We start from the raw sequence: 49,495 nt of genomic DNA, 5'->3' as shown, positions 1-49,495 counted from the left end.
CGTCTATTTGGCGGGCCCCCCCCCCCCCCGCCCCCCCCCCCCCCCCACCCCCCCCCCGCGCGGGTCTGGGGGGGGGGCTCCCCCCCGGGGCCCCCTGGGGGCCCAACCCCCGCGCGCCGAAGGCGCGCCAAAAACACAGTGCCGGTAGAGTTCGTGGGCACTGCGTATTCTCTCGCGGCCGCAGCGCGCGAAATCGAACCGGTTCCGCCGAGCGTGGCCCGGACGGACGGACCCGGCGGATGACTGTCTACACCCAGCAGCTGGGCGGCACGAGCTATCGGTTCGACGGCTTGGTCGAGGTACTGGCCAAGGCCACTCCGCGGCGCAGCGGTGACGAATTGGCCGGCTGCGCCGCCGCCACGGATGCCGAGCGGGCCGCGGCGCAGTGGACCCTGGCCGAGCTGCCGTTGACCGAATTCCTGGAACAGCCGCTGGTGCCCTACGAGTCCGACGAGGTCACCCGGTTGATCCTGGACACCCATGACCGGGCCGCGTTCGCGCCGGTCGCCGCCTGCACAGTCGGGGATTTCCGCGACAAGTTGCTGAGTATTGCCGCCGGGGAAGACACCGGCGACCCGGCCGCGACCCTGCGTGCTCTCGTGCCCGGCCTCACTCCGGAAATGGTCGCGGCGGTCAGCAAGATCATGCGCAATCAGGATCTGATCGCGGTGGCGCGGGCGGCGCAGGTGCGGTCGGCGTTCCGGACCACCATCGGCCTGCCCGGTACGCTGGCCACGCGGTTGCAGCCCAACCACCCGACCGATGACCCGCGCGGTATCGCGGCCGCCGTTCTGGACGGGCTGCTGCTCGGCTGCGGGGACGCCGTGATCGGGATAAACCCCGCCACCGATTCCCCGCGGGCCACGGCCGATCTGCTGGCGCTGCTCGACGATATCCGCACCCGGTTCGATATCCCGGCGCAGTCGTGTGTGCTGGCCCATGTCACCACGACCATCGAGTTGATCGCCGCCGGCGCGCCGGTGGATCTGGTGTTCCAGTCGGTGGCCGGGACGCAGGCCGCGAACGCGGCGTTCGGGGTGGATCTGGCGTTGTTGCGGGAAGCCGAGGACGCGGGCCGGTCCCTGCGCCGCGGCACCGTGGGCAACAACGTGATGTATTTCGAAACCGGACAGGGTTCGGCGTTGTCGGCCGATGCGCATCTGGGGGTGGGCGGTAAACCGGTGGACCAGCAGACACTGGAGGCGCGGGCCTACGCGGTCGCCCGGGAACTGCGTCCGCTGCTGGTGAACACCGTCGTCGGGTTCATCGGGCCGGAGTACCTCTACGACGGCAAGCAGATCGTCCGGGCGGGACTCGAGGACCATTTCTGCGGCAAACTGCTGGGTCTGCCGATGGGCGTGGATGTCTGCTACACCAACCACGCCGAAGCCGATCAGGACGATATGGACACCTTGCTGACCCTGCTGGGGGCGGCCGGCTGCGCCTTCGTGATCGCGGTGCCCGGCGCCGACGATGTGATGCTCGGCTACCAGAGCCTCAGCTTCCACGACGCCCTCTACGCCCGCCGGGTGCTGGGCCTGCGGCCCGCTCCCGAGTTCGCGGACTGGCTGGACCGGCTCGGCATGCTCGACGAAACCGGTCGGGTGCGGGCGATACCGCCCTCCGCCTCGCCGCTACGCGCCCTGTTGTAGGTCACGTAGCCGGTGCTGATCTCGGGCACCATCGCTGACGCGCGCGTGAGTCGCCGGCAGGGAACAGGCCGGCGAGTCGGGGGAGCTCTCGGTTGTCCGGATCGGGATGCGGTTACGCGGTCGCACTCCGCTGATTCGGCCCGTGGGCCGCAGGCGGCGCGGCGACGGCGTATCGGGGGGATGATGGGGATTCGGCGAACGAGGGTGTGGTGATCATGGGGATCGGCGGGCGCGACGTACGAGCAGACAGTGATTCCGGCTCCGCGTTCTGGGCCGGTTTACGCACGCTGACCCAGGCGCGGATCGGCCTGGGCCGGGCAGGTGACGCCTTGCCCACCCGGCAGGTGCTCGAGTTCGCCGCCGCCCATGCGTCGGCCCGCGACGCGGTGCATACCGCGCTGGAGGTGCCGGTTTTCTCGGCCGAGATCGCCCGGCTCGGGCTCGGCCGGCCGTTCCACGTGCGCAGCCGGGCGCGGGACCGGGCCGAATATCTGCGCCGGCCTGATCTGGGCCGGCTTCCGGCCGAGGAGCCGAACCCACTGGCACAGCTCCGGCACGACGGCGCCCCGCCGGATATCGGCGTGGTACTCGCCGATGGCCTGTCTGCCCGGGCGCTCACCGAACACGGCCCACCGCTACTCGGTGCGCTGGCCGAACTGCTGCGCCCGCAGTATTCGTTCGCGGTGCCCGTCGTGGCGACCCAGGCCCGTGTGGCGCTGGGCGACCATATCGGGGCCGCGCTGGGAGTATCCACGGTGCTGGTGCTGATCGGGGAACGGCCCGGCCTGTCGGTGGCCGACAGCCTCGGCATCTATCTGACCCACCGGCCCCGCCCGGGCCGCACCGATGCCGACCGCAACTGCGTGTCCAATATCCATCCGCCCGAGGGCCTGGGTTACCGGCGGGCGGCCGAGGTGACGGCCGGCTTGATCGCCGGGGCGCGCCGGCTCGGCCGCTCGGGGGTCGACGTGAAAGACACGTCCCGGGATTCGCTGTCACCCCCGGGCGCGTCGGCACTGGAATCGGGCGGGTAACCGGACTCCGAATACGCCACGGCCCCTGAGCATCGCGGGAACCGGGGGTTCCGGACGTGTTCAGGGGCCGTGGCGCGAGCAGGTTCGCCCGCGGGTCTCAGTCGAGGTAATCCCGCAGGACCTGCGAACGGCTGGGATGCCGCAATTTGCTCATCGTCTTCGATTCGATCTGCCGGATCCGTTCGCGGGTGACCCCGTATACCTGGCCGATCTCGTCCAGGGTCCGGGGCTGGCCGTCGGTGAGGCCGAAGCGCAGCCGCACCACCCCCGCCTCGCGTTCGGACAGGGTCTCCAGCACCGACTGCAGCTGATCCTGCAGCAGGGTGAAGCTGACCGCGTCCACCGCGACCACGGCCTCGGAATCCTCGATGAAATCACCGAGCTGGCTGTCGCCCTCGTCGCCGATGGTCTGATCCAGCGAAATGGGTTCCCGGGCGTACTGCTGGATCTCCAGCACCTTCTCCGGGGTGATGTCCATTTCCTTGGCCAGTTCCTCCGGTGTGGGTTCGCGACCCAGATCCTGGAGCAGCTCGCGCTGGATACGGCCGAGCTTGTTGATGACCTCGACCATATGCACCGGGATACGGATGGTGCGGGCCTGATCGGCCATGGCGCGGGTGATGGCCTGCCGGATCCACCAGGTGGCGTACGTGGAGAACTTGTAGCCCTTGGTGTAGTCGAACTTCTCCACCGCGCGGATCAGGCCCAGGTTGCCCTCCTGGATCAGGTCCAGGAACGCCATCCCGCGGCCGGTGTAGCGCTTGGCCAGCGAGACCACCAGGCGCAGGTTCGCCTCGAGCAGGTGGTTCTTGGCGCGGTTACCGTCGCGGATGATCCAGTTGTAGTCGCGGCGGATGGCGACCGGCGGCTTCTCCCCGGCTTCGGTGAATTCGCGCATCTTCTCCGCCGCGTAGAGGCCGGCCTCGATCCGTTTGGCGAGTTCGACCTCCTCCTCGGCATTGAGCAGCGCGACCTTACCGATCTGCTTCAGGTAGGCGCGCACCGAATCCGCGGAGGCGGTGAGTTCGGCGTCCTTACGGGCCTGGCGCAGTGCCTCGGACTCTTCCTCGTCCCAGACGAAATCGCCGGAGGCCTTGTCCGCCGCGGTGGGCTCGGCGGTCTCGGCTTCGGGTTCCTCCTCGGCGACCTCGGCCACCAGATCGTCGCCCTCGTCGGTGAGATCGTCCTCGGAGACCTCGAGATCGCCGAGATCGGCCACATCCAGCGAGTCCTCGTCCGGCTGATCTTCGCCCGGTCCTGGGGCGCCCGCGCTACCGGCCTTCTTCGCGGGGGCCTTCTTGGCCGCGCCTTTCTTGGCGGCAGCCTTTTTCGCGGGGGCCTTCTTGGCGGCGGCTTTCTTGGCCGGGGCCTTCTTGGCCACGGCCTTGCGCGCCGGGCGTGCCGCGGGAACTTCCGTGGCCTCGGCGTCGGCCGGTTCGGCTGTCTGACGGGTATTCGTGGCTACCACGTACGCCCTTTCGTGACGGTCTCGTGCGGCGTCACGCCAGAGTAGTATTCCGGCGGAGCGGTCTGTCGGGTTTACCGGCTAAAACGCCGGTCGGGTGTCCGGCTCACCGCCGGGGTCCTTCCATTGTAACGATCGACCAGTGTGCTCTTGCCCGTGCGGCGGACATCTTCAGGGGGTGATTCCGGCATCGACAGCCATGGCCGCGCCCACGATACCCGCTGTGTTGCGCAGATCGGCGGGCACCACCCGGGTGCGGTTGGTGAGCAGCGGAATCCACTGATCGGCGTCGCGGCTGATCCCGCCGCCGGCGACGAACACCGTAGGCCAGAACAGATCCTCCAGTCCCCGCAACACAGTACTGACCCGGGCCGCCCATTCGGGGTAGCCGAGGTTCTCGCGTTCCTTGACCGAGGCCGCGGCGCGGTGCTCGGTCTCCATCCCGCCGATCTCGAGGTGCCCGAGTTCGGTGTTCGGGACCAGGGTGCCGTTGTTCAGCAGCGCCGAGCCGATTCCGGTGCCGAAGGTCAGCAGCAGGACCAGGCCGTGGATATCGCGGGCGGCGCCGAAACGGTCCTCGGCCAGGCCCGCGGCGTCCGCGTCGTTGAGCACGGTGACCTCGCGGCCGTCGAGTGCGTCGGAGAACAGGGTCCGGGCGTCGGTGCCGATCCAGGATTTGTCGACATTGGCGGCGGTGTGGGCGACCCCGTCGAGCACGACGCACGGCAGCGTGAGGCCGACCGGGCCGTCCCATTCCGCCTTCGCGACCAATTGCGCGACGGCGCCGGCGACCGCTTCGGGTGTCGCCGGATGTGGGGTGGCGATCTTGATGCGCTCGTGCCGGAGTTCCCCGGTTTCGAGGTCGACCGCGGCGCCTTTGACGCCGCTGCCGCCGATATCGATACCGAACGCGTGCCGTCGACCGGACATGCGGGTTTCCCTCGTTCCCTGTGCTGGCTGATGTCGTCTTCGCGCCGCACCCGCGCGAACGCCGGCCGGGCCCGCCGCGAGCCGATCGAAACGGTGCAGGTCCGCCGCCGGCCGCGCGCTGCCGCCCCCGGGCCGACGAGGGCCGGTGTGGTGTGCACGACAAGAGTAATGTGCGTGCCCGGATGCCCGGCCCGCAGGATCTGTGCTGCGATGGTAGGCGTGCCGGAATCGATTTGGTCTCTCACCGCTGCCACCGAACCCGCTCCCGCCGACGCGGTGCTCTTACGCCGGATCGCGACCCACCTCGCCGGTATCGCCGCCGCGCATGTCCGGGCGCGCCGCCCCGAAGTCTTCGGATCCGGTGCCGCCGATACCGCCGTCCGCACCAAGAGCACCCCGACCGACCCCGTCACCGTCGTCGACACCGAAACCGAACAACTGATCCGGGACGAACTGGCCCGGCTCCGCCCCGGTGATCACATCCTCGGTGAAGAAGGCGGCGGTGATCTGGCCGCGGCCGGCGACGACGAGGTGGTGTGGGTGGTCGACCCGATCGACGGCACGGTCAACTTCCTCTACGGCATCCCCGCCTACGCGGTCTCCGTGGCCGCCGTCCGCGGTGGCCGGCCGGTGGCCGGGGCGGTCGCCGATGTCGCGGCCTCGACGGTGTACGCGGCCGGCAGCGGGCTGGGCGCCACCCGGATCGGCCCGGACGGCAGCGATACCGCGCTGCGCTGCAACCCGGTGCGGTCGGCCGAGATGGCGCTGGTCGCCACCGGATTCGCCTACGGCGTGCGCCGGCGCACCGCGCAGGCGGCCTGCGTCGCGACCCTGCTGCCCCATGTGCGCGATATCCGCCGGATCGGCGCGGCCGCACTGGATTTGTGCATGGTGGCCGAGGGCCGGGTCGACGCTCATTACGAGCACGGGCTCAACCCGTGGGATTGGGCGGCCGGCGCCCTGATCGCCGCGGAGGCCGGGGCGGTGCTGCGGTTACCACCGCTGGCGACCGCTGGTTCGGCCGGAGCACTGGTGGTGGCCGCCGCACCCGGTATCGGCGGCGAACTGTTCGCGCTACTGGACCGGCTGGGCGTTTCGGTGCCGATTCCGGAGGACTGAACGCAGCGGCGTGGACCGCGCCGCGTTCCCGGTCAGCAGCGTGCGGTCCGGGCCGCCGCGAGCATATCCGGGTCGATATCCGGGCTTTCGCCGTTCACCGGATTCTTCAGCGACCGCAGTACCTCTTCGGCGTCGTTGTTGGGCTGCAGGTCGCCGCCGAACAACGCGCCGAGGACCAGGTCGACGCTGTCGTCGGTGCGCTTGTCCTCGATCAGCTCGGCGCACGGCACCGCCAGCTGGACCGCGGCCGCGACCGGGCGCCCGCTCTCGCCGAACCGGATCTGCCCCGTGCATTCCAGATCGCCGTTGGCATATATCGGATCGTTACCGTAGGGATCACCGGCCGGGCTCCCGAAACCGAGATCGCCCAGCTGCGCGGCCACATGGGCGGCCTGCCCGCGCTGACCGTTGGCGTTGAGAACGCGCACCTTCGTCTCCGCCATCGGGGCGGGTTCCACCTCCGCCAGCAGGCTCGGGCTCATCCGCTGCCCCGGCAGCGGCTGCGGGGCCGCCTTCGGATCGGTGGCCGGGCTGGGGGAGTTGCAGGCCATCGGTGTGTGGTCGTCGTCGTTGGTGGTCAGCGCCTTGATCCACAGCACCGAGCAGATCAACGTGAGCACGACGACCAGAATGAGCCACGGGCGCATCCGCCGGCGCGGGTAGGGACGGCCTTTGGCATCCGTCGAACTGCCTTCGGTGATCAGTGAAACCACGTCGACACTGTACGTACCCGCCCCGGTGGTCCGCGCATTACCCGGTGGGCAACGGGCGCGCCGGGGGAGCGCTCGTCGCAGCGCCGTGACCGCGCGTATCGATTGTCCGGCGGTTTCGACACGACCGGGTTGCGATTGCGACAATTTCCGCACCGTCCGCTATTGTCTGCCCGCCCAGACCGAAACATCGGTGAGTAAATCGGCGTTCGGTCGCGGGAACAAGCAGGACAGCTCATGCGTTGTCCGGACGCTATCGGCGGTGTGTCCACAGATTCACGCTGATAGGAGACCGGTGCGTATGTGAAGTGCACCACCGGCGGGGCGGCAGCCGCGGTCGAAACCGACGGCGTGCGCCGGTCCGGATATACGGAGAAGGACGAGGGGAAGAGACATGGCAACCGACTATGACGCGCCGAGGCGTACCGAAACCGACGATGTATCGGAGGATTCGCTCGAGGAGCTGAAAGCGCGTCGCAACGAGGCCCAGTCCGCCGTCGTGGATGTCGACGAATCCGATACCGCGGAGTCGTTCGAACTCCCCGGCGCGGACCTGTCCGAGGAAGTGCTCACGGTTCGGGTGGTCCCGAAGCAGGCCGACGAATTCACCTGCTCGAGCTGTTTCCTGGTGCATCACCGCAGCCGCCTGGCCAGTGAGGCCGGTGGACAGATGATCTGCATGGACTGCGCTGCCTGAGGCGAGCGCGAGGTCATTCCGCGCTCGGAACTCCGAGCGCGGTCAGGACCTGTCCGGGCCGGCGCGTACTGACCAGCCAGTACGGCGTCGGGTCATCCGGGTCGTCGAGTACCAGCAGCACCATGGTGCCGATCCACGGCCGATGCTGGACATAGGCGGCGGGATCGAGCTGGCGGCCTAGCGCGGCGCTTTTGGCGCTGCGTGGCACGACCGTCGCGCGGGCCACGAACGACACCGGCAGATGAGCCCGATCGACGCGCAGCTCGGGCGTCCCGCTGCCGTCCGGAGCGACCTCCACCCGGTGCCGGCTGAACCACAGCAGCACCCAGACCGGGATCGGGAGCAGCAGGACATACGGAAGCCAGGCCCGCAGGCCCGGCGCTCCCATATGCACCTCCGCGGCGAGCAGGGCGGCGAGTGCGAAACCCACCGGCCACCACCACAGCGGCACCCAGAGGCGTTCGCGATACATCTGCGGCGCCGGCCGTGCGGGATGGCCGGATTCGGTGGGTCGGGGCTGGTCGGACACGACTCAACACTAAGCGACATACGCGCCGGGGCTGCGCGTAGGCTGGTCGGACGTGAACGCACTCTCACCGATACCACTGCTGCGGCTGGACCCGGGAATCCCGATGCCCAGTCGCGCCCACGACGGCGACGCGGGCGTGGACCTGTGCACCGCCGAGGATGTCGTCCTCGAACCCGGGGAACGGGTACTCGTCGGTACCGGTATCGCGATCGCGCTACCGGTGGGCACGGTCGGGCTGATCCATCCGCGCTCGGGTCTGGCCGCCAAAACCGGGCTGTCCGTGGTGAACACGCCCGGCACGATCGACGCCGGGTATCGGGGTGAGATCAAGGTGTGCCTGATCAACCACGATCCGCGCACACCCATCGAACTACGCCGCGGCGACCGGATCGCGCAGTTGCTGGTGCAACGGGTGGAACTGGTCGATTTCGTGGCCGTGGACCGGCTCGACGATTCCGCGCGCGGCGCGGGCGGGTACGGGTCCAGCGGGGGACACGCGAGTTTGAAGCCGAGCGGCGGGGACGCCGCCCACGGCAAGGAGGCCTGACATGTTCGGACGACGGAAATCGGGCGGACGCAGATCCGGCGACGAGCCCCGCGACACCGGTGAATACGGCACCGGCGAGTACGAGGCCTACGACGACTACGACGAGGGCGGCTATCACCGCGCCGGCGACGAACAGTATTCCGGCGACTACGACGACAGCTATGACGACGGCTACGGCGGGGCCGCCTACAGCGACGCCTACGACGCCGCGATCGACGATCCCGACACCGAACCGCAGCGGCGGGGTCCCTACGACTACGACGATGTCGCCGAAGTGCTGGAGAACTTCACCGACACCCGGCTCGACCTGGGCTCGGTGATTCTGCCGGTGCCGCCGGGCGGGCAACTGCAGGTGGAGATGACCCCGCAGGGCACCCCGCAGGCGGTGCATCTGGCCACCGAACACGGCCGCATCACGGTCGCGGCCTACGCCGCCCCGAAATCGAAGGGACAGTGGCGCACGGTGGCCGCCGATCTGGCGGAATCGCTGCGCAAGGACGGCGCCCGCGTCTCGGTGGAGAAAGGCCCCTGGGGCCGGGAACTCGTCGCCGTCACCGAGGGCGCGGACCTGCGGTTCATCGGCGTGGACGGCTACCGGTGGATGATCCGGCTGGTCGCGGCCGGTCCCGCCGGTTCCACCGCGGTCGGCAGCCCGCTCGTGGCCGCGGCCCGGGCGGTCCTGAGCGAAACCATCATCCGCCGGGGTACCGATGCGCTGCCGGTGCGCGAACCGCTGCCGGTGGTACTGCCCCAGCAGCTGGCCGAACAGCTCACGGCCGCGCACCAGCAGCAGCAACTCCAGCAACAGCAGGCGCAGCAGGCGGCCGCGGCGCAGAACGCGCCCCGGCCGGCGCAGACCGGCGCGGTGCTGCCGCCCCAGCAGCCGCAGCAGCCGCGCCGCGGCGCCGAGGGATCGGCGATGCAGCAACTCGGCCGCGGCTGACGAGGGCCGTCCCTGTTCCCGCCCGGCGGGAACAGGGATCAGCGCGTGTAGCGCAGTCCGAGCCGGCCCAGAACCGCCGGATCGGACCCGAGCTCGTCGAGCGTGATCTCGCTGATCACCGATCGCGGCGCGCGGCGGGCCCATTCGCGGCCGACGGCGACGGGATGCACCGGATCGTCCGCGGCAGCCACCACCGCCACCGGGACCGGTAACCGGTCCAGCACTGTCGTCTCCGGCCACTTGTACTGGGCCGCCTCCTCCAATGCTGCCGGCAGCCCCGGCCACTGCGCGCGCCAGGAACGGGTCAATGCGTCCGCGAGCCAGCGCGGGCTGCTGCCGCGCATCCGTTCCAGGACCGGTTCCAGCCCGTCGGCCCGCAACTGCGCGGCCGTCACGGCGGCACTGAGGGTGGCCGGGCAGTGCGCGGTATCGGGCCCGGTCCACGCGGGCAGCGCCGCGATGACACCCGCGACGTCGGCGCGCTCGCGCGCGCTCGCCCATTCGACCGCTACCGCCGCACCCAGCGAGATCCCCGCCGCCAGCACCGGACCGCGGGCGGCGGCGGTGTCCAATGCGGCGCGGTAGCCGTCGATCACCGCGCCGGGTTCGGGATCCACCGCGATCAGGTCGAGGCCGAGCGCGGTACAGGCGGGCTCGAAGGCGCGGCGGGCGAAATGCGCGTCGGAACCGGTGCCGGGAAGGGCGACCACGACTGCCGGACGTGGGGAATCGAACACCGGACCGAGCGTAGCGGTGCCGCCCCCGCCCATCTACAGTGGCGGGTACGGCCACAGCCGGGCCGTAGCAGGAAACTCGGATGACGTGCGACCCACGGCATCCGCTCACAGGAGAGCATGCGATGTCTTCCTCGGCAGGAAGAAAAGCGGGCGCGAAGTCCGCAACCGGATATTTTCGCAGGCTCGGCCGCAGATTGACCGAGGATCTCGATCAGCTCGACGCCGAGGAGCTGGCGGAATCGGCGGACGCTTCGGGCGCCTGCCGGGTCTCGGAGTGCCGGCGCGGTGAGGAGGCGACGATGCTGGGCAGATTGCGCAGTGTCGATTCGTGTCCGCAGGCCGCCGGTGCCAATGTGCAGGCGGAGTTCTTCGACGGTACCGACGCCATCACTCTGGTGTGGATCGGGCGGCGCCGGATTCCCGGTATCGAATCGGGCCGGCGCATCATGGTGCGCGGCCGGATCGGCGAACGCGAAGGCCGCAAAGTGATCTACAACCCCTACTACGAACTGCGCGGAAACAGCTGACGTATGCCATCGAGCGACGAGTACGCCACCACGCCGCTACCGCGGACCACCACTGCCGCGGAAACGCCCGCCGCGGATGAATCACCGGCGCGGGAGGGCGCCGGGCCCGGACAGCAAACCCTGCTGGAACAGCTGGGCGGTTTGGCCGGGCTCGTCTACTCCACCGTGCCGGTGGTGGTTTTCGTCCCGGTGAACGCCCTGTTCGGGCTGACCGCGGCGATCTGGGCCGCCCTCGGTGTGGCAGGCGCGGTGCTCGTCTGGCGGCTGGTACGGCGCGAACCCATCCAGCCGGCGATCTCGGGATTCCTGGGCGTGGGGATCTGCGCGCTGATCGCCTGGCGAATGGGGGAGGCCAAAGGCTTCTTCCTGTTCGGCATCTACACCAGCCTCGTCTACGGGGCGGCGTTCCTGATCTCCATCCTGGTGCGCCGGCCCCTCGTCGGCGTGGTGTGGGGCGTACTCAACGGCCACGGCGGTGACTGGCGCGCCGACCCCCGGGTGGTGCGCCTCTATGATCTGGCGACCGCCACCTGGGTCCTCGTTTTCGGTGCCCGCTACCTGGTACAACACCATCTGTACGCGGCCGACAGCACCGGCTGGCTGGCCGCCGCCCGGATCGCCATGGGGTGGCCGCTCACCGCGGTCGCGCTGGTGGTGACCGTGTGGGCCGTGCGCCGGGCGGGACATCTGCCCGCCACTTCGGCGCGGCACGCCGCCTGATCCGCGTCCGCAGGGTGGCGGATGACCCACCCTTTGGTGTCTATCACCGCGCTGCCGTTCATCGGACGATCGTTGCAGAAGACGATCTGCCGAGAGGACTGGCGAATGCGTACCGAGCAGTACACGATCCCACGGCCGGAGCGGGGGCGCGAGAATCCGGTGCGGTCACAGAGCCGCCGGGTGTCCGCCGAACTGGACACACTGGTCGGGCCCGCGGCCGCCGGTGACCGTCGCGCTGTGGCCGAGATTCTGCGGCTGATCCAGCCGCTCGTGCAACGGTACTGCCGCACCAGGCTCGGGAACCCCGCCCATCTGCACGTGACCGCCGACGATGTGACCCAGGAGGTCCTGCTGGCCACCGTCGCCGCCATTCCCCGCTACCGGGACCAGGGGAAGTCCTTCCTGGCCTTCGTCTACGGGATCGCGGCCAACAAGGTGTCCGACGCCTTCCGCGGTGCCCAGGTACACCCGGCCTACCCGATGGCGGAGGTGCCCGAGGTGGCCTCCACCGCGGCGGGTCCGGAGGAATGGGCGCTGGCCGCCGAACGCGGTGCGGTGGCCCGTGAGCTCATGCGGCAACTGAATCCGGTGCACCGCAAGGTACTGGTGCTGCGGATCGTGTACGGGCTGAGCGCGGCCGAGACGGCGGCCGAGCTGGGAACCAGCGCCGGGGTCGTCCGGGTCATGCAATACCGGGCCCTGAACAAACTACGAGCGCGCGCGGCTCTGCCGGTCGCCGCCTGAGCCGGGTGCCGAGTGGGGTATCCAACGGCGCGAACGAGAAGTCTCCGGGGGAGTGACGCCGCGCCGGCGCCCGCGATGAGGGCCTGCGGGATGAGGCCGCGCTACCGCCTCCGATCCTGATTCGCGCCCGCCGCGGGCTCAGTACTCGGCGTCCTGCGAAGGGTTCAGGCCCGTCGTGGCCGGCGCGGGTTCGGCGGTGCCGATCGGCGCCAGTACCGAACGCAGTTCCTCCTCGGCCTCGGTGGAGGCAACGAACAGCAGCTCGTCCTCACCTTCGAAGGGGTCGTCCGGTTGGGGCACGATGACCCGTCCGCCGCGCAGAATGGTGACCAGCGCGGTATCTCGCGGCAGGCGCAGGCTGCGGACCGGTTTTCCGGCGAGGGTGGTATCCGGTGGCAGCGTGAGTTCCACCAGATTCGCCTGCCCCTGGCGCAGCGTCATCAAACGCACCAGATCACCCACCGAGACCGCTTCCTCGACCAGCGACGCGAGCAGACGCGGTGTGGAGACGGCGACATCGACACCCCAGGCCTCGTCGAAAAGCCATTCGTTACGCGGGTCGTTGACCCGCGCGACCACCCGGCGCACACCGAATTCGGTTTTCGCCAGCAGACTGTGCACCAGATTCGCCTTGTCGTCACCGGTGGCGGCGATGACGACCTCGTAGTCCTGCAGGCCCGCATCCTCGAGCAGCTGCAGTTCACAGGCATCGGCGTGCACCCAGACCGCGTTCGGCACCGAATCGCGGTCGATATGGTCGAGCTGGCGTTCGAGCAACATCACAGTGTGTCCCGAGCGCAGTAGTTCACGGGCGATGGAGCGGCCGACGGCCCCGGCTCCGGCAATGGCCACCTTCATGATCAGTCCTTGCTCGCTGGGGGTTTCGCGGCCAGCGCGACCGCCTCGCCGGCGGAACCGGAGGTCGCGGCCACGTAGACGGTGTCGTCGGCCTGGACGACGGTTTTGGCGTCGGGCAGTACGCCTTGACCGAAGCGGATGATGAACGCGACCCGCGCGCCGGTGGCGGTTTCCAGATCGCGGACCGTGCGCCCGTACCAGTCCTCGTGCAGGATCAGCTGGGCGACGGCCACGGTTCCGGTGGGGTCGCGCCAGGTGGTGGTGCCCGCATCCCCGAGCAGGTTGTGCAGGAAACGATCGGTGGTCCAGGGCACGGTGGCGATGGTCGGGATGCCGAGGCGTTCGTAGACGGCGGCGCGTTTGGCGTCGTAGATACGGGCCACGACCCGTTCGATACCGAACATCTCCCGCGCCACCCGGGCGGAGATGATGTTGGAGTTGTCACCGGAGGACACCGCCGCGAAGGCGCCGGCCCGCTCGATCCCGGCCCGGCACAGGACATCGCGATCGAAACCGACACCCACCACGCGTGCGCCGGGGAAATCGTCTCCCAGCCGGCGGAACGCGTCCGGGTTGCGGTCGATCACGGCGACTTCATGACCTATCCGGACCAGGGCGCGGGCCAGCGATGCCCCCACTCGGCCGCATCCCATGATCACCACGTACACCGTGAACCTCGCTTTTGACTCCTCGCGCACAGTCGTGCGACTGCCGCGCACACGAACCGTACTCGCCGGTTCGTGCCATCGGCCAGATTCCCCCTGGCGAACCCGGGCAAACCGGTAATCCGGTAATGCCTCGCAGCACACACCGGGGCGGGGGCTTATGCTCCGTCCAGTGTCGAAGTTGACGACCGCCACCAAACGCCTGGTGCTGGGGCGGCCATTCCGTAGTGACTCCCTGGGCCACACCCTGCTGCCGAAGAGAATCGCGCTGCCGGTGTTCGCCTCGGACGCGATGTCCTCGGTCGCCTACGCGCCCGAGGAGATCTTCCTCGTGCTGTCGGTGTCCGGGCTCGCGGGCTACGCCTACGCGCCGTGGCTCGGACTCGCCGTCGCCGTGGTGATGATCATCGTGGTCACCAGCTACCGCCAGAACGTGCACGCCTACCCGTCCGGCGGCGGCGACTTCGAGGTGGTCACCACGAACCTCGGTCCCACGGCCGGATTGACGGTGGGCAGCGCCCTGCTGGTCGATTACGTGCTGACGGTCGCGGTCTCGATATCCTCGGCCGCGTCCACCATCGGTTCGGCGATCCCCTTCGTCGCCACCCACAAGGTGCTGTTCGCGGTGGCCGCCATCGCGCTGCTCACCGCGATGAACCTGCGCGGGGTGCGGGAATCCGGCCGGACCTTCGCGCTGCTGTCCTATGCCTTCCTGGTCGGGATGTTCGCCATGCTCGGCTGGGGCCTGATCCGCATCTTCGTGCTCGGTGACGAAGTGCGCGCCGAATCGGCCTCGTTCGAATTGCGGGTGGAGGACGACCATCTGGCCGGTGTGGCGCTGGTGTTCCTGCTCGCCCGCGCCTTCTCGTCGGGGTGTGCGGCGCTGACCGGTGTCGAGGCGATCAGCAACGGGGTCCCGGCCTTCCGTAAACCCAAATCGCGTAATGCCGCGACGACGCTGCTGCTGCTCGGCGGAATTTCCATCGTCCTGCTGCTCGGCATCATCGTGATCGCCCGCCAGGCGCATGTCGTATTCGCCGAAGATACGGCGCATCTGATCGGCGCGCCCGAGGGCTACCAGCAGAAAACACTGGTGACCCAGATCGCGCACGCGGTGTTCGATACGTTCACGCCCGGTTTCTACTTCGTGGCGGTCGTGACGGCGGTGATCCTCGTGCTGGCCGCCAATACCGCCTACAACGGGTTCCCGGTGCTCGGTTCGGTGCTGGCGCAGGCCCGGTTCCTGCCGCGGCAGCTGCACACCCGCGGCGACCGGCTGGCGTTCAGCAACGGCATCCTGTTTCTGGCGGTGGGGGCGATCGGCTTCGTGGTGGCGTTCGACGCGGAGGTCACCAAACTCATCCAGCTCTACATCATCGGCGTGTTCGTCTCGTTCACCCTCAGCCAGACCGGCATGCTGCGGCACTGGTCGCGGCTGTTGCGCCGGGAAACCGATCCGGCCGAACGATCGCGGATGCTGCGGTCGCGGGCCATCAACGCGCTCGGCCTGGTGGCCACCGGCGCGGTGCTGATCGTCGTGCTGATCACGAAGTTCTTCGCCGGCGCGTGGATCGCGATCGTGACGATGGCGGTGATCTTCGTGGTGATGAAGATGATCCACCACCACTACGATTCGGTGGCCCGCGAACTCGAGGAACACGAATGGGACGGGGTGCTGCCCAGCCGGACCCATTCCATCGTGCTGGTGTCGCGGCTGCATCTGCCGACCCGGCGTGCGCTGGCCTATGCCCGGGCCGGGCGGCCGGACACCCTCGAGGCGATCACCGTCAACGTCGACGAGGAGGACACCCGCGCGCTCGTCCGGGACTGGGAGAACAGTGATATCTCGGTACCGTTGAAGGTTGTGGAGTCGCCCTACCGGGAGATCACCAAACCCGTGCTCGACTACGTGAAACGGGTACGTAAGGACGCGCCCCGCGACGTCGTCACGGTGTTCATCCCCGAATACGTCGTGGGCCACTGGTGGGAACAGGTACTGCACAACCAGAGCGCGCTGCGGTTGAAGGGGCGGTTGCTGTTCGAGCCCGGCGTGATGGTGACGAGTGTGCCGTGGCAGCTCAGTTCTTCCGCGCGGGCCCGGGCCGCGGGCGATCATGCGGCACCCGGATCGGTACGACGCGGGTACGGCGACAATGAATGAGCTGCCCGCGCTCGAGCTGCGGCTCGGGCCGCCCGGCCACGGTGGGTTCTGTGTGGCCCGCCACGAGGGCCGGGTGGTGTTCGTCCGGCACGGTCTGCCCGGGGAACTGGTATCGGCTCGGGTCACCGAGGATCGCGGTGGGTCGTTCTGCCGGGCCGACGCGGTGGAGATTCTGGAGCCGTCGCCGGACAGGGTGCCGCGGACGTGTCCGGTGTCCGGGCCGGGTGGCGCCGGCTGCTGTGATCTCGCCCATGCCGCGCCCTCGGCCCAGCGGTCTCTGAAGGCCGCGGTCGTCGCCGAACAGTTGCGCCGGATCACCCGGATCGAACGGGATATCGACGTGCAGCCCGTCCCTGGGGCGGCCGATCCGTCCGGCGGCTGGCGTACCCGGGTCCGGCTGGTGGTGGACGACGCCGGGCGGGCCGGCGTGCACCGATACCGGAGCACCGAGGTACTCGCCGACCTGCGCTGCCCGCAACCGGTAACCGGGGCCCTCGACGGGGTAGCGGAGCGGCGCTGGACACCGGGCGCGGACCTGGTGATCGCGGTGGACGATGACGGGAGCAGGCATATCGTCGAGCTCGCCCCCGTCCCGGAACAGGGACAACGGGCCGTGGCGGCCCGGGAAGGCCGGCGTGGGCCGGGCGGCCGCCGGCGTGGCGCGCGCTCGGGGCCGGACCGGAACCGCGCCGCGGTGAGCGGGCCGGGCGAGTCGCCTGCCGATACGGCGAACGGTCAGCGCCGCCGGGCCACGGCGCACCGCGCCGCGGTGCACGCCGCGCGCGACGAATGGGTGATCGAGGGCAGCGGCCGCGCCGTGCAGTACGTCGCGGGCCGCCGCTGGGAGGTCTCGGCCGCCGGCTTCTGGCAGGCGCACCGGGGCGCCGCCCAGTGCTATTCCGATGTGGTGGCCGAATGGGCCGATCTGCCCAGCGGCGCGACGGCCTGGGACCTCTACAGCGGGGCCGGTGTATTCGGCGCCCGGCTGGCCGGGCAGACCGGTCCCGCCGGCGCGGTGCACGCGGTCGAATCGGCCCCCGGCGCGGTATCCGACGGCCGCGCCGCCCTGGGCGATCTGCCCTGGCTGACCTTGCAGGCCGGCCGCGTCGAGCGGTGGGTGGCCGGCCGGCCCGGTTCGCGGCCCCAGGTGGTGGTCCTCGACCCGCCGCGCGCCGGCGCCGGTAAACCCGTCGTCACCGCGGTCACCGCCGCCGCCCCGGAGCGGATCGTGCACATCGGCTGCGACCCCGCCTCCTTCGCCCGCGACCTGCGCCTCTACCTCGACGCCGGCTACCACCTCGGCGCTCTGCGCGCCTACGACGCCTTCCCCGCCACCCACCACGTGGAATGCGTCGCACTGCTGGAACGCTGAGCCCGGACCCCGTGGTGGTGTTCGTCACCGGGCTCGCGGCCGCGTCAGCGCAGCTGCCAGGTGACGCGCAGGATCGCGGAAATCTCCTGTTCGCCGGGTTCGACCGGGACCACGGCAGAGCTCGACGACGCCACCATGCGGACAGCGCCGGGTTCCTGCGGGACGCGGGGCGCCGGTGCCGCGGTGTCCTCGGTGATCTCCAGCACGGGGCCGAGCTCGCGGGCGGCCCGGCGGGCGTACTGGCGGGCCTTGTCCAGGGCGTCGTCCCAGGCGTCGTCGCGGGCGCGGGTCAGTAGGCGGGTGCGGTCGGTGAACGTGTGTTGCAGGCCGCCGAGCCGGGCGTCGTCGCCGCCGGCGGTCACCGCGTGCGCGATGAGCTCGCCGGGGGCGGGGGTGGCGCCGCGTGTGCCCGGGCCGGGCTGAGCCAGCACGACGCGCAGGCTGCTGGTCGCGATATATCCGGAGATCCGGGAGATTCCGTCGTGCCAGGCGATATCGGACCGCACGGAAAGCACACCGGTGGTGATATCGGTCGCGGGCACTCCGTCACCGCGCAGCGCTTCGGTGATCGCGGACAGTCGCTGCCCGGCCTGGTCGTAGGCCAGGCCGACGGTGCTCGCCCGGCATTCCACGCCGATCCCCAGCACGATCAGATCCGGAACCGCACGGACCGTGCCCTGCCCGAATACGGTGACTGTTCCGGCCTGCGCAGGGTTCATCCGGTCTCCTCGTATTGCGGTGGGGCGGTGGTGGTCGGCCGCGGTGGCGGGGTACGCGGTTCGCGCGGCCTACGCGGTTCACCTTAGGCTGGACCGATACGCCGGACCGCGGATCCGGCCCGGTGCGGCGGTATCAGCCCTCGCCGTCGGGTGAGCACTCGGCCGCGGCTCCTAGACTGGTCGGATCAACTGCGCTATCCGGAGGGAGCGAATCAGGTGGGAGTGCTTTCCCGGGTCGATACGCCCGAAGACGTGCGTCGGCTGTCGGTACCGCAACTGCGGGAGCTGGCGGCGGAGATCCGTGAGTTCCTGGTGCACAAGGTCGCTGTCACCGGCGGCCACCTGGGACCCAATCTCGGGGTGGTGGAACTCACCCTCGCGCTGCACCGGGTATTCGATTCGCCCGCCGACCCGTTGATCTTCGACACCGGCCATCAGGCCTATGTGCACAAGATCGTGACCGGTCGTAAGGACCGTTTCGACTCCCTGCGCCGCAAGGACGGGCTGTCGGGATATCCGAGCCGCGCGGAGAGCGAGCACGACTGGGTCGAGTCGTCGCATGCCTCGGCCTCGCTGTCGTATGCCGACGGCCTCGCCAAGGCGTTCGCGCTCACCGGGCAGGACCGCCATGTCGTCGCGGTGGTCGGCGACGGCGCGCTCACCGGCGGTATGTGCTGGGAGGCGCTGAACAATATCGCCGGCGCGCCGGACCGGCCGGTGGTGATCGTGGTCAACGACAACGGCCGCTCCTACGCGCCGACCATCGGCGGGCTGGCGCAGCGGCTGACGGCGCTGCGCACCCAGCCGGTGTACGAGCATATGCTCGACACCGGCCGCCGGATCCTGAAAAGCATTCCGCACGTAGGGGATTCCGCGTACTCGATGGTGCACGCGGTGAAGGCCGGGATCAAGGACGCGGTGAGCCCGCAGGAACTGTTCGGCGATCTCGGACTGAAGTACGTGGGCCCGGTGGACGGCCACGATCTGGTCGCGCTGGAATCGGCGCTGCGCCATGCCAAGGAGTTCGGCGGCCCGGTGGTCGTCCACGCGGTCACCCAGAAGGGGCACGGCTACGAACCGGCCGAGAACCATGTGGCCGATCAGATGCACGCCTGCGGTCCCATCGACCCGCTCACCGGTGAAGCGGTGAGCAAGGGCGGCGCCGCCAGCTGGACCTCGGTGTTCTCCGCGGAACTCATCGCGCACGCCGAACGCCGCGAGGATATCGTCGCGATCACCGCGGCCATGCCCGGCCCGACCGGCCTGTCGGCGTTCGGCGAACGTTTCCCGGACCGGCTCTTCGATGTGGGTATCGCCGAACAGCATGCGCTGGCCTCGGCGTCGGGGCTGGCGCTCGGCGGCCTGCATCCGGTGGTGGCCATCTACTCCACCTTCCTCAACCGCGCCTTCGATCAGCTGCTGATGGATGTGGCACTGCTGAAACAGCCTGTCACGCTGGTCCTCGACCGGGCCGGTATCACCGGCGCGGACGGTGCCAGCCACAACGGGATGTGGGATCTGTCGCTGCTCGGGATCGTGCCGGGGATGCGGGTGGCCGCTCCCCGCGACGCCGCGACCCTGGCGGAGGAGCTGGCCGAAGCGCTCGCGGTGAACGACGGCCCGACCGCACTGCGTTTCCCCAAGGACAGTGTCGGCGCCGAAATCCGCGCCCTGGAACGACTCGACGGCGTGGACGTGCTGTGGCTGCCGGACCGGGAGGGTCCCTCGGCGCAGACCCAGCACGGGGATGTGCTGTTCGTAGCGGTGGGTTCACTGGTCCCGGCGGCGTTACAGGCCGCCGAACTGCTCGAGGCCGAGCAGATCACCACGACGGTGATCGATCCGCGTTGGGTGCTGCCGGTATCGGACGCCATCGTCAAACTCGCCGAGAACTACCGGCTGGTGGTGACGCTGGAGGACAGCGGGCTGCACGGCGGTATCGGGTCCACCATTTCGGCGCGCTTGCGCGCGTCGGGTCTGGATGTGCCCGCTCGCGATATCGGTATCCCGCAGGAATTCCTGGACCACGGCAGTATCGCTCAGGTCCGCCAGGAACTGGGCTTGACCGCGCCCGATATCGCTCGCCGCGTTGCCGGGTGGCTCGACGCACCCTGATCGCCGTGCGCCCGGCTCAGGGGCGGCGACAGGCTTTTGCGGCCGGTCGCCCAAGGTAGTCGCGTGGTGTGCCGGACCCTCCCGGAGCGACCCGCGGAAGGGGCGCCGGGTCAGTCAGAGTCCGTCGGCGCCTGGGTCAGGGCCCCGGCGAGGGCATCGACCGTGAGTTCGCGTTGCCACGGCCGGGCGCCGTGGGATTTCAGAAAACCTTCGATCGCCTCGGCGACCTCCGCCGCCGATTCGGGGCCGAGCCGGTAGTCGGGCAGGCCGTCCCAGCACAGCCGGCGCACCAGATCCGGGGCGAGCAGATTCTCCACCGGTACCGACACCCGCTCCGAGATCTCCGTGATGGCGGCGCGGGCCCGGTTGAGCCGGGCGGCGGCCGCCGGGTCGCGGCGTTCCCAGCGGTTCACCGGCGGTGGGCCGTCGTACGGCTGACTCATCCGGGGGAGTTCCTCGTCGGGAAGGGTTCGGGCCCGTTCCACCGCGCCCAGCCATTCGCGGGAGTAGCGGCGTTGCCGGGGACCGCCGAACACCGGGAGCTCGCGTAGCTGGCCGATGGTCTTGGGGTCGGCATTCGCGGCGGCGATGATCGCCGAATCGGGCAGGATCCGCGACGGCGCGATATCGCGGCCCCGGGCCAGGGTGTCGCGGGTGATCCACAGTTCGCGCACGATCGCCAGCTGGCGGGCGCGGCGTAAGGTGTGGATACCGGAGGTGCGCCGCCACCGGTCCGGTTTCGGCGGGGCCGGCTCCGCGAGCCGGATATGTTCGAATTCCTGTGCCGCCCAGTCGGTTTTGTTCTGCTCCTGGAGCGACGCGGCCACCGCGTCACGGAGTTCGGGCAGCAACTCCACATCGAGCGCGGCGTAGTTCAGCCACGCCTCGGGTAGCGGCCGGGTGGACCAGTCCGCGGCGCCGTGCCCTTTGCGCAACGCCCGGCCGAGCAACTGTTCGACCATGGCGGCCAGGCCGACGCGGGGGTAGCCGGCGAGCCGGCCGCCCAGTTCGGTATCGAACAGTTTCGCCGGCCGCAGGCCGAGCTCCGCCAGCCCGGGCAGGTCTTGATCGGCGGAGTGCAGGATCCACTCCAGCTCGTTGATGGCGGCCGCCAGCGGTGCCAGCGCGCCGGATACCGGAATCGGATCGATGAGTACCGTGCCCGCCCCGGCCCGGCGCAACTGGATCAGGTAGGCGCGGGAGGAGTAGCGGAATCCCGAGGCGCGTTCGGCGTCGACGGCGAGCGGGCCGGTGCCGGCGGCGAGGCGCCGTGCGGCCTCGGCGACTTCGTCCGGAGTCGCACAGACCGGTGGGATCCCGTCGGCGGGAGCCAGCAGCGGAACCGCGGTGGGGGGATCGGGGAGCCCGGTAGCCGGTGTCGAGCCCGTCTGCGTGTTGCCTGCACCCGATTCCGCCGCCGGTGATTGCGCGGCGCCACCGTCCGGGCGGTCACCGGACAGGTGTTCGGGCTCCTCTACTACCGGCATAAAGGGCCACTCTACGTGGCCGAGGCTACGGCCGATATTCAACCACGGTCGGTGCGGCCCGGTGACGACGGCCGCAGATCGGTGATCCCCGCAGGTGGCAGGCCCGCCGCATAGGCGAGTACTTCGCCGAAACCTTCGACGTGCGGTGCCATCTCGGTGGTCCGCGCAGTCCAGGAAGCCCGCAGTTCCAGCTGATGCGCCCGCGGCGGCCCGGCGATATCCCCGTAGCGCACCGAACTCGTCGAGGTCACCGTGCCGCCGAGCGCGGTGAACGGCACATCACGCGACTCCAGCGCGTCCACCAGCCAGCTCCACGCGACCTCCGGCAGCAGCGGGTCGGCCGCCAGCGCGCCGTCGATATCGGCCTGGATATAGGCGACCAGCCGGAACACACCGTGCCAGGCTTCGTCGCCGTTCGGATCGTGTAGCAGGATCAGCCGGCCGAACGCGTCGCCCTCGGAATCGATGGGTACCACCGGGGAGTCCTCGTGGATCACCTCGGCGCCGAGTGCGTAGGAGTAGGGGGCGAGACGCTGCGGCGGCCGGATCGGGGACAGTTCGATCCGCGGGTGTACGGACGCGGCGCCCATCTGCGAAACGGCCGTGCGGAACGATACGGGTTCGTCGCCGGGCCCATCGTTCGGTGCGCCGTCGCGGATATCGAGCGGTGTCACGGGAGATGACGGTAGACCTGTCGCAGCCGGGGCGTGCGGAGGCGCGCCGGGCGACCGTTGTTGCTGGATGTACGGGCAGGCTCGTGGTAAATACCGCGCAACCATCCGGCGGCTTCCCCGGTGACCGGCGGGCCGGGGCCCGGACGCGGATCCGGTAGCGGTCCGGGCTTGCGCGCCCCGGCCCCGCGCGCCGAATACGATGGCCGGTGATGAGCACATACACGCGCCGCCAGTTGTCCGATGCCCCGTTCCTGGCCGCCGCATCCGGGGCGACCCCGGCCCGGCGGCCGGTGTGGTTCATGCGTCAGGCCGGGCGGTCGCTGCCGGAATACCGTGAGCTGCGGGCGGGCATCGGGATGCTGCAGTCCTGCTTCGACCCCGAACTGGTCTGCGAGATCACGTTGCAGCCGATCCGTCGTCACGGCGTCGATGCGGCGATCCTGTTCTCCGATATCGTCGTGCCGCTCAAGGCGGCCGGGATCGACCTCGATATCGTCGCGGGTGTCGGGCCTGTGGTCGCCTCCCCGGTCCGCAGCGCCGCCGATGTACAGACCCTGCCGCGGTTGCGTCCCGAGGAGGTCGGCGCCGTCACCGACGGGGTACGGCTGCTGGTCGGTGAACTGGGGCAGACCCCGCTGATCGGTTTCGCCGGCGCCCCGTTCACTCTGGCGTCCTATCTGGTCGAGGGCGGGCCCAGTAAGCATCACGAACGCACGAAGGCGATGATGCACGGCGATCCGGCCGCGTGGAACGCCCTGCTCGGCGTGCTCACCGATATCACCATCGTGTTCCTGCGGGCCCAGCTCGAGGCGGGCGTGGACGCGGTGCAGCTGTTCGACTCCTGGGCCGGCGCCCTGTCACTGGCCGATTACCGCCGCTATGTGCTGCCGCATTCGGAGCGGGTATTCGCCGAGATCGCCGACGCCGGTGTTCCGCGGATCCATTTCGGTGTCGGCACCGGGGAACTGCTGGGCGCGATGGGTGAGGCGGGCGCCGATGTGGTGGGAGTCGATTGGCGGGTGCCGCTCACCGAGGCGGTCCGCCGGGTCGGGCCCGGGAAGGCCCTGCAGGGCAATCTCGATCCCGCGGTCCTCTTCGCCGGCCGGCCGGTGGTGGAGGCCGAGGCGCGGCGGATCGCCGAGGAAGCCGATTCGGCGATCGCCATGGGCGCCGCGGGCCATATCTTCAATCTCGGCCACGGGGTGCTCCCGGACACCGATCCCGGCGTACTGACGGCCCTGGTGGAGTTCATCCACGAACTGTGACGGTCCGGGTCGGGGTACGCCGGTCGACCGGGTATACCGTTGGGAGTTCTTGTTCGCAGGTCGTTTTTCTTCGCCCGACCGCGTACGGGGTGAACGCCGTCGCGGGCGGGGAGCCGGATACGGTCTGAGTATGAGAATCGCGGTGGTCGGCGGGGGGATCAGTGGATTGGTCGCGGCCTACCGGTTGCGGCAGGCTCTGGGGGCCGACGCGGATCTCACCGTGATCGAGGGGCGGGACCGGCTGGGCGGGGTGCTGCGAACGGGAACGGTCGGCGGTGAACCGATCGACCTGGGCGCGGAGGCATTCGTGGGGCGGCGGCCGGAGGTACCGGCCCTGCTGCGCGAACTCGGCATCGCCGGCCAGTTGGTGCACCCGGCCGGACTCCGGCCGCTGATCTGGGCCGGGGGGCGTACACATCCGCTACCCGAGCGGACGCTCATGGGTATCCCGTCCGGCCCGGAGTCCGTCGCCGGGCTGCTGGACGCCGGAACGGTCGCGCGGATAGCCGACGAACCGGTCCGTCCCTTCAGCTGGCGGCCCGGTGCCGATATCGAGGTCTCTTCGCTGGTCGCCGACCGGTTCGGGGCGCAAACCGTGGCACGCAGCGTCGACCCGCTGCTCGGCGGTGTCTATGCGGGCACGGCGAGTTCGATCGGGCTCCGCGCCGCCCTGCCCACGCTGGCCGCGGCACTCGATCGGGGCGCCACCAGCCTCACCGCCGCGGTCTCCGCGACGCTGCCACCACCCTCGGACGCCCCGGTTTTCGGTGCGCTCCGCGACGGTTACGGGGTACTCCTGCGCGCGCTGGCCGAGCAGACTGCCGCGACTGTCACCCGGGATACCGAGGTCGCGGCCCTGCGCCGGGTAGCCGGTCGCTGGCGGGTCGATCCGGTCGGTGAGTTCGATGCCGTCGTCCTCGCGACCCCCGCCCCCGTGACCGCCCGGCTGCTGACCGGTATCGCCCCGGCGGCCGCCCGGGCGGCCGCCGGAATCGAGCTGTCGTCCTCGGCCCTCGTCGTCCTGGAATTGCCGAAGGACACCGCGCTGCCCCTGAATTCGGGTGTCCTGGTCGCCACGGGCGAATCGCTGCGGGCCAAGGCATTCACCCTGTCCAGCCGGAAATGGCCGCATCTCGCGGCGCGGGACACCGCGGTGGTCCGGGTCTCGTTCGGGCGGTTCGGCGACGATACCGCGGTGGCCTTGCCGGACGACGACCTCGTCGCCGTCGCCACGGCCGACCTCGCGACCGTCACCGGTGTCCCGATCGTCCCGCTGTCGGCGGCTGTCCAACGCTGGCCCGGCGGTTTGGCCCAATACGCGCCCGGTCACACCGAGCGGGTCGCCGAGATCGAATCCGCAGTGGCGGGGTTCGGCGATCTCGCGGTGACCGGTGCCTACCTGCACGGTGTGGGTGTGCCGGCCTGCGTCGCCGCGGCGACCACCGCCGCACATCACATCGCCACCGCGGCGGCCGATACCGGTTCCCGCGCCGACGCCCCCTAGTCCGAAAAGGCCGCACTCACCGGTCGTCTCGACTTCACCACCGCGCACCTGGGCTGGGCGGTATACGTCGTTCGGGCCCGTTTCGTTCCGGAGGGACAGCGCGGGCGAGGGCCGCGGAGAAGGGCGGAGTGCCGAACCGGACTTCCGGGGGCCCCGAACCCGCGCGGCCGGAGGCAGCGCAATATAGACAGTATGGCGCGACTCGACTACCAAGCCCTCAACTCCACTATTCGCTATCTGATGTTCTCCGTGTACCGGGTGCGGCCGGGTGCGCTGGGGGAGGACCGGGCGGCGGCGATCAAGGAGGCGCGAGCGTTCTTCGACGGCCTCGCCGATCGCGAGGTGGTGGTCCGTGGGATCTACGACGTGGCGGGTATGCGCGCCGACGCCGATTTCATGGTGTGGACCCATGCCGAGCGGGTCGAAGATCTGCAGGCCGCCTACGCCGATTTCCGGCGGACCACGGAATTGGGCCGGGCCAGCACCCCGGTATGGAGCAATGTGGCGCTGCATCGGCCGGCGGAATTCAACAAAAGCCATATCCCGGCGTTCCTGGCCGGGGAGGACGCCGGGAACTACATCTGCGTGTATCCGTTCGTCCGCTCCTACGAGTGGTATCTGCTGCCCGACGACGAACGCCGCAAGATGCTGGCCGATCACGGTAAAGAGGCGCGCGGCTACCCCGACGTGCGGGCCAATACCGTCGCCTCCTTCGCCCTCGGCGACTACGAGTGGATCCTGGCGTTCGAGGCACCCGAGCTGCACCGCATCGTCGATCTGATGCGGGACCTGCGGGGCCCCGCGGCCCGCCTGCATGTCCGCGAGGAGACCCCGTTCTTCACAGGTCCGCGCGTGGAGATCGATCAGCTGATCACCGCGCTGCCCTGAGCACCGAGAACCGACCGCCCGGGCGCGCCCCTGGAAATAGGGGCATGTGCGCCGGGCGGTCGGTACGTAACGTACCGCTGGGCAAACGGAGAGCTCACTCCGCTCAGCTGGTCGAGGGGTGCAGCCGCAGCGAAATAGAGTTGATGCAGTACCGCTTGTCGGTGGGTGTCGGGTAACCCTCACCCTCGAAGACGTGTCCGAGGTGGCTGTGGCAGTTCGCGCACAGCACTTCGACACGGCGCATCCCCAGCGAATCGTCGGCGCGCAGAATCACGGCGTCCGAGGACGCCGGATCGAAGAACGACGGCCATCCACAGTGCGATTCGAACTTCTCGGTGCTACGGAACAGCTCGGCCCCGCAGGCCCGGCAGCTGTACACACCCTCGGTTTTCGTATCCGTGTACTCGCCGGTGAACGGCCGCTCCGTACCGGCTTCCCGGAGTACGGCGTACTCCATCGGATCCAGTTTGGCGCGCCACTGCTGCGGCGTGAGCTGGATTTTCGGGGCGGGCAAGGAAGTATCCGCTTCGGAACTCATGCCTCCACGCTAATACGATCTCCCCGCGGAGTCTCGTCTCCGCTGCTCAGCTGCGTACGGCCTGCGTCTCGGCGACCCGGGCGGTGACGGGCTCGGGGTCGGCGGGTGCGCGGGACGCCTGTGCCGGGTCCGGTTCGATACCGGGCATCGCGACCGCGCCGGCGGTATGCCGGGAATCGGGGGCGGTCGCCATCCACTCGGGGTCCAGCCGCGGCAACCGGCCGGCCCGGCGCGCGGCCAGGTAGCGGTCGCCGAGCACACAGAACACCACGATCAGCAGCAGACCCCAGCCGAAGGTGATCCGCAGGTATTCGAGATTGCGGCCGATATCGGGCCAGCGGTCCGACAGCCATTTGTCGTAGGACATGAACCCGAATATCGCCAGCCAGGCCGGCCAGTTGCGCAGGACCGAATTGCGCAACACCACCGACATCAGGAACGGGAACAGCATCATCGAGTAGTACATCTGGCCGAGCGAGGCCAGCAGCCAGGAGGCGGTGAGCAGCACACCCGAGGCAGTGGTGACGAAGAACAGCTCGTCCTCGCGGTAATACTGGTACAGGATCCACAGCGAGATCAGCACCAGTACCGCCATGGACAGGCGGATACTCCAGGTGAGCCAGGGCGGCAGGCCGTAATACTCGGCATTGCCCGGAATGGCGCTGTTGAAGTAGTCGCGGGTCTCGAACAGGTAAGGGGCCGTCCGGCTGAAGAACTTCTCCGGGTCCTGGGACAGCGGCCAGGCGATCGCCGTCAGCAGGAGCGGGACGCCTAGGGCAGTGGTGAACACATTCCACTGTTTGCGCGCCAAGGCGATCAGCAGCAGCGGCGCCAGCGTGGGTTTGACCGCGATACTGAGCCCGAGCACCACCCCGGCCCACAGATCGCGTCTGCGCAACAACAAGATCAGGAACAGCATCTCGGCCAGCAGCAGGCAGCCGTTGACGTTGGTGAACACCAGCGTGTTGATCACCGTCTCCGACAGGAACATCGCCAGCAGCAGCACCGGGGCGGCGATCGAGCGCAGCGTGTAGTTGAACAACCGCAGCAGCAGGTACCAGGCGATCAGGATCGCCACCGCGTTGAGCAGGATGAACAACCAGCGCGACTTCTCGTAGTCGATCACCGCGATCGGTGCGATCAGCAGGGTGCCACTGGGCGGATACAGGTAGTGCGGGTCCACCGATTCGAAATTCGCCGTGTACACCGCGCGCCCGTTGAGGAAATCCAGCGAGGCCTGGTACACGGGCTTGTAGTCGTCGGTGACGAAACCGTTGACAGCCTTGATGAACACCCGGTTCAGCACGGTCATGACCGCCAGCGGCCAGAGCGCGAACCGGATCACGTCGGCGGTGGTTCGAGCAGTGCGGGGCTCGAGCTGTCGAAGGAACACCACGGCACGGTACACCGGATGGTGCCGTGGTGTTGCCGGGACCCACCCTCGCCGCGCGGGTTCGCCGCGGCGCAGCCCCCGGTCGCGGGCCGGTCGGCGGCCGCGGTCAGGCCGGGCAGGCGGCGCCGTCGCCCGGCAGCCGGCCGTCCTTCAGATACTCGACCAGGGCGGTCTGTGCGCATCCGGAATGCGCGCTGACCGGATGCCCCCAGCCCTGCCAGGTCATGGTCGCGTGCCGGGCGCCCGCGGCGCCGAGCGCGCCCGTCACCGAGGCCTGTGCGGCACCGGTCACCGGGTCGCCCGCGCCGGTGAGTACCAGCACCGGCAGCTCCAGGTCCTTCAGGGCCGGTGGGGCCTCCGTGGTGGGCCACGCCGAGCAGACCAGCATGGACAGCGCGGCCGGCCGGCCGAACGCCGGATACTTCTGTGCCCAGATCACCGAAAGGTCGGTAACCTGCGGCGCGGGCGGGGGCTGCGGTATATCGGTGCAGCTGTTGACGAACTGGCCGTCGCCCGCGGTCTCGTTCTCCTGGCGGTCGATGATCGCCTGCAGGGGGCCGCGGTCGCCCCGGTCGGCCGCCGACAGCGCGTCGGCGAGCTCGGTGATCCGGCCCGCCTGGTCGGCGCGCGGGCTGCCGAGGAATCCGGTGACCGCGGTGCGGACCGCGTTTGCCGAAATGTCGCCGAGTTGCCCGGCGGCGGCCTTCCCGACCAATTCGGTCACCTTCGCGCGGGGATCGGGGCCGAGCGAGCACGCGATTCCCGCACACTGCTGCGCGAACGCGGTCAGCGCCGCCTCCGCGCCCTGCACGGCGGTTTCGGTGCGGGTGATCGCGTCCACGCCGACGGGCGCCGGTGCGTCGAGGACGAGCCGGGCCAGCCGGTCACCGTATTTGCGGCCGTACTCCAGCCCCACCGTGGCGCCGGTACCGGTGCCGAGCAAGGCGATCCGCTCGACCCCCCATTCCCGGCGCAGTTGCTCGATATCGTCCGCGGCGTGCGCGGCGTCGAACGTGCCGTCGTAGGGCTGCAGGAAATCCCGGCAGGCGATGGTCCCGTTGCGGGCCAGTTCGGTCATCGCGGCCACCGGATCGCCGCCGGGCGCGAACTGCGCGTTGTCGTGCAGACCGGCGCGGATATCGGCGGGCAGGCAGTCGATCGCCTGAGAGCTGCCGATCCCGCGGCGATCCACCGCCACGACGGGGTAGGCGGCCAGCAGCGCGCTCGCCGGGCCGGTGACCATACCGGCGAGGGTCGCGGTGGAGGAGCGGTCCACGCCGGAGGTCAGCACCAGCGGCGGGACGTCGGCCGGGGTCTGCGGGAGCCGGGCCCGCACCGCACCGGCCCGGAAATTGCCGAGTACGGTGCCCGCGCTGTCGATCGGGGTCGAGAAGTCCGCGCATTCCAGGACCACGCCGGGCACTCCCGGACCCATACCGAGCTGGTCGAAGGTCTCGCGGGTGCAGTCGCGCCAGGCGAGGTCGTTCTCCGGTACTTCGGCCGCGGGCGGCGGCGGGACCTCGGCGGAGGTGGCGGGATCGCCTGGTGCAGGCGGATGTTCGACGGCGACATGCGGACGGTCCGAAGGGCCGGCACCGCATCCGGCGATCATGATCAGCAGTGCCGAGGCCGGCACCAGTGCCCGAGTCCAGCGCATGCGTTACAGCCTGCCAGGTCCGGTCCGGGCGTGCCTGCGCGGGACGCGCCCGCCCCCGGCCGGATACCACCCGGCCTGACCGGGCGGCGGTGTCCGCCCCGCGACCGTCACGTCCGTACCCAGCGGGTGAGCACCGTTCCGTCGGTATCGAACAGCACGTGGGCCGGCATCATCTGCCGGGCGAAGTCCTCGTGCGATACCGAGATCCGCCGTGCCGATCCGCCGGTCAGCAACGGCGCGGTGGTCAGGCAGACCTCGTCGACCACACCGGCGCCCGCCAGCGACCCGAACAGTTGCGGCCCGCCCTCGCACAGCACCCGCCGCAGCCCGCGGGCGATGAGCGCCGCCGGCACCGCCTGCGGTGCGATGAGGCGATCACCCACCTCGATCACCTCCGCGCCCGCATCGGCCAGCGCGCGTTTGCGCGCCGCGGGAGCGGCGGCGGTGGTCAGTACGAGGGTCGGCGTCCGGGCGGTGGTGATCACCCGGTGGTCCGGGGCGAGATCGGCGGACGCGGTCACGATCGCGATCGGCGGCGGATCGCCCGCGGGGTGGCCGCCGATACCGCGGGCATACAGGGCGCTGCGGAATTTCGGGTCGGTCTGCGCGCCGCCGTAGTTCTCGGCGCGGACGGTACCCGCACCGACCAGCACCACTTCGGCGAGTTCGCGCAGCAGATGGAACACCCGCTTGTCCGCCGGCGTGCCGAGTACTTCGGAGACGCCGCCGGTTCCGGTGACAGCGCCGTCGATACTGGAGACGAAATTGACCCGCAGCCAACTCCGTTCCGGATCGGGGGGATAGGCGTACAGGTCGGCCAGCTTCTCGTTGCCGAGGTCTGTGAGCTGGATCGCATCGGGGATACGCTGCATAACAACAGCTCATATCACGTCATTAGGCTGCATACATGCAAGAACGCCTCGTCGACCGCCGCCCGGAGGTCCCCGCCGACCAGTTGGTCGCCCAGATGGTGCCCCCGCCCATGTTCGACGAGGTCGGTTTCGACACCTACATTCCCGACCCCAACGAGCCGAGTCAGGCCGCCGCGGTCGCGGCGGGGCGCGCATTCGCCGGTAAGGTCGCCGCGATCCACAAGGCGACGCACAAGAAGTCGCTGTTCGGCAAGAAGAAGCCGACCCAGGGCGCGGGCCTCTACCTGGACGGCGGGTTCGGTGTCGGCAAAACCCATCTGCTGGCCTCGATCTTCCACAGCGCCCCGGCGCCGAAATCCTTCGGTACCTTCGGTGAGCTCACCAATCTGGTCGGCGCGCTCGGTTTCGGCAATGCCGTGGAACGGCTCTCGGCCAACAGTGTTCTGTGCATCGACGAATTCGAACTCGACGATCCCGGCGACACCATGCTCGTCTCCCGGCTGCTCACCGAACTGTCCGCGAGCGGAGTCTCTATCGCGGCCACCTCCAACACGCTGCCCGGGCAGCTCGGCGAGGGCCGCTTCGCCGCCCAGGACTTCCTGCGCGAGATCAAGAAACTCGGTGCGATCTTCGACACCGTGCGCGTGGACGGCCCCGACTATCGGCACCGTGACCTGCCACCCGCCCCCGAACCGAGCAGCCCCGAACAGCTGGCCGAACGGGCCGCCGCCGCCCCCGGTGCCACCCTGGACGATTTCGACGCCCTGCTGCACCATCTCAGCACCCTGCACCCGTCGAAGTACGGTGCGCTGATCGACGGGGTGTCCGCGGTCTTCGTCTCCGGCGTGCATCCGGTGACCGACCAGGCCGTCGCGCTGCGCCTGGTGGTGCTGGCCGACCGGCTCTACGACGCCGGCACCCCGGTGACCGTCTCCGGCGCGAAACTCGACCAGATCTTCTCCCCGGAAATGCTCGACGGCGGGTACCGCAAGAAGTACCTGCGCGCGATTTCCCGCCTGCTCGCCCTCTCCCGCTTCGAGGTCGCCGCCTGAGCGAGTCAGGCCCGGAGGCGTCGGTGGAGGTCACCACGCAGAGCCTTCCCGTGGCGATCGACACCCTGACAGTGAGCCGGGTCCGGAGGCACCAGCGCGGCATTACGACGTCCGGTTCCGCATATCCGATCGACATCGAACGAGCGCCGCTGGGCGATAGCCCGCGATCCTCGCCCGGTCCTCCCGCCGGGCCGTGGGACGCGCGGGCGCCACGCCGTTTCCGAGTTGACCAGGGGCTCGGTGGTTGGTTTGCTGGGGCGGGCACCACGCGGGGGGTGCCGTCGAATATCGATGGGAGTCCGCCATGGTTCATCGTCCGGCGCGGGTGCCGGCCGCCGTCCTCACCGGTCTGGTGGTGGCGTTCGGCCCGGCGACAGCGATGGGTCTCGCCGAGCCGGCGGCCGCTGTGGAGGCGGTGCCGGCCGATCGGTCGCTGCATCTGACCGGCGCCCCGAACGCCCGCGATGTGGGCGGCTACCGAACCTCCGACGGGCGGACCGTCCGCACCGGAATCGCCTTCCGCGCCGATCAGCTCACCAACCTCACCCCGGCCGACCTGGCCGAACTGAACCGGCTGGGCGTCCGCGAGGTCGACGATCTGCGCACCGTGTACGAGCGGGCCCTGGCCCCCGACCGGGTGCCCGCCGGCGCCCGGTCCAACTGGTACGACGTGATCGGCGCGGCCCCGCTACCGGAGCTGATGTCGACGCTGGCCGGTGGCACCGATCTGTACCGGGCGTTCATCACCGCACCGGGCGCGAATCAGGCGGTGGCCGCGGTGCTGCGCGATATCGTCGAAACCGGGCCCGCGGGCGGCGCGGTGGTGTTCCACTGCACCGCGGGTAAGGATCGCACCGGCTGGGTGGCGGCGGTGCTGCTCACCGTGCTCGGCGTCGACCGCGGCACGGTCACCGAGGATTTCCTGCTCTCCAACCATTACCGCCACGCCGCCCCCGGTGACGGGCTGGCCGGCGTCGAACGGGAATGGCTCGACGCCGCCTTCGATCAGGTTCAGGCGAGCTACGGCAGTTTCGACCGGTATGTCGGCGAAGGCCTGGGTTTGACCGCCGCGGAGGTCGAGGCGCTGAAAGCCCGCATGCTGGCCTGAGCCGGCTCAGAACACCAGTCGCAGCACGAAATCGTGGTGCAGTTGCCGGCCGACGGTGAAGGTTTTGGTACCCACCCGCTCGAACCCGAATTTGGCGTAGAAACGCTGCGCGCGCAGGTTCTGCTGGTTCACGCCCAGCCAGACGCAGGCGTAACCGGCGCCGCGAGCCCGTTCCAGCGCCGCCTTCATGAGTGCGCTCGACACACCCGTGCCGTGGTGGCCCGGCAGCACGTACATCTTGCTGATCTCGATCACCGGATCCAGCGCCACGGCCGCGGCGACGGCGGGATCGGCCGGCGCACCGCCGTGCAGGATCGCGTATCCGACGATCTCGCCGTTGTCGACGGCTTTGAGCACCGTGCGGGCCGGGTCGGAGAGATATTCGCCGAACCGTTCCCCGGACAGGACTTCCGCGAGGAACACGTCGATATCGTCGGGCTCGGTGCCCGGGGGACAAGCCAGCGGAAAGGTCGCGGCGGCGACATCACTGAGTGCTTCGGCGTCCCACAGCCCGGCCCGATCGACGGTGACAGTGGTCATAGCTCCATGAGACCACAGCGCCGGCGTTCCCCGGCGTGTGCGCAGGTCCCCTCGCCGGGAGCCGCCGCACCGCCGGGGCCGGCCGTTTCTCCCGACCTGCGGCGATGAGCCGAAAACCGGCGCCGGCTTTGCTGCCGGACGCATCCGACGTAATCTCTCGCCCATGAGGAGCGGGAACCGCATCGCAATCGTCGGTGCGGGTATCGCGGGTCTGGTCTGCGCGAAGGTCCTGACTGAGGATGGGTTCGCGGTCGAGGTGTTCGATCGTGCCCCCGATATCGGCGGCGTGTGGAGCGAGACCCGCCGTTACCCGGGCTTACGGGCGCAGAGCACCAAGTACACCTACCACTTCTCCGACCATCCGATGCCCAACGACTACCCGCGGGTGCTCGACGGCGCACGGATGCAGGAGTACCTGTCGAGCTATGTGCGTGCCTTCGGCTTGACCGACAAACTGCGCCTGCGCACCGAGGTGGTGGCCGCCGACCCGGTCGAGGGCGGCTGGCTGCTGGAGATCCGCGACGCCGACGGCGTGCACCGCACGTCGTGCGATCACCTGGTCATCGCCAACGGCGTCTTCAGCGGTCCCGAGATCCCGGATTTCGCGGGCGCCGCCGAATTCGCGCGCGCAGGCGGCCAGCTCGGGCACTCCACCCAGTTCCTCGATGTGGAGGCGGTACGGGACCGGTCGGTCGTCGTGATCGGCTACGGCGCCGCCGCCGGCGATATCGCCACCGAGATCAGCCGGGTGGCCGCCGACACCACGGTGGTCGCGCGCCGGCTGCTGTGGAAGATGCCGCGTCGGCTCGCCCCCGGAATCGACGCCGAACGGGTGCTGCTCACCCGCAGCGGCGCCGCGCATTTCGGCCGGCCCGACCCCGGCCGGATCGAACGGCTGTTGCACGGCCCCGCCCGCTCCTTCCGCGACAGCAACCTCGACCTCATCGAAGCCCTGGTGGCGCAGCGGTCCGGCGCGGCCGAACTCGGGCTGATCCCACCGGTACGGTTCGAACAGGCCCAGGACGGTGCGTTCGGCCTGGCGTCGGAGGGTTTCGCCGAGCAGGTGACGCAGGGACGGATCACTGTCCGCGGGCAGACGGCAGTGGTCGGGCTCGGCGGTGGCCCGGCCGGTCCGTACGCCGAACTCTCCGACGGGCAGCGGGTTCGCGCCGATATCGTCGTCTGTGCCACCGGCTTCCAGCAGCGGGTCCCGTTCCTGACTCCGTATGTGCAGCGGCAGCTCACCGACGACGACGGCAATTTCCGGTTGTACCGGCAGATCCTGCCGCTGGATGTCCCGCATCTGACCTTCGCCGGCTATCACACCTCGCTGCTCAGCGCGGTGCGCGCGGAAATCGGCGCGCACTGGACCGCGGCGCTGCTCACCGGGACCCTGGTCGTGCCCCCCGCCGAGACGATGAGCGAGCGGATCGACGCCCGGCTGCGCTGGCTCGACCAGCACACCCGTGGCCGGCATGTGCACGGCACGCTCACGCCGTACGCCATTCGCGATATCGACGAACTGCTGGGTGATCTCGGGGTCCGGCTCCCGCTGGCGGCCCGCGCCGCGCAGTGGTTGCGGCCGGTGCGGCCCGGCGATTACCGGGTGGTGTCGCGCCGCAAACGCGGTCCCGGCGGGCAGGCGGCGACCCCCGCGGCGACGAATCCGGCAACGGGCGGCCCGAACCCGGCAACGCCGAGGGGTGGGTCGACCCCACCGCCGGCGACGGGTGGACCGAGCCCGGTTCCCGCCGAGGGTGGACAGACGCCGGCCAATCCGCCCACCGCTCCGCTCGCGGTGGCCCCCGGCGTGCAGGGGGCGCGGGCTCCGCAACTCCACGCCCCGGTAGCGCCCGCGGATTCGCCCACCGTCCGGATCCCGGATGCCGTGGCCGCGAGCGCCGTCCGGACGGCAGCTCTGCCCGCCGTGGATCCCGCCGCCCGGACACACCCGGTCCCCGAGATCCGCCCGCCCGCACCTTCTCCGCCCGTGCCCTCCCGGCCGCCGGCCGCGGCGCGCCCGCCCGCACCGGGTCCCCAGGAACCCGTCGCCGTGCCCCGGCCCGTTCCCGCCACGCCGCCCGCGCCCCCGGCACCGGTGTCCGGGGCATCGATTCCGCCTCCCGCGGCGCCGCCGCACGTCACCCGGCCGCCCGCCGAGACATCCGGACCGGCGGCGGAGCCCCCGCGCCCGGCGCCTGACAACCCGGCCCCGGTGCCCCCGCGCCCCGCGCCCGACAACCCGGCGCCGGTGACGCCGCGCTCCGCGGCCGCACAGCAGGCCGCTGCCGAGGCGGCCCGCCGGGCGGCAGCCGAGCAGCGGGCCGCCAAGATCGCCGCCCGCTCCAACAGCGCGACGGTGCGAATCGATATGCGTACCGCACAGCCGCTGATGGAAGGACTTCCGCCGGCGAACACACACCCGGTGCCCGGCGCCGCGGCATCCGGCAGCCCCGAAACCGGCCAGGTTCCGCCGCGGACCGCGGACCGGCCGGCCGAAACGACAGCCCCTGATCCCGCCGCGGCCGGGACACCCGAGGTGCCGCCGCCCACGCATGCCGATGGATCGGCCGCTGCACCGGACGACGCCCGCGCGGGAATCGAAGCTCACGGCTACCCGGAGCAGTCCGCCGGTTCTCGCCCGGGCTACGCAGTACCGGCCGAGGACCGCGCCCCCGGGCAGCCTGGCCAAGCCGAAGAGACCTTGTTCGAAGCTGCCGGGTCGGGCTCGGCGTCACCCACGGCCGGACCACCCGCCGCGAACCCGGAACCGGCGGACACCGCTGTCACTCCCCGGGCGAGCGGATCGGCGCAGGTACCGGCGGAAGAGTCTGCCGCGAGCCCGGCGCGATCGGATGTAGTTTCGGCGGAAAGCTTGCGTCCGGCATCCGGAACGATCTCGGCGGAAGCTGACCGTCCCGCCTCCGAATCGACCCGGGCGCGCCCCGCATCCGATGCGGTCGGAGGTGACCGTCCCGCCTCCGGAACGATCACGGGGACCACCGCATCCGGTGCGGTCGGGCCCGAGAACCGAGCGGCGGAAGAGTCCGGCCCCCCGGCCGCGGTACCCGCCGCCGCGGGAACTTCCTCCGCCGTATCCGGCGAGCGGATGGCTCCTGCCGCGAGTTCCGCAGAAGTACCTACGCCGGCTGACGCACAGTCGGCCGATACCGACACCGAGACCGCGTCGGCTGCAGCGGAGCAGCGGTCGGTCCGAGAGGCAACGGCCACACCGTCGCTCGATTCGGGCGTGGCGGACGATGCGCGCAGCGCCGGCGTGCCCGCGGAGCAACGGACCGAGCCGGCCACAGCGATGCCCGCGACGGTTGCCGCGGACCGGGCGGCCGAACCGGCCACGGATCCCGCGAACGCGGGTGCCGGCGGGACCGCGACAACCGAGTCTTCGCGGGTATCCACGGAACGCGATGCGGACCGTCCGGCCGACGACACGACGCGGGAAGCCGCCGAGCGCCCCGCGTCCCGCTCCGCCGCCGTCCGGCGGACCTGAACCGGGCGTGGCGGATCTCGACCTGAACCTGCTGGTGGCGCTGCACGCCCTGCTCGAAACCAACAGCGTCACCAAGGCCGCCGAACGGCTCAGCACCTCACCGCCCGCGATGAGCCGCACGCTGGCGCGTTTGCGCCGCGTCTACGACGACCCGCTGCTGGTGCGCGCGGGCCGGGACCTGGTGCCGACACCGCGTGCGCTCGAACTCCGGTTCGAGGTGAGCGCGCTGGTGGAACAGGGCCGCGCGCTGCTGGCGAAACCGGATACCGTCGACCCCACCGCGCTGGTGCGCGGTTTCGCGCTGCACGTCGACGACGCGGTGCTGCCCGAACTCGCCGGTGGCCTGCTCACCGCCGCCCGCGCGCAGGCTCCCGGGGTCACGCTGCGTTTCGTCCCGGCCGACCCGGCCGGGGCCGCGAGTGCGCTGCGAGAAGGCCGGATCGACGTGGAGGTAGGGGTGATCGCACGGGCGGATCCGCAGACCCGGGTGGAACGTGTTCGTGGCGACCGGCTCATCGGCGTTGCCGCGCCCGGGCATCCGCTGGTCACCGAACGCGTCACCGTCGCCGCCTATGCCGCGGCGGCGCATATCAGCATTTCGCCGCGGGGGATCGCCCGGGACGCCATCGACGACCGGCTCGCCCTGCACGGCCGCACCCGCCGCGTCGTGGCGACAGTCCCCGATCTGACCACCGCGCTGCTGGCCGTACGGTCGGGCGTGGTGGTGTGCCCGGCACCGGCACTGGTCGCGGCCACCACACTGCCCGCGATGGGGCTGTGCGCCTTCGAGATCCCGCTGCCGCTGCCGGAGGTGACGATCTCGCTGGCGTGGCATCCGCGCAACACACCGGATCCCGCGCATGCGTGGCTGCGCACGTTGATCCGCACCGTGCTGGCGTCCGGCCATCCGGTGACCGGGACAGCGCGGGCGGCGAAGGTTGGGCGGGTCCCACTTGGGTAACTGCTGGACAGAAACCTGGCGCTGACCGGCAGTTGTGGCGCACTCTGGAAGAGCCGGTGTGGTGGTCGGGCCGGCGCGGTGTTCGGGTCAGATGGGTGGTCGCATGCAGACGAAGCGGCGAACGGAAATACGGTGTGGGCGCCGGACAATGTTGTCCGATCTGGGAATTTCGGACGGTCAGGCGCGCGGCGAACAGCCCGGGGACACCGCGTCCGGTTACGGCTGCCGCTGCGCCCGCTGTGTGGAAGCCCAATGGAACACCCAGCGCCTGAAGTACTGGCTGGCCGCCCGGCTGCTCGCGTTCGGTGCGGAGGAGGCGGTGGTGGACCGCCGGGTCGGACCGTTGACCGTCGATGTGTGGTGGCGGCGCGGCACCGAACAGTTCGCGATCGAGGTGCGTTCCGGGCCACTGACTCAGGAACTGGCGCAGCACCATACGGACCAGTTGAAGGCGCTGGGTTATGCCGGGGTGCTGTGGCTGTGTGCACCGGGGTTCTGGGTGTCGCAGCTGCCGGCACTGGGTATCGCCGATCTGGCGCCGGAGTCGTGCGAGTACCGGGCGGTGAGCGGGATGCTGGAACTCGGTTCCGAGGGTTTCGTGGTGCCCGGCGAACGGCCGTACGAATTGCGTGAGTTCCTGCGCGAGTGGGTGGCCGGTGAGGTCGCGTGGGGTTACCGCGATCATCTGAGGAAGGGTTGGGCGGCTGTGACCGACTGGGAGAAGCACACTCGTACTCAGGCCCTGATGCTCGAACAGCAGCGTCAGGAGCTGATCCAGCAGCGCACGGCGCTGGCCGTGGCCCGGCAGGCGGTACGGGACAAGAAGCACCAGCTCGAGCGCACCCAGGCCCGGCTGGAACGGACCGCCCAGCGGGCGCGGGAGCAGGCCGAGGCGGTGGCCGCGGCGGGCCGGCGGATCGCCGATCAGGAGCGGGTGCACCGGGCGCTGGAGGACACCATCCGACGGCTGCACAAGACCATCGACAACTGGCAGGTCGTCACGGTTTTCGTGATGTTGTTGCTCGCCACCTTCCTCGCGGCGACCATGGTCATCAAACCCTGACCGCGGCGGGACGGCCGGTGCGCGGCTGTTCGCCGGCCGACAGCCGGAACGGCGTCCGATCCCAACGCCATTCGTGCCGGACGGCCAGCGCGAGCAGATCGATCGGGGCCAGCCCGCGCGCGGTCCGCAGTTCCCCGAGTGCGGGCCACCGCACCGGCCCCTCGGCCAGCAGCTCCACCAGCTGTCGCTCGATATCCGCGGGCACCGGGTATGCGGCGAGTTCCGCTTCGCCCAGGGCGCTGCCGGTCCACAGCATCCAGCCCCACCCGTTCTCGTGCGCCCACGCCCGGGCCGCGCGCGCCTTCTCCCGGTTGCCGTGGAAACCGATATGCCCCAGTGGTTGCACATCGATCAGTGCCCGGCGGCCGTCGGCGAGTTCGGCGACGAGTGTCGGAAAGTGCACCTGTTCGGCACCGTCGACGCGATAGCCGACGGCATCGGGATACTCCTGGAACGTCCGGATGCGGTCGTCGTTGTCCAGCAGCCGCATCAGGCGCGCCTCCAGCCCGGAGTCGAAACCGATATCCCGGCCCGGTTTGTGCAGATAGAACCGGCCGCGCCCGTCGTCGGCGAGATCGAAGGAGCGCGCCGCCGCGGTGGGCAGCGGCGCCGCGGCCACGGCCCGCCGCGGCCATTCGATCCGCTGCGGCCACGGGGCGGGCGGCCCCGCGGGCGAATCGGTCTCCCGCAACCGGGACAGCAGGTGATTGGTCTTCTTGCGCCACGCCACGATCCGCTGGGTCACGAATCCCGCGACCCGTTTCGCGTCGGCGGCACTGTGCCCCGCCAGTCGCAATTTCAGGTACGCCAGATCGTTGACGGCGATATCTCCCTCGGTGGCATAGGTTTCGGCCAGCAGCGCGCGCGTGAGCACCGAATCCCGCGTGCCCACCGGATAGCGCCGGGCGTACACCGGTATCGGCAGCCGCCCGGAGCGCGCCGTATGCCGCAACAGTTCACCGACGGCCTTGGTATGCAGTTGCCGCGCCCGATCCCGGGAGAAATCGAACCGTGCCCCGATCCGGGTGAGCGTTTCGGGCCGCTCCCCGGTGATTCCCAGCCGCAACCTCAGAATGGTCGCGGCGCGTTCCCGGTCCACCGCGTACTCGTCGATCAGCACGCCCAGCGTGTGCGCACACTCCTCGAGTTCGAACGACAGATGCTCGCGCAGATCGTCGGGAAAGTCCGCGGCGTCGCTGCCCGTCCCCTCGGTGACCTTGCCTCGGACTGGTTCCGCCTGCACACACACCCCCTTGTCGGGATCCCGGTTCACCGGCCGCTCGCGTTCGTGCGGGCCAGCTTATCGGCGGCCGCCGACAAGATCGCGCACCGACCACCGGATCCCGTGGCGACCGCACCGGTTCGCCCGGCGAACGCACTGTCTGCGGACGCCCGCGGTGTGATCTAATGTGGTTTGCCGAGAGTGTGCTGACAGTGGATCGAATCGGGCGCCGCGTACCCGCCCGCCCGCCCCGGCCGCCGGACTCCGAGACACCGCGGATACCGGTGCGCTGCTCCGACCGTCCGATGTGGAGGCGCTCGTGCTGCATACCGATATCCCGACCCGCGGCGAGATCGAAGCCCTCGCAAGCGTCACCGAACCGTGGTGTGTCTCGATCTACACGCCGACCGAATCGGAGACCGCCGATCCCGATCACCACCGGATCGCCTTCTCCAACCAGGTGCGGCAGGCGCTGGACCTGGTCACCGATCCCGCGGCCCGGGCGGCGCTCGCGGAAGAGTTCGACGACTACATCGACGACGCGGCGTTCTGGCGTTTCCAATCGCGCACGTTGGTCGTCCTCGCGACACCGGCCCGAATCCGGGCCTACCGGGTGCCCAACCAGTTGAACGCCTCGGCCACCGTCGGCGACCGGTTCTACCTGAAGCGACTGCTCCGGGCGGTGACCTTCCCGCAGACGGCCTTCGTTCTCGCGCTGGCCGAAGGCGGTGTCCGCCTGGTCGAGGTCACCGCCGACCGTCCCGCCCGCACCGTTCCGGTTCCCGGTCTGCCCACCAGCGCCGCCGATCATGCGGGCAAAACCAGCCTCGGCGATCGCGCCCCGAAACGCCGCGTGCAGGGCGACGAGGGCCGCAAGATGCGGGTCCGCCAGTACGCGCGCGCCGTCGACGCCGAATTGCGCGACGTACTCGCCGGCCGGGACACCCCGCTGATCCTGGCCGCCACCGAACCGATCGATTCGCTGTTCCGCTCGGTGAACAGCTACGACAGCTTGCTGGACGAGAGCATCCCCGGCAACCCCGAGCACCTGTCGGATCATGAGCTGGCCGACCGCTCCCGGGAAATCCTCGACCGTCATTACGCCGCGCAACTCGCCGGTCTCGTCGATTTGCTGGAACGGCGCCGCAGCGAGGGCCGGGCCGCCACCGATATCGCCGATCTCGCGCACGCGGCGGCCGCCGGGGCCGTCGGTACCCTGCTGGTCGATATCGACGCCTCGATACCCGGCACCGTATCCGCCGACGGCGCGGTCACTTTCGCCGAACCCACGGCGGCCGAAGCGCCCGGCATACTCGACGAGATCAGCCGCCGCGTCCTGCTGACCGGCGGCGAGGTTCTCGCCGTCCGCGCGGCGGACCTCCCCGACGGCGCACCGATCGCGGGCATCCTCCGCTACGCCGCGTAGACCACTCGAGCGGCTTCGTCAGCCGCGGCGCTTGCGTACGGCCGCGGCCACATCACGGGCGAGGTCGGCGGGCAGTGCCGCGGCGAAGACATGGTGCAGAACCACCCCGCGCGGCCAGCCGGTGAGGACAACGGCACGGCGGATCGCGGTACGGCAGGCACGCAGATGTGCGGCGTTGTGGCCGGGGTCGACGTCAGGGCCGGTGGTGAGCAGGAACACCACATACCGTTGAACGGCCGCCGCCGCGGCATCCAGGCCGGCCTGCTGCTCCGGCGTGCGGTCGGGGACGTTCATGGCGGGCCTCTTCCTCTGCCGTGGATATCGCCCACGGACACCCGCCCGTTTCGGCGGCCGCCCTGGCGCCTGTCCCGCACAAAAGAAAAGGCCCGGCTCGAAAGCCGGGCCTGAACTATCCAGATATGGTGCGCGATACTGGGATTGAACCAGTGACCTCTTCCGTGTCAGGGAAGCGCTCTCCCGCTGAGCTAATCGCGCGAGGTGGAGACGGGAATCGAACCCGTGTGCACGGCTTTGCAGGCCGTTGCCTCACCACTCGGCCACTCCACCGCGCAAAGGGGGAAGGCATTCTATGCGCCTGGCCCTACCTCTCGAGCGGATGACGGGATTCGAACCCGCGACCCTCACCTTGGCAAGGTGATGCGCTACCAGCTGCGCTACATCCGCATTTGCATCTCCGGCGGGCGTTGCGGCCCTCCGTGGTGCGAGACAGAACATTAGCGGACATACCGCGAAACCTACAAATCGCCTGGTAGAACCCCTTGAATCACATGGCTGTCATTCACCGCGGCGACGGCCGTGCAGCGAATCGGGGCGGAGTGGCAACAGGCCGGCGGTTTCCTGGCCGCCTGCCCCCGTAGCATCCGTCAACCGGGACGCCGAGGGATGACAACCACGTGATTTGGCGGCGAACGGGTGGTGCGTGTTAAGGTTCCTACTCGTTCGGAGGGCATCGAAAGAAGCCGCCGAACAGTTCTTCCCGGTCTCATAGCTCAGCGGGAGAGCGTCCGCCTCACACGCGGAAGGTCGCTGGTTCGATCCCAGCTGGGACCACCGGAATGCCCTCTGATCAGTACAGGTCAGAGGGTATTTTCATGCCACGCCACCGAAGTCGGACGCCTGCCCGCCGGTCGGGATCCGCGCTCGGCGGGCCCGATCCCGGCAGCGGAGGCCGTCACTGTGTGGATGTGTCGTTCGGGGGTATCCGAACGGCAGGGATCCGATGAGCCGTCTTCGAGCATCGCTTCCCGCAGCACATCAGGAGGTACTCATGTTCGCCATCGCTGCTGCCGTCGTGTTCGGTTTGGCGCTCGTCTTCGATCTGACCGACGCCACCCTCGGTGAAGATATCAACGGCGGCACGCTCATCATCATCGGACTGTTGTTGCTCGCACTGCACCTCGCGGGCTTCGGTACCGGTCCGCGGGCCGCATCCGGCGGCCGCGGGTGGACCTGGCGGCGCGTGCGCCGCTGAGCCGCGGCCGGTCCGGACTCGGCGGGCAGGGGCATAGGGGTGTAAATCCGGCTGTTCGAGCAGGTCAGCGGACATACTAGGGCAATGCCAACCTATGCCCGTATGTTGCCGGCGGTCGTGGCCGGATTGCTCATCGTCTTCGCACCCGCCGCGACGGCCGTTCCGGCCGCGGGCGGTTCGCAGGCCCAGGCACCGTTTCCGCTCGCCCTGCAGCCGGACGGGGTGCACGCGCCGTCGGCGGCGCTGGCAGAGGCGAACACCGGGTTGCTCGTGTGGTCGCGGCAGCCGGACGTCCGGATGCCGATCGCCAGTATCACCAAGGTCATGACGGCGGTGGTGGTGCTCGAATCGGGTGATCTCGAGCGGCCGGTCACGGTTTCGCAGTCGGCCCTCGACTCGTCGGCCGCCTACGGTGGCAGCAATGCAGGTCTGGTCGCCGGGGAAGTTCTTTCCGCGCGTCAGTTGCTGGACGCGATGATGCTGCCGTCCGGCTGCGACGCCTCCTATGCCCTCGCCGAGGCGTTCGGGCCGGACCGGGATGCTTTCGTCGCGAAGATGAACGCGACCGCGCGGCGGCTCGGTATGCCGAATACGCATTTCAGCGATCCCAGCGGGCTCCCGGTGCCGGATGACTACGCCACCTACTCCACACCGGCGGAACTTGTGCGGCTCGGCAGGCATGCAATGGGCAACCCGGTGTTCCGGGAGATCGTCGGTACGCCGGTGCGGCATCAGCCCGCCGGCCCGGCGAACCGTGCCCACGTCTGGGAGAACACCAACGGGTTGCTCCGCGAATATCCGGGCACCACCGGTATCAAAACCGGCTCGACCGATGCGGCCGGCACCTGTCTGCTGTTCGAAGCCGTACGCGGCGGGCAGCGCCTGATCGGCGTGGTGCTGAACAGCTCACCCCATGATCTCGACGCCGCCACGGCCGATGCCAGGCGCATCATGGACTGGGGTTTCGTCCCGATCATCAGCGGTCTCCCCGTCGGCTGACGGAGCGGGCAGCAGTCCGGATGCCGGGGCCGGGCACGGCTCTGCCGAATCGACCGATCGATTCGAGGCCTGGCGTCCCGGCCCGCCGGACGATGGGCCGGAACGGCTCCGGTGAACCTACGGCGTCAGCAGCCGGTACCGACGAAATTGCCGATGGTGCAGACGGATTCGTGACTGAGCTTCCAGGTGCCGCCGATCTGCTTCCAGGTGAGATCGAAGGTCCACGGCTCGTAGCCCTCGGTGGTGGTGACCAGGCCGGCGGCGGCCGTATCGCCGGTGACGGTGACCGGACCGGGGATATCCCAGCGCCAGCTGGGTGGCGCGATCGCGATCAGCGCGGCGGCGGCATCGAAGGCCCGTAAGCCGGCCTCGCCGGTTTCGAGTTCGGCGGCGCGAGCCGAGCGGGGCGCGTTGATATTGAACAGAACACCCATCTTGGCCTTCAGCTCACCGGCGGTGGGGGCGGCGGTGAGCCGCGGAGCGCTGATCGGCGCGGCCTGGGCGAGGGCGGCAGGACCCGCGATGCCGAGGGTGCCGAGTGTGGCGGCGGCCGCGAAGCTCAGGGCAGCCAGCTTGTTTCGTGTGCTGATCATCAGTTCGGTACTTCCTGTCGTGTCCGCCGGTCCGATGCCGGGTGGGCGCACTGTTAAGGTGAGCCTATCCAAACACAAAGCGGGCATGGGTGGAAGTGCCTGCGCGCGGACGGGACGCCGCGGCGGACGGATAGAGACGAGCCCGGTCCGCACCCGGTGCCACCGGGCCGCGTCAGCCGACCGTGAAACCGCCGCTCGGATCGGTGTCACGGGCCTCCTCGAACCCGTGCAGCAGGGCGGCCATCTCACCGACCAGGCGATACATCGCCTCGACCGCCGCGGTCTCGACGGGGTCGCCGGATCGGAATTCCGGGGTGCCGGTATTCATCGGGTTTCTCCTCCAGGGACCGGCCCGCCGGTGGTGGTGCCCCGGCGACGACGTATTCCGCGCGAATCGGGACGGCTCCGCGGTCGCGCGTCCGAAGGGGCGTGGATTCGCGGGGCGGAAGTCCGCCGACGTCGCGTTCGGTTGTGGTGACGGAGACGCGGATCAGCGGATCGAGTCGGGGTCGAGCAGTTGTGGGGGCGTGTGCACCCGCAGCGGGGGCGGTTCGCTGTCGTAGCGTTCGATTTCCACCAGGCAGCTGTTGGCGGACGGCCCCTGAGTCAGTGCGCTGGTGCCGATATCGTTGGTGACCGTGTTCGGGTTGCCGTGGACATCGAGCGATCCGGGGTCGACCGGGTCCAGGGGGTCGTACCAGGCGCCGGTTGCCAGTTGGACGACGCCCGGCCGGACCGCGTCGGTGATCCGGACGCCGGCGAGCAGGGCGCCGCGGTCGTTGAAGACCCGGACGATATCGCCGTCACGGAGATCGCGCGACGCGGCGTCGGCGGGGTTCATCCGCAACGGTTCGCGGTCGCGGATCTTCGATTCCCGGCTGGTGACGCCGTGATCGAGCTGGCTGTGCAAACGGGTCGCGGGCTGGTGGGAGAGCAGGTGCAGCGGAAAGCGCTGCGCCGCCGGGCTGCCGAGCCATTCCCGCGGCGGCAACCATGCGGGGTGGCCGGGGCAATCGGGGTATCCGAAACCGGCGACGGTGGAAGAGAAGAGTTCGATCCGGCCGGAAGGGGTGCGCAGGGGGTGGCGGTCCGGATCGTCCCGGAACTGTTCCAGCACATGACGGGCGACCGGCAATTGCGGTCGCAGATCGAGGGGGCCGCCGGCGCGGAACTCCGCGTAATCGGGTAGCCGGATCCCGGCCGCCGCCGCATTGCCGACCGTGGTGCGCCACAGCTGCTCCAGCCATTGCCGCGCGGTACGTCCCTCGGTGAATCGTGCGCCGAAACCGAGCCGCTGCGCGAGACCGGAGAAGATCGCGTAGTCGTCGCGCGCCTGCCCGTACGGCTCGAGGGCCTGCTGCATCGGCGTGAGCCAGTGATCGCTTCGCCCGCCGGCGAAATCCTCGCGCTCCGCGGAGGCGGTGGTGGGCAGGACGATATCGGCCATCCGGGCGGTCGCGGTCCAGCTGATCTCGTTGACGATCACGGTGCGCGGCCGCGACCAAGCCCGCCGCAGCCGGTTGAGGTCCTGGTGGTGGTGGAACGGATTGCCACCGGCCCAATAGATCAGGTCGATCTGTGGGTAGGTGAGAACCCGGCCGTCGTAGGGAACCGTGCCGCCGGGGCGTTCCAGCATCTCGCACAGCCGGGCAACCGGAACGACATCCGGTACCGGGTTGCCCGGCTGCGGTAGCGCGCCGATCTCGAAGGGCACGTAGCGGCGCTGCATATTGTTGGTCATCCCGACCCCGGTGCCCATGAGGACTCCGCCGCCCGGCAGGCCGATATGCCCGAGAGCGGCCGCGAGTGCCCAAGCGGCCCAGTAGCTTTGCTCCCCGTGTTCGGCGCGCTGCAGGGCGAACGGCAGGCCGATCAGGCAGCGGTCGTGCGCCATCAGCCGGGCCAGCTCGCGGATTTCGGGTGCCGGGACGTCGGCGAGGCCGGACGCCCATTCCGGTGATTTCGGGATACCGTCGCGGTGGCCGGTGACGTACTCGGCGAGGCGGTCGAAACCGGTGCAGTAGCGGTCGAGGAAGACGCGATCGTGCCGGTTCTCGGTGATCAGGGTGTGCAGCATCGCGAGCATGATCGCGGTATCGCTGTGCGGACGGCAGGGGATCCAGCGGGCGCCGAGGGCCGGATCGCAGTCGTCGCGCACCGGCCCGATATGGACGATATCGACCCCCGCGCCGCGCAGCGCGGAAAGCCGCGCCGGGTCCGGATGTGCTCCGATACCACCGGGATTGACCTGTGTATTCCGTTGTGCGGCGCCCCCGAAGAGCACGATCCGGGCACAGTGCCGGGCGATCTCCTCGGTCGTGGGCGCCTGCCGGGCCGCGAAATAGGCGTTCATACCGAGGACATGGGGTATGAGCACTTCGGCCGCGGCGAAGGAATAGGTGTTCACGGAGGCGGTGTAGCCGCCGAACAGTTGCAGGAAGCGGTGGATCTGTCCTTGGGCGTGGTGGAATCGGCCGGCGCCGGCCCAGCCGTAGGAGCCGCCGTAGATCGCGCGGTTCCCCCTCTCGGCCCGGGTGGTCCGTAGCGCTTCGGCGGTGATATCGAGGGCTTCGTCCCAGCCGACCTCGACGAACGGTTCGCGGCCGCGCAACGACGGGTCGGCGGCTCTCCGGTCGCGGTAGTAGCCGAGGCGTATCGCGGGGCGGGCGATCCGGTGGCCCGGGTCGTGGAGCGCGGCCAGCGAGCGCCCGAGGGGAGAGGGGTGGGGATCCGCGCTGTGCGGAGTCACCGCCAAGCTGCCGTCGGCGGCCGTCCCGACGACGTAGTTTCCCCAATGGGTGGCGGTGGGCCGGGCTCGCGTCATCGCCCTCCAGTGTGCACGGGGCCCCGGGAGGACGGGGCCCCCGGTGGCGGTACGGCCCATACGATCCGCACCGCCGCTGCGTGTCGCGGGCCGGTGCCGGCCAGGCCCGAGCGGTACCGATCAGGCGTTGATGGCCTGCCGATGGCCGTCGGCACGCGCGATCTCGATCTTGCGCGGCTTGGCCTTCTCCGCGACCGGAACCGTCAACCGCAGCACCCCGTCGCGGTAATCGGCGCGGATGTGCTCGGTATCGAGGCCCTCGCCGAGGAACAACTGCCGGCTGAACACCCCGCGGGGACGTTCCGCGGCGATCATCGACCGGCCGGAATCGAGCTCCGGCCGGGTGGCCCGCACGGTGACCACATTGCGTTCGATATCGAGGTCCAGAGATTCCACGTCGATACCCGGCAGGTCGAATTCCACCAGGAATTCGTCACCCTCGCGCCAGGCGTCCATGGGCATGACGGCCGGGCGTGCCGCGGTACCGAACACCTGCTGTGTGAGGCGATCCAGATCGCGGAAAGGATCGGTGCGCATCAGCATGGTCGCCACCTCCAACTCACTCCGTTCTTGATTGAAGGGATCAGATAACTTCTGCCATCTGACACAGATTTTTTCTACCATTACCAACATGTGAGTGCAAGACGTTAAACTAGAAAACCTCATTACAGAGCAGACGAGGACGGGTATGGATCCACAGCGGCGCGATCACCGTCTGCCCGGGTCGGGACAGGCGGTGTATGCGATCTCGGTAGCGGCCGATCTGGCCGGTGTCGGGGTGCAGACATTGCGTTTGTACGAACAGCACGGCCTGATCACACCGGAACGCAGCGCGGGCGGTACCCGCAGATACAGCGGTGATGATCTGGCGCGCCTGCACCGCATCACCACACTGGCGGCGCAAGGGGTCAACCTCGCCGGTATCGGCCGCATCCTCGAGCTCGAAGACGCCAACGCCGCGCTGCTGGCCGACCTCGACCGGCTGCGCACCCGCCGCCGCTCCCGCGACGGCGGCTGACGGTCGCGCCGGGGTCGCGCGGGCGGGCGCTCTGCGCATTGCTATCTTGAACGACGTTCAAGCTGGGTGTGCGAAGGATGGCGTTATGAACGGTGTCGAGGACTCGCGGGCGCCGAAGACTCGCACCACCGCGCGGGATATGGCGCAGATCGCGGTATTCGCCGCGCTCATCGCGGCGCTGGGTCTGCCGGGTGCGATCACAGTGGGCTTCAGCGGGGTGCCCATCACCGTGCAGACCCTGGGGGTGATCCTGGCGCCGGCAGTGCTGGGTGCGCGGAAGGGCACCGCGGCGGTCGCGGTGTTCATCGCGCTGACGATCATCGGCCTGCCACTGCTGTCCGGCGGGCGGACGGGTCTGACCGCGCTGGCCGGTCCGAGCGCCGGATACCTGCTCGGCTGGATCCCGGCGGCGCTGGTCATCGGCCTGCTCACGGCGCGGATCGTGCCGAAGTATCCGCTGGTGCCCGGGTTGCTGATCAACGCGGCGGGCGGGATCCTGGTCATCTACCTGTTCGGCACGCTCGGGCTGCTGGTGCGCACCGACCTCGGTGTGCTCGCCGCCATCGAGGCCAACGGGGTCTTCCTGCCGGGTGACCTGCTCAAGGTGGTCGTCGCCACGATGGTGGCCAAAGGTGTGCACCGTGCTTATCCGGGTTTGATCCGTGCGTAGCCCCGAACTCGGCGGCGCGGGCTCCGCGCCCGCGCTGGACCTCGCCGGCGTCACACTCACCTATCAGGAACTCGACCGCGCCGTCGACCGCTGGATCGAGCGGTACGAACCGGGTCCACGCGGTTACGACGCCTCCGCACTGCCGGTCGCCGACGCTCTGGTCTGCATCTGCGCGGCCGCCCGCCGCGGGGTACCCGTCGCCGTCGAGGACCCGGCGGCGCGGCCACAGCGGGGCGAATGGCCTACCGAGGCTTTTCTGCTGGCCGCCACTCCCGGCCCCCCCGGGCGGCCGCGGCCGCTGGCCCGTACCGCGGCCTCCTGGTACGACAGCTTCCCGGTGTTCACCGAGATCACCGGCGTGACCGCCCGGGACCGGGTACTGATCACCGGACCGTTGCACGCGACCATGCATCTGTTCGGGGCGTTGCACGCCCTGTGGCGCGGTGCCTGCGTCACCGACGACCCCGCCCGGGCCACGGTGGTGCACGCCGTCCCCG

General features: G+C 70.0%; 46 protein-coding genes, 4 tRNA genes and 1 pseudogene. 27 read left to right on the top strand and 24 right to left on the bottom strand.

The features are described 5' to 3' along the window. Positions 1-239 precede the first annotated feature (239 nt). A complete protein-coding gene (locus QH276_RS06655) occupies positions 240-1,652 on the top strand; it encodes an ethanolamine ammonia-lyase subunit EutB (protein WP_280402292.1) in 1,413 nt (470 codons plus the stop codon). 215 nt (positions 1,653-1,867) lie between these two features. Continuing rightward, on the top strand, positions 1,868-2,686 hold the full coding sequence (eutC, locus tag QH276_RS06650) for an ethanolamine ammonia-lyase subunit EutC (protein WP_280402296.1): 819 nt from the start codon (positions 1,868-1,870) through the stop codon (positions 2,684-2,686). Between the two features lie 97 nt (positions 2,687-2,783). On the opposite strand, the gene QH276_RS06645 is transcribed toward eutC, so the two are convergent. Together QH276_RS06645 and ppgK are read right to left on the bottom strand one after the other, a co-directional pair. After that, positions 2,784-4,154 (bottom strand): RNA polymerase sigma factor, encoded by a 1,371-nt coding sequence (locus QH276_RS06645; RefSeq protein ID WP_280402291.1) that lies wholly within the window; start codon positions 4,152-4,154, stop codon positions 2,784-2,786. 168 nt (positions 4,155-4,322) lie between these two features. Further along, positions 4,323-5,081, bottom strand: coding sequence for a polyphosphate--glucose phosphotransferase (gene ppgK / locus QH276_RS06640; RefSeq protein WP_280402290.1), 759 nt, complete (start codon positions 5,079-5,081; stop codon positions 4,323-4,325). Between the two features lie 210 nt (positions 5,082-5,291). Between ppgK and QH276_RS06635 the strand changes: the two genes are divergently transcribed. Then, positions 5,292-6,200, top strand: a complete 909-nt coding sequence (locus QH276_RS06635) for an inositol monophosphatase family protein (RefSeq protein ID WP_432278743.1) — start codon at positions 5,292-5,294, stop codon at positions 6,198-6,200. Positions 6,201-6,232: 32 nt separating this feature from the next. On the opposite strand, the gene cei is transcribed toward QH276_RS06635, so the two are convergent. Next, the gene (gene cei / locus QH276_RS06630) at positions 6,233-6,913 is read right to left on the bottom strand and encodes an envelope integrity protein Cei (protein WP_280402289.1); all 681 of its coding nucleotides are present in this window, start codon (positions 6,911-6,913) and stop codon (positions 6,233-6,235) included. A 391-nt stretch (positions 6,914-7,304) separates the two neighbouring features. Between cei and QH276_RS06625 the strand changes: the two genes are divergently transcribed. Continuing rightward, on the top strand, positions 7,305-7,607 hold the full coding sequence (locus QH276_RS06625) for a DUF4193 domain-containing protein (RefSeq protein ID WP_195054574.1): 303 nt from the start codon (positions 7,305-7,307) through the stop codon (positions 7,605-7,607). A 13-nt stretch (positions 7,608-7,620) separates the two neighbouring features. Here the strand turns inward: QH276_RS06625 and QH276_RS06620 are convergent, their stop codons facing one another. Then, positions 7,621-8,079, bottom strand: a complete 459-nt coding sequence (locus tag QH276_RS06620) for a DUF3093 domain-containing protein (protein ID WP_280402294.1) — start codon at positions 8,077-8,079, stop codon at positions 7,621-7,623. Positions 8,080-8,188: 109 nt separating this feature from the next. On the opposite strand from QH276_RS06620, the gene dut reads away from it, so the two are divergent. Together dut and QH276_RS06610 are read left to right on the top strand one after the other, a co-directional pair. Continuing rightward, a complete protein-coding gene (gene dut / locus QH276_RS06615) occupies positions 8,189-8,683 on the top strand; it encodes a dUTP diphosphatase (protein ID WP_280402288.1) in 495 nt (164 codons plus the stop codon). Between the two features lies 1 nt (position 8,684). After that, positions 8,685-9,626 (top strand): DUF3710 domain-containing protein, encoded by a 942-nt coding sequence (locus QH276_RS06610; protein ID WP_280402287.1) that lies wholly within the window; start codon positions 8,685-8,687, stop codon positions 9,624-9,626. 38 nt (positions 9,627-9,664) lie between these two features. Here the strand turns inward: QH276_RS06610 and QH276_RS06605 are convergent, their stop codons facing one another. Continuing rightward, the gene (locus QH276_RS06605) at positions 9,665-10,396 is read right to left on the bottom strand and encodes an alpha/beta hydrolase (protein ID WP_432278742.1); all 732 of its coding nucleotides are present in this window, start codon (positions 10,394-10,396) and stop codon (positions 9,665-9,667) included. Between the two features lie 89 nt (positions 10,397-10,485). Between QH276_RS06605 and QH276_RS06600 the strand changes: the two genes are divergently transcribed. The 3 genes from QH276_RS06600 (at position 10,486) to shbA (ending at position 12,354) form a co-directional block, all read left to right on the top strand. Next, entirely contained in the window at positions 10,486-10,890 is a 405-nt protein-coding gene (locus QH276_RS06600; protein WP_280402285.1) for an OB-fold nucleic acid binding domain-containing protein, read from the top strand. A gap of 3 nt (positions 10,891-10,893) precedes the next feature. Beyond that, positions 10,894-11,610 carry a DUF3159 domain-containing protein gene (locus QH276_RS06595; RefSeq protein WP_280402284.1) on the top strand — a complete coding sequence of 239 codons (717 nt, stop codon included), beginning with the start codon at positions 10,894-10,896 and terminating at the stop codon, positions 11,608-11,610. Positions 11,611-11,715: 105 nt separating this feature from the next. Beyond that, positions 11,716-12,354, top strand: a complete 639-nt coding sequence (shbA, locus tag QH276_RS06590) for an RNA polymerase sigma factor ShbA (RefSeq protein WP_280402283.1) — start codon at positions 11,716-11,718, stop codon at positions 12,352-12,354. 138 nt (positions 12,355-12,492) lie between these two features. Here the strand turns inward: shbA and QH276_RS06585 are convergent, their stop codons facing one another. Next, positions 12,493-13,212, bottom strand: coding sequence for a potassium channel family protein (locus QH276_RS06585; RefSeq protein WP_280402282.1), 720 nt, complete (start codon positions 13,210-13,212; stop codon positions 12,493-12,495). A 2-nt stretch (positions 13,213-13,214) separates the two neighbouring features. Further along, entirely contained in the window at positions 13,215-13,880 is a 666-nt protein-coding gene (locus QH276_RS06580; protein WP_280402293.1) for a potassium channel family protein, read from the bottom strand. Positions 13,881-14,049: 169 nt separating this feature from the next. Here QH276_RS06580 and QH276_RS06575 point away from each other — a divergent pair, with 169 nt between their 5' ends. Then, positions 14,050-16,038 (top strand): APC family permease, encoded by a 1,989-nt coding sequence (locus tag QH276_RS06575; protein WP_280402281.1) that lies wholly within the window; start codon positions 14,050-14,052, stop codon positions 16,036-16,038. Beyond that, a complete protein-coding gene (locus QH276_RS06570) occupies positions 16,031-17,410 on the top strand; it encodes a class I SAM-dependent RNA methyltransferase (protein WP_280402280.1) in 1,380 nt (459 codons plus the stop codon). Before QH276_RS06575 ends, QH276_RS06570 begins: the two co-directional genes overlap by 8 nt. A 44-nt stretch (positions 17,411-17,454) precedes the next feature. Here the strand turns inward: QH276_RS06570 and QH276_RS06565 are convergent, their stop codons facing one another. After that, positions 17,455-18,129: an SIMPL domain-containing protein gene (locus tag QH276_RS06565; protein ID WP_280402279.1), complete on the bottom strand. Its 675-nt coding sequence runs from the start codon at positions 18,127-18,129 to the stop codon at positions 17,455-17,457. Positions 18,130-18,345: 216 nt separating this feature from the next. Here QH276_RS06565 and dxs point away from each other — a divergent pair, with 216 nt between their 5' ends. Beyond that, positions 18,346-20,244: a 1-deoxy-D-xylulose-5-phosphate synthase gene (gene dxs, locus QH276_RS06560; RefSeq protein WP_280402278.1), complete on the top strand. Its 1,899-nt coding sequence runs from the start codon at positions 18,346-18,348 to the stop codon at positions 20,242-20,244. A gap of 110 nt (positions 20,245-20,354) precedes the next feature. On the opposite strand, the gene QH276_RS06555 is transcribed toward dxs, so the two are convergent. Both QH276_RS06555 and QH276_RS06550 read right to left on the bottom strand, forming a co-directional pair. Continuing rightward, positions 20,355-21,731: a ribonuclease D gene (locus tag QH276_RS06555; RefSeq protein WP_280402277.1), complete on the bottom strand. Its 1,377-nt coding sequence runs from the start codon at positions 21,729-21,731 to the stop codon at positions 20,355-20,357. Positions 21,732-21,769: 38 nt separating this feature from the next. Further along, positions 21,770-22,405: a DUF3000 domain-containing protein gene (locus QH276_RS06550; protein ID WP_280402276.1), complete on the bottom strand. Its 636-nt coding sequence runs from the start codon at positions 22,403-22,405 to the stop codon at positions 21,770-21,772. 209 nt (positions 22,406-22,614) lie between these two features. Here QH276_RS06550 and hemE point away from each other — a divergent pair, with 209 nt between their 5' ends. From hemE to hemQ, 3 genes are all read left to right on the top strand, one after another. Next, complete coding sequence (hemE, locus tag QH276_RS06545; protein WP_280402275.1) at positions 22,615-23,670, top strand: uroporphyrinogen decarboxylase; 1,056 nt, start codon at positions 22,615-22,617, stop codon at positions 23,668-23,670. A gap of 130 nt (positions 23,671-23,800) precedes the next feature. Next, positions 23,801-25,174, top strand: a complete 1,374-nt coding sequence (locus tag QH276_RS06540; protein WP_280402274.1) for a protoporphyrinogen oxidase — start codon at positions 23,801-23,803, stop codon at positions 25,172-25,174. A gap of 192 nt (positions 25,175-25,366) precedes the next feature. After that, positions 25,367-26,062: a hydrogen peroxide-dependent heme synthase gene (gene hemQ, locus QH276_RS06535; protein ID WP_280406665.1), complete on the top strand. Its 696-nt coding sequence runs from the start codon at positions 25,367-25,369 to the stop codon at positions 26,060-26,062. Between the two features lie 103 nt (positions 26,063-26,165). Here the strand turns inward: hemQ and msrB are convergent, their stop codons facing one another. The 4 genes from msrB to QH276_RS06515 all read right to left on the bottom strand — a co-directional run bounded on the left by msrB (position 26,166) and on the right by QH276_RS06515 (position 30,522). Further along, positions 26,166-26,600 carry a peptide-methionine (R)-S-oxide reductase MsrB gene (gene msrB, locus QH276_RS06530; protein WP_280402272.1) on the bottom strand — a complete coding sequence of 145 codons (435 nt, stop codon included), beginning with the start codon at positions 26,598-26,600 and terminating at the stop codon, positions 26,166-26,168. Between the two features lie 46 nt (positions 26,601-26,646). Then, entirely contained in the window at positions 26,647-27,993 is a 1,347-nt protein-coding gene (locus QH276_RS06525) for a glycosyltransferase family 87 protein (RefSeq protein WP_280402271.1), read from the bottom strand. Positions 27,994-28,099: 106 nt separating this feature from the next. Then, entirely contained in the window at positions 28,100-29,650 is a 1,551-nt protein-coding gene (locus tag QH276_RS06520; protein ID WP_280402270.1) for an alpha/beta hydrolase, read from the bottom strand. Between the two features lie 107 nt (positions 29,651-29,757). After that, positions 29,758-30,522, bottom strand: coding sequence for a pyrimidine reductase family protein (locus tag QH276_RS06515; protein ID WP_280402269.1), 765 nt, complete (start codon positions 30,520-30,522; stop codon positions 29,758-29,760). A gap of 35 nt (positions 30,523-30,557) precedes the next feature. Here QH276_RS06515 and zapE point away from each other — a divergent pair, with 35 nt between their 5' ends. Further along, positions 30,558-31,574: a cell division protein ZapE gene (gene zapE / locus QH276_RS06510; RefSeq protein ID WP_280402268.1), complete on the top strand. Its 1,017-nt coding sequence runs from the start codon at positions 30,558-30,560 to the stop codon at positions 31,572-31,574. A 304-nt stretch (positions 31,575-31,878) separates the two neighbouring features. Further along, complete coding sequence (locus QH276_RS06505; protein ID WP_280402267.1) at positions 31,879-32,682, top strand: tyrosine-protein phosphatase; 804 nt, start codon at positions 31,879-31,881, stop codon at positions 32,680-32,682. 6 nt (positions 32,683-32,688) lie between these two features. Here the strand turns inward: QH276_RS06505 and QH276_RS06500 are convergent, their stop codons facing one another. Beyond that, a complete protein-coding gene (locus tag QH276_RS06500) occupies positions 32,689-33,222 on the bottom strand; it encodes a GNAT family N-acetyltransferase (RefSeq protein ID WP_280402266.1) in 534 nt (177 codons plus the stop codon). A gap of 163 nt (positions 33,223-33,385) precedes the next feature. On the opposite strand from QH276_RS06500, the gene QH276_RS06495 reads away from it, so the two are divergent. The 3 genes from QH276_RS06495 (at position 33,386) to QH276_RS06485 (ending at position 38,754) form a co-directional block, all read left to right on the top strand. Continuing rightward, positions 33,386-36,730, top strand: coding sequence for an FAD-dependent oxidoreductase (locus tag QH276_RS06495; RefSeq protein WP_280406664.1), 3,345 nt, complete (start codon positions 33,386-33,388; stop codon positions 36,728-36,730). A 7-nt stretch (positions 36,731-36,737) separates the two neighbouring features. Continuing rightward, entirely contained in the window at positions 36,738-37,691 is a 954-nt protein-coding gene (locus QH276_RS06490; RefSeq protein WP_280400618.1) for a LysR family transcriptional regulator, read from the top strand. Between the two features lie 148 nt (positions 37,692-37,839). Beyond that, positions 37,840-38,754, top strand: coding sequence for a hypothetical protein (locus tag QH276_RS06485; RefSeq protein ID WP_280400617.1), 915 nt, complete (start codon positions 37,840-37,842; stop codon positions 38,752-38,754). On the opposite strand, the gene QH276_RS06480 is transcribed toward QH276_RS06485, so the two are convergent. After that, entirely contained in the window at positions 38,744-39,997 is a 1,254-nt protein-coding gene (locus tag QH276_RS06480) for a sigma factor-like helix-turn-helix DNA-binding protein (RefSeq protein WP_280400616.1), read from the bottom strand. The genes QH276_RS06485 and QH276_RS06480 overlap by 11 nt on opposite strands. A gap of 298 nt (positions 39,998-40,295) precedes the next feature. Here QH276_RS06480 and QH276_RS06475 point away from each other — a divergent pair, with 298 nt between their 5' ends. Continuing rightward, on the top strand, positions 40,296-41,402 hold the full coding sequence (locus QH276_RS06475) for a hypothetical protein (protein ID WP_280400615.1): 1,107 nt from the start codon (positions 40,296-40,298) through the stop codon (positions 41,400-41,402). A gap of 18 nt (positions 41,403-41,420) precedes the next feature. Here QH276_RS06475 and QH276_RS06470 read toward each other — a convergent pair whose 3' ends face one another. The 4 genes from QH276_RS06470 to QH276_RS06455 form a co-directional block, all read right to left on the bottom strand. After that, positions 41,421-41,696: a hypothetical protein gene (locus QH276_RS06470; RefSeq protein ID WP_280400614.1), complete on the bottom strand. Its 276-nt coding sequence runs from the start codon at positions 41,694-41,696 to the stop codon at positions 41,421-41,423. Between the two features lie 126 nt (positions 41,697-41,822). Then, positions 41,823-41,897, bottom strand: a tRNA-Val gene (locus QH276_RS06465). A gap of 1 nt (position 41,898) precedes the next feature. Beyond that, positions 41,899-41,969, bottom strand: a tRNA-Cys gene (locus tag QH276_RS06460). Positions 41,970-42,013: 44 nt separating this feature from the next. After that, positions 42,014-42,086: transfer RNA gene (locus QH276_RS06455), tRNA-Gly, on the bottom strand. 315 nt (positions 42,087-42,401) lie between these two features. Here QH276_RS06455 and QH276_RS06450 point away from each other — a divergent pair. The 3 genes from QH276_RS06450 to QH276_RS06440 all read left to right on the top strand — a co-directional run bounded on the left by QH276_RS06450 (position 42,402) and on the right by QH276_RS06440 (position 43,893). Further along, positions 42,402-42,473 (top strand) — tRNA-Val (locus QH276_RS06450). Between the two features lie 217 nt (positions 42,474-42,690). Next, a complete protein-coding gene (locus tag QH276_RS06445) occupies positions 42,691-42,894 on the top strand; it encodes a hypothetical protein (protein WP_280400613.1) in 204 nt (67 codons plus the stop codon). Positions 42,895-42,978: 84 nt separating this feature from the next. After that, on the top strand, positions 42,979-43,893 hold the full coding sequence (locus QH276_RS06440; protein ID WP_280400612.1) for a D-alanyl-D-alanine carboxypeptidase family protein: 915 nt from the start codon (positions 42,979-42,981) through the stop codon (positions 43,891-43,893). Between the two features lie 125 nt (positions 43,894-44,018). On the opposite strand, the gene QH276_RS06435 is transcribed toward QH276_RS06440, so the two are convergent. The 4 genes from QH276_RS06435 to QH276_RS06420 all read right to left on the bottom strand — a co-directional run bounded on the left by QH276_RS06435 (position 44,019) and on the right by QH276_RS06420 (position 47,853). Next, the gene (locus tag QH276_RS06435) at positions 44,019-44,486 is read right to left on the bottom strand and encodes a hypothetical protein (RefSeq protein ID WP_280400611.1); all 468 of its coding nucleotides are present in this window, start codon (positions 44,484-44,486) and stop codon (positions 44,019-44,021) included. A 172-nt stretch (positions 44,487-44,658) separates the two neighbouring features. After that, positions 44,659-44,814, bottom strand: coding sequence for a hypothetical protein (locus tag QH276_RS06430; RefSeq protein WP_280400610.1), 156 nt, complete (start codon positions 44,812-44,814; stop codon positions 44,659-44,661). 162 nt (positions 44,815-44,976) lie between these two features. Next, on the bottom strand, positions 44,977-47,310 hold the full coding sequence (locus QH276_RS06425; RefSeq protein WP_280406663.1) for a molybdopterin-dependent oxidoreductase: 2,334 nt from the start codon (positions 47,308-47,310) through the stop codon (positions 44,977-44,979). Between the two features lie 120 nt (positions 47,311-47,430). Continuing rightward, positions 47,431-47,853 carry an Hsp20/alpha crystallin family protein gene (locus QH276_RS06420; RefSeq protein WP_280400608.1) on the bottom strand — a complete coding sequence of 141 codons (423 nt, stop codon included), beginning with the start codon at positions 47,851-47,853 and terminating at the stop codon, positions 47,431-47,433. 145 nt (positions 47,854-47,998) lie between these two features. Here QH276_RS06420 and QH276_RS06415 point away from each other — a divergent pair, with 145 nt between their 5' ends. The 3 genes and pseudogenes from QH276_RS06415 to QH276_RS06405 form a co-directional block, all read left to right on the top strand. Continuing rightward, positions 47,999-48,328 (top strand): MerR family transcriptional regulator, encoded by a 330-nt coding sequence (locus tag QH276_RS06415; protein ID WP_280400607.1) that lies wholly within the window; start codon positions 47,999-48,001, stop codon positions 48,326-48,328. Positions 48,329-48,413: 85 nt separating this feature from the next. After that, entirely contained in the window at positions 48,414-48,998 is a 585-nt protein-coding gene (locus tag QH276_RS06410; RefSeq protein ID WP_280400606.1) for a biotin transporter BioY, read from the top strand. Next, positions 48,991-49,495, top strand: a pseudogene (locus tag QH276_RS06405) (synthetase); the annotation flags it as partial. The gene QH276_RS06410 and the pseudogene QH276_RS06405, both read left to right, overlap by 8 nt.

It is taken from the genome of Nocardia carnea, from assembly GCF_029869215.1.
In the GTDB taxonomy this organism is placed as follows: domain Bacteria; phylum Actinomycetota; class Actinomycetes; order Mycobacteriales; family Mycobacteriaceae; genus Nocardia; species Nocardia carnea_B.
This window is presented reverse-complemented; position numbering and strand designations above follow the sequence as displayed.

What these genes read in the sequence shown, in the direction of transcription:
- QH276_RS06655 (WP_280402292.1), top strand. Translation starts at nt 240, where the DNA reads ATGACTGTCTACACCCAGCAGCTGGGCGGCACGAGCTATCGGTTCGAC.
- eutC (WP_280402296.1), top strand. Translation starts at nt 1,868, where the DNA reads ATGGGGATCGGCGGGCGCGACGTACGAGCAGACAGTGATTCCGGCTCC.
- ppgK (WP_280402290.1), bottom strand. Translation starts at nt 5,081, where the DNA reads ATGTCCGGTCGACGGCACGCGTTCGGTATCGATATCGGCGGCAGCGGC.
- QH276_RS06635 (WP_432278743.1), top strand. Translation starts at nt 5,292, where the DNA reads ATGGTAGGCGTGCCGGAATCGATTTGGTCTCTCACCGCTGCCACCGAA.
- QH276_RS06625 (WP_195054574.1), top strand. Translation starts at nt 7,305, where the DNA reads ATGGCAACCGACTATGACGCGCCGAGGCGTACCGAAACCGACGATGTA.
- QH276_RS06620 (WP_280402294.1), bottom strand. Translation starts at nt 8,079, where the DNA reads ATGTATCGCGAACGCCTCTGGGTGCCGCTGTGGTGGTGGCCGGTGGGT.
- QH276_RS06610 (WP_280402287.1), top strand. Translation starts at nt 8,685, where the DNA reads ATGTTCGGACGACGGAAATCGGGCGGACGCAGATCCGGCGACGAGCCC.
- QH276_RS06605 (WP_432278742.1), bottom strand. Translation starts at nt 10,396, where the DNA reads ATGGGCGGGGGCGGCACCGCTACGCTCGGTCCGGTGTTCGATTCCCCA.
- QH276_RS06600 (WP_280402285.1), top strand. Translation starts at nt 10,486, where the DNA reads ATGTCTTCCTCGGCAGGAAGAAAAGCGGGCGCGAAGTCCGCAACCGGA.
- QH276_RS06595 (WP_280402284.1), top strand. Translation starts at nt 10,894, where the DNA reads ATGCCATCGAGCGACGAGTACGCCACCACGCCGCTACCGCGGACCACC.
- shbA (WP_280402283.1), top strand. Translation starts at nt 11,716, where the DNA reads ATGCGTACCGAGCAGTACACGATCCCACGGCCGGAGCGGGGGCGCGAG.
- QH276_RS06585 (WP_280402282.1), bottom strand. Translation starts at nt 13,212, where the DNA reads ATGAAGGTGGCCATTGCCGGAGCCGGGGCCGTCGGCCGCTCCATCGCC.
- QH276_RS06570 (WP_280402280.1), top strand. Translation starts at nt 16,031, where the DNA reads ATGAATGAGCTGCCCGCGCTCGAGCTGCGGCTCGGGCCGCCCGGCCAC.
- QH276_RS06565 (WP_280402279.1), bottom strand. Translation starts at nt 18,129, where the DNA reads ATGAACCCTGCGCAGGCCGGAACAGTCACCGTATTCGGGCAGGGCACG.
- QH276_RS06555 (WP_280402277.1), bottom strand. Translation starts at nt 21,731, where the DNA reads ATGCCGGTAGTAGAGGAGCCCGAACACCTGTCCGGTGACCGCCCGGAC.
- hemE (WP_280402275.1), top strand. Translation starts at nt 22,615, where the DNA reads ATGAGCACATACACGCGCCGCCAGTTGTCCGATGCCCCGTTCCTGGCC.
- QH276_RS06540 (WP_280402274.1), top strand. Translation starts at nt 23,801, where the DNA reads ATGAGAATCGCGGTGGTCGGCGGGGGGATCAGTGGATTGGTCGCGGCC.
- hemQ (WP_280406665.1), top strand. Translation starts at nt 25,367, where the DNA reads ATGGCGCGACTCGACTACCAAGCCCTCAACTCCACTATTCGCTATCTG.
- msrB (WP_280402272.1), bottom strand. Translation starts at nt 26,600, where the DNA reads ATGAGTTCCGAAGCGGATACTTCCTTGCCCGCCCCGAAAATCCAGCTC.
- QH276_RS06520 (WP_280402270.1), bottom strand. Translation starts at nt 29,650, where the DNA reads ATGCGCTGGACTCGGGCACTGGTGCCGGCCTCGGCACTGCTGATCATG.
- QH276_RS06515 (WP_280402269.1), bottom strand. Translation starts at nt 30,522, where the DNA reads ATGCAGCGTATCCCCGATGCGATCCAGCTCACAGACCTCGGCAACGAG.
- zapE (WP_280402268.1), top strand. Translation starts at nt 30,558, where the DNA reads ATGCAAGAACGCCTCGTCGACCGCCGCCCGGAGGTCCCCGCCGACCAG.
- QH276_RS06505 (WP_280402267.1), top strand. Translation starts at nt 31,879, where the DNA reads ATGGTTCATCGTCCGGCGCGGGTGCCGGCCGCCGTCCTCACCGGTCTG.
- QH276_RS06500 (WP_280402266.1), bottom strand. Translation starts at nt 33,222, where the DNA reads ATGACCACTGTCACCGTCGATCGGGCCGGGCTGTGGGACGCCGAAGCA.
- QH276_RS06495 (WP_280406664.1), top strand. Translation starts at nt 33,386, where the DNA reads ATGAGGAGCGGGAACCGCATCGCAATCGTCGGTGCGGGTATCGCGGGT.
- QH276_RS06485 (WP_280400617.1), top strand. Translation starts at nt 37,840, where the DNA reads ATGTTGTCCGATCTGGGAATTTCGGACGGTCAGGCGCGCGGCGAACAG.
- QH276_RS06470 (WP_280400614.1), bottom strand. Translation starts at nt 41,696, where the DNA reads ATGAACGTCCCCGACCGCACGCCGGAGCAGCAGGCCGGCCTGGATGCC.
- QH276_RS06445 (WP_280400613.1), top strand. Translation starts at nt 42,691, where the DNA reads ATGTTCGCCATCGCTGCTGCCGTCGTGTTCGGTTTGGCGCTCGTCTTC.
- QH276_RS06440 (WP_280400612.1), top strand. Translation starts at nt 42,979, where the DNA reads ATGCCAACCTATGCCCGTATGTTGCCGGCGGTCGTGGCCGGATTGCTC.
- QH276_RS06435 (WP_280400611.1), bottom strand. Translation starts at nt 44,486, where the DNA reads ATGATCAGCACACGAAACAAGCTGGCTGCCCTGAGCTTCGCGGCCGCC.
- QH276_RS06430 (WP_280400610.1), bottom strand. Translation starts at nt 44,814, where the DNA reads ATGAATACCGGCACCCCGGAATTCCGATCCGGCGACCCCGTCGAGACC.
- QH276_RS06425 (WP_280406663.1), bottom strand. Translation starts at nt 47,310, where the DNA reads ATGACGCGAGCCCGGCCCACCGCCACCCATTGGGGAAACTACGTCGTC.
- QH276_RS06420 (WP_280400608.1), bottom strand. Translation starts at nt 47,853, where the DNA reads ATGCTGATGCGCACCGATCCTTTCCGCGATCTGGATCGCCTCACACAG.
- QH276_RS06415 (WP_280400607.1), top strand. Translation starts at nt 47,999, where the DNA reads ATGGATCCACAGCGGCGCGATCACCGTCTGCCCGGGTCGGGACAGGCG.
- QH276_RS06410 (WP_280400606.1), top strand. Translation starts at nt 48,414, where the DNA reads ATGAACGGTGTCGAGGACTCGCGGGCGCCGAAGACTCGCACCACCGCG.